Source organism: Bacillus sp. ISO11, from assembly GCF_003458115.1.
GTDB classification, from domain to species: Bacteria; Bacillota; Bacilli; order Bacillales; family Bacillaceae_G; genus Bacillus_A; species Bacillus_A cereus.
Map to the genome: position 1 here is coordinate 115,344 of NZ_QXCO01000010.1, position 57,671 is coordinate 173,014.

Sequence of the window (57,671 nt, forward strand, 5' to 3'; positions counted from 1 at the left end):
ATGAAAACGAATTAAGGACCGGGGAGCCAATTGGCTGAGAGGATGTAAGTAAACATCGACCCTCAACCTGATCTGGATAATGCCAGCGTAGGGAGTTACTTAAAGTGATGTAGCATATGTTATTCTGTAATAACTTGCATACAAGGCTTTCCTACGCAGTAGGAAAGCCTTTTCTTATTTTTGAAATTTAATTTTATAAGGGGGATTTTATTATGTCACAACAAGTTACAATGTCATTTTCAGTAGTACCACAAGCGAAAACGAAAGATGTATATTCTGTTGTCGATAAAGCAATTGAAGTTGTGCAACAATCGGGAGTTCGTTATGAAGTAGGGGCAATGGAAACAACTTTGGAAGGAGAATTAGATGTACTTCTTGATGTCGTTAAACGTGCGCAACAAGCTTGCGTCGATGCTGGAGCAGAAGAAGTGATTACTTCTATTAAAATCCATTATCGTCCAAGCACTGGTGTAACGATAGATGAAAAGGTTTGGAAGTACCGTGATGAATATGCAAAACCAGAAGCAATCTAAACTTATTACAACTATTTGGCTTATCCTTCTCATTGCGATATGGGAAGGATCTGTTTCATTATTTAAAATCGAACCGTGGATTTTACCAAAGCCTTCTGCCATTGTTCAAGAATTAATTGGGATGAAAGATTTACTATTACCAAATACGATGCAAACACTGCAGGAAGTTATAATTGGACTATTCTTTGCAATTTTATTGGGGACGAGTATCGCAATTATTATGGACGTTATACCGTTATTTCGTATTTTAATAAATCCATTGCTCGTTATTTCGCAAACAATTCCAATTGTTGTACTTGCACCGCTATTTATTATTTGGTTTGGATATGGGATGTTGCCGAAAGTAATGGTCGTAATACTCGTTTGTTTCTTCCCAATTGCGCTTAGTATTTTAGAAGGTTTTCAAACAGTAGATAAAAATATGCTGAAACTGTTACAAACAATGAAGGCGACGAAATGGCAAGTTTACCAGAAAGTAAAATTTCCAGCAGTGCTCCCATACTTTTTCTCAGGTTTAAAAATTGCAGTTACATATAGCGTAATGGGGGCAATTATCGGAGAATGGCTTGGTGCAAGTGAAGGATTAGGCGTTATGCTTACGAGGGCTACAAAATCCTTTTTGACTGCCCGAGTATTTGGTGTTGCAGCAATCATCGTTATGGTGACATTATGCCTGTATTTTATCGTAGAGTTTATGGCAAGAATAACAGCACCATGGATATATAGAAAGGACGGCAGAAAATGAAAAAAGGTTTGAAAGTTATGTTAGCTGCCTTAGTAGCGGTAGGTGTGGCTGGATGTAATCCGGCGAAGAAAGAAGAAAGTGCAAGTAAAGATCAAAAAGTAAAAGTAGTATTAGATTGGTTTCCAAATACGAATCATACTGGCTTGTATGTAGCGAAAACGAAAGATTATTACAAAAAGCAAGGATTAGATGTAGAAATTATTCAACCAGGTGACAATGTAACAGCAGAGCAAATGATAGCATCAGGAAAAGCAGACTTCGCAATAAGCGCACAAGAAAATGTAACGTTAGCTCGTGTAGAAGGAATTCCTGTTGTATCTGTAGGAGCGATTATTCAGCATAACACTTCAGCGTTTGCATCGCTTAAGAAAGACAATATGACGTCACCGAAAGATTTTGAAGGTAAACGTTACGGCGGCTGGGGAGGACCAGCAGAAGAAGCGACATTAAAGACGATTATGGATAAACATCAAGCTGATTTTAATAAAGTTGAAAAAATCATCTTAGGACAAACAGATTTCTTTAAATCAATTGGCCGTGATGCAGATTTCGAATGGATTTATTACGGTTGGGATGGTATTGAAGCGAAGCGTCAAGGAAAAGAGTTAAATACGATTATGGTGAAGGACTTAGATCCAGCGCTTGATTTCTATAGTCCTGTTATTATTACGAGTGAAAAACATACGAAGCAAGATAAAGACTTTGTGAAAAAGTTTATGAGTGCAACGACAGAAGGTTATAATTTTGCAATTAAGGAACCGAAAGAGGCTGCTGATATTTTAATTAAAGCTGTTCCAGATGTGAATAAAGATTTAGTTCAAGAAAGCCAAAAATGGTTAAGTACGAAGTATCAAGATGATGCTAAAGCATGGGGAGTACAGAAGGAAGAAATTTGGACGAATTACATGAATTTCTTATATGACAACAAAGTTATTAAAAAGAAAATCGATGTAAAAGATGCTTTTACAAATGAATTCCTTCCAAGTGAAAAATGAGCGGATTACAAATAAAAAATATAGTAAAATCTTTCGACGGAAAGAATGTATTAGAGAATATTAGTGCCTCTATACAAGAGGGAGAGTTTGTTTCCTTTGTAGGACCGAGTGGTTGCGGGAAAAGCACATTATTAAACATGATTGCAAATGTTGAAAAACCAACAAGCGGGAACGTAACGTATAACGATAAGCAAGTACAAGAGCAAGATGTTGTTAGTTATATGCCACAACAAGATTTATTGCTACCGTGGCGATCAGCTTTGCAAAATATCGTTCTTCCGTTAGAAATTGAAGGAAAGCCGAAAAAACAAAGGCTGACAGAGGGAATGGAAGCATTAAAGCAGTTCGAACTAGATGAATATGCAAACCATTATCCAGATGAATTGTCTGGTGGTATGCGTCAAAGAATTAGTTTTCTGCGCACATATTTATGTGAAAAGCCAATTATGCTGCTTGATGAGCCTTTTGGTAAATTAGATGCATTTACAAAAATGGAAGTACATAGCTGGCTTTTAAACTCTTGGCATCAAGAGAAGCAAACAATCGTTATGGTTACACATGACTTAGATGAGGCAATCTTGCTTTCAGATCGCGTATTTATTTTATCTCAAAGACCAGCGTCAATAGTTGGCGAGGTACAAGTGAAATTACCTAGGCCGAGAACGATGGATATGTTAACATCACTCGAATTAAAAAAGGATAAAGAAGAGGTTTTAAGTGTGTTAGCTCCTTATATGAAAAAATAGAAAAAGCTGATGTTTTAATTTTAGACGAACGGACTAATCATTTGGATGTAGAAACTAAGATGGCTTTATAGGAAGCATTACAACAATACAAAGGAACGGTTTTAATTGTCTCACATGAACCTTCTTTCTATGAATCGTAGATAACAAAATTATGAAATATAGAAGAATGGAATGCTGAACAATATGAATAAAGAAAAGGCATTAGCTTTTATGAGCTAATGCCTTTTCTTTATGATTAACATGATTTTCGAGAACTCTTACATGAGAATTGTATGAAGAAGCACTCTTATGGTGCGCTTATAAGCGTGCTTTTTCTTTTGTTATATTTATAATACGAAAGCCTTTCCCTAACAGGTGACTATCTTTCTTTATATATATAGATAGTTCAAAATGGAATAAAAATAATTCCTTTATGTAAAGGATAATATGGATATTATAGGAAGACAATAGAAATTAAAGGAAATTCATGTAAAATTCAAATGAACTTCATATAAACTTCATATTAGAAATTAAATATAATTATAATAGGTTATTGTGATATTTTTGATTTTTCATAAAATTAAAAGTTTGAATTTAGGAGGTATTGCTCAAACCTAAATTCAAACTTTATTGAAGTAATTAATGGATATTACGTCTAGTTTTCGCTAATGACGGCATTTAAAAGTTCGGCAGGATTACCTGTTCCTGCACCGCCAATTGTAATAGATCCACCAGGAGGAATTTCACCATTCCATCCTGCGTTCGTAATTACATAATGATTATTTGTTTTACTACTAATTTTAGAATCCCAAACTTGTGTTAAATTGCCGCTATAATCAAATTCTAATTTCCAATTTTTAATAGGAGTCGTTCCATTATTTTTGATTATAATCGAGAAGTTATAACCGCTGCCCCAATTCGAAGTGACTGAAAATGTAGCAGTACCATTTCCATCAGGAGGTGTCGTATTAGCTTCATCCGTTTTGACAGTAAGAGCGGTAGGTTGTGATTTATTTCCAGCAGCATCTTTGGCAATTACCGAAAATTTGTATTCCGTATTAGGTTTTAAGTTTTTAATTGTAATGCTATTTGTTGTTGTACTCCATTTCTCTTCTCCAGCAGTAATTTCATATTCCGTAACTCCTACGTTATCAGTAGATACAGTCCAGTTTAATTGAACTGAGTTTGAATTTTTATTCGTAACTACAATGTTTTTAACATTCGTTGGTGGCTCAGTATCTTTTTGACTAATAGGTCCACCAAGTAATTCTTTTACTAGCGTATCAAGTAATTTTGGACCACTGCAACTATATTTTGGACTTGTACGGCAATCTCCGCTTAGTTCCCAAAACATTGCTCCACTTAAACCTTTCGTCTTTATATAGTCTGTTTTGTATTTCATAGATTCATTGTCATCGTAGCTAATAAATGTGCCTGTAGTTGCATTATATAAGTAAGGTACTTTAGCTGTGTCATTCCAGTAGCGTACAAAACCATTTTTATTAACGTAATTGGCTGCTAAATCACCGTAATCATACACACCTGTGTCACCGGTAGAGTAATCATCCCAAGTACCTTTAGAAGCAAGTTTCCCATCACTACCTGGTTTGCAAGGTTGATATTGTCCGTTATTTTCTTTGCCACAACTTTTCCAGCCACGTCCGTAAAAGGGTACGCCTAATACTAGTTTATCGACTGGAACACCTTCATTTGTATAAACATTTATAGCACCATCTACGTAAAAATTCGTATTTGCTGCTGGGTCATTTGGATCCTTATATAGAGCTGCATTATGATTAGAAGTAGCTTCCCATCCGCCGTGGAAATCATATGTCATAATATTAATCCAATCGAGTATTTGAGAAATTTTCTTTAGTTCTGTATGATCAGCGTAGCGTTGACTTGCACCTGAAGCGATTGTTAGTAAATATTGTTTGCCATCTTCAGCACCTGCTTTATTCAAAGCATTTCGGACGTCTTGAAGAAGGAGAGTGAAATTTTGTTTATCTTCAGGACGATAACTACCACCAGGAATCGTTTCAACGCCCGGATATTCCCAGTCTAAATCTACGCCATCAAACCCATATGCGCGAAGAAAAGCTACTGTAGATTCAGCAAATACTTTTCTTGTTTTTTCATCAGCGGCCATATCAGAAAAGCGGTTAGACCAAGTCCAGCCACCAACGGAAATAATTGTTTTTAAGTGAGGATATTTAGCTTTTAATCGTTTTAGTTCCCCGAAATTTCCGCAACGGGCATATTTATCGCAATCTTCCCAAGTTGTCCCTGAGCCAGGATACGATTTGGTAACATCAGCCCATGGTTCACCGAGTACGAGAGTACCATTAGGAACCTCTTTATTTTGCAATGGTACACCAGATTCTTTACAGTTCCACGTTTGTTTATTTGGATTATCAGGATGAGTAGAAGGGTTTCCATGTTTTCCGTTCCAACAAATATCCGCGAAAGCATAGTTAAGGTGAGTAAGTTTTGATGCATCAATGTCAGCAACTTGATAATTACGTCCGTAAACGCCCCACGAAGGAAAGTATCCAACAATTTTTTGACTTTGCTTTGGTGAATCTGCTAATGCGAGATTTGGATTAATAAAATTTGTGAGAAAAAGAGGTAAGAAAAGTAGTAGAGATAGTAATAACAGTGTGAATTTTTGAGACCTCATAGCCATTTCTCCTTTCAAAATAAAAGATATATTTAAAGGCATACGCCAATAAATCAAAATGAATCTAGACGTATAAAACGTCTAGATAAAATGATCAGACATCACGAAGTCTATACAAGGGAGCTGGGGGTGATTAAATCGTAACAAATGTAAGATTTAGTGTAAACGCTTTATTAAATTGAAAAAGACTTTCTCAATACAAAAAGGCTTGAATACAAACTGTATATGAAAACGAAAGATCGGTATGGGAGGAAAAAGCTCATTATAAATAAATTTGAGAAAAAATTGTATGGAGCCAATTATTAAAGGCATAGAAAGATAAGGAAATATCATGTAAAATAATAGTAAAAATATGTAAAGGAGGGAATAGTGTGGATGTGTTTTTGAACATTGCTGAAGAAAAAATTCGACAAGCAATAAGGAATGGTGATCTTGATTATCTTCCGGGAAAAGGAAAACCACTACAATTAGAAGATCTTTCAATGGTACCTCCAGAACTTAGAATGAGTTATAAAATTTTAAAAAATGCGGGAATGATTCCACCAGAAATGGAACTACAAAAAGATATATTAAAAATAGAGGATCTAATTGCTTGCTGTTATGATGAAGAAGAGAGAAAGAGATTACGAGAAGAGTTAACAGCAAAAACGCTTCGTTTTCAGCAGGTAATGGAAAAGAGAAAGGTTAAAGATAGTTCAGCTTTTCGTATGTATCAAGACAAAGTATTTCGTAAATTACGCTAAGAGGGATAAGATGACTACATTTAAAACGATAGAAGAATTAGCGACCTATATCGAAGAACAACAATTGGTACTTCTGTTTATTAAAACGGAAAATTGTGGTGTTTGTGATGTTATGCTAAGAAAAGTAAATTGCGTATTAGAGAATTATGATTACGTAGAGAAAATAGAGATATTACTACAAGACATGCAGGAGATTGCGGGGCGATATGGAGTATTTACAGGGCCAACAATTTTATTATTTCATAATGGAAAAGAAATTCTTCGTGAATCACGCTTCATTTCACTTGAAAATCTAGAGAGAACCATTCAATTATTCGAGGAATAAGGGAGGCTTTTAAATGGAATTTATTATTGTCATACTATTATTTGTTGTAGTTGGAACAATCGTAACAGCAGTTCGATCGAACAAAAAGAAGGTAAATCTTACAAAACAAAATAACATTCATAATTCATCTAACAGCTCATCACCATTATTTTTCTTTGCTGGATCTGATAATGATAGCTCGCATGATGGCGGCTCACATGATTGTGGAGGATCTTTTGGGGGAGATAGCGGAGGAAGCTGTGGTGGCGGTGGTGATTGATAAAAATGCGCCTTATATAGGCGTATTTCTTGTTAAATTAGCATTTAAATTTGGAACCATACATATGATTCGAACTTGGTTTGAAAGTACGTTTTCTTAAATAAGGAATATAGCCTCTTGCGATAGAGGTTTTTGATTTGTTATTATTAGACTGAACGGTCGGTTTAAAGAGGTGTGAATATGAGAAGAAGCGCAGAAGAGATAAAGAAAGAAATTGCATATAAAGCAGAAAGTCTATTTTCACAGAAGGGCTACGCAGCTACATCTATGGAAGAGATTTGTGAAATTACAGAGCGAAGTAAAGGAAGTATTTATTATCACTTTAAAAGTAAAGAAGAATTATTTTTATTTGTAGTAAAACAGCATACGTATGATTGGATTGAAAAATGGAATGAAAAAGAGAAGTTGTATAGCACTAGTACTGAAAAACTATATGGTCTCGCGGAATATCATGTAGAGGACATACAGCAACCAATTTCAAATGCAATAGAGGAATTCTCTATGAGCCAAGTTGTAAGTAAAGAGATTCTGGATGAACTGTTAGCTTTAACTAGAGAATCATATGTTATGTTTGAGAAATTAATTGAAGTAGGTATACAGTCTGGAGAGTTCCGTGAAGATAATACTCGTGATCTTATGTATATTGTAAACGGATTATTATCAGGACTTGGAGTGCTTTACTACGAATTAGATTATAAAGAGCTGAAACGTATTTATAAAAAGGCAATAGATGTATTGTTAAAAGGAATGGCAGCTGAATAATAGGTCAGTTGCTTTTCTTACAAAATAAATTAGACCGAACGGTCGGTTTATGAAAGGGGAATGAAAATGAACGCTTTATTTAAAAACCGAGCATTTATGCTCGTTATGGCGTCTGATATTTTACAACAATTTGCAATTTGGATCAGAAATATGGCTCTTTTGTATTTTATAATGGAGCGAACGAATAATGATCCAGTTTCTGTTTCGTTGTTATCAGTTATGGAATATGCACCTATTTTTATTTTCTCGTTTATCGGTGGTGCGCTAGCTGATCGCTGGAATCCGAAAAGAACAATGGTCGCTGGAGATGTATTAAGTGTACTGTCTATTATAGGAATTGTCTTGTTGTTAAAGCTGGATTATTGGCAGGCTATATTTTTTGCAACACTCATTTCCGCGATTGTAGGTCAGTTTTCTCAGCCCTCATCTTCGCGTATATTTAAGCGCTATGTAAAAGAAGGAGAGGTAGCAAATGCGATTGCATTTAACCAAACATTACAGTCATTATTTCTGATTTTTGGACCAGTGGTGGGATCGCTTGTGTATACACAACTTGGTTTATTTACATCACTATATAGCTTAATCATTTTATTTTTGTTATCTGCTATCGCCCTTTCATTCTTACCAAAATGGGTTGAAAAAGAGCAGGTGGCGAGAGACTCATTAAAAAATGATATAAAAGAAGGTTGGAAGTATGTTCTTCATACGAAAAATTTACGTATGATTACGATCACTTTTACAATTATGGGTTTAGCTGTTGGATTAACGAATCCATTAGAAGTATTCCTTGTAATTGAACGTTTAGGTATGGAAAAAGAAGCTGTTCAATATTTAGCGGCAGCTGACGGAATAGGTATGTTACTCGGTGGTATTGTTGCTGCAGTTTTCGCTTCAAAAGTGAATCCGAAAAAGATGTTTGTATTCGGTATGGGTATATTAGCCATTTCATTTTTAGTAGAAGGGCTATCTACATCATTTTGGATTACTAGTTTCATGAGATTTGGAACAGGTATTTGTTTAGCTTGTGTTAATATTGTTGTCGGTACGCTTATGATTCAACTTGTACCAGAAAATATGGTTGGAAGAGTAAATGGAACGATTTTACCACTGTTTATGGGGGCAATGCTAATTGGAACTTCATTAGCTGGAGGATTAAAGGAACTAACTTCACTAGTTACTGTGTTTTGTATAGCGATGGCACTTATTTTATTAGCGATAGGGCCAGTTGTACGTATGCAAATAAAGAAAGAAGATATCGCTAACAAAGAGGCACTAACAAATTCATTAGCTTCAAAATAACTATTGTAAGGGAGCAATATTGCTCCTTTTTTCTTTGAGGAACTTTTGACAACTATATGAGCCAATTATATACTGATGTTGTAAAAACGATTTTACAGGTTAGGAGCAATGGTGTGAAAAATCAAATCTATGAATTACGCACTGAAAATAATATTTCACAAGGCGCATTAGCTGATAAATGTAAGGTTTCTAGACAAACGATAAATGCAATTGAGAATAATAAATATGATCCAAGCTTAGCGTTAGCGTTCCGTTTAGCTGAAGTATTAGGAACAACTGTTGATAAATTATTTTTGTACAAGCAGTAGAGTCGTTCATTATAAGGCGCACCTTTAAAAATAAAAAAGATCCTCTTCTTATGAGAAGAGGATCTTTTCTTATAGCGTTTTAGTCTTTGGACTAGGTGGTGTAACGGATGTATTATTTTCTGGAACTCTAGTTAGTAAGAATCCTCCGATAATAAATAGAACAATAATACTAAGAACACCAGCGTTTGTTTTTCCTGTTAATTGCGTTGTAACACCGACTAATACCGGACCCATAATTGCGGCAAACTTCCCAAATATATTATAAAATCCGAAGAATTCATTAGCAGATTCTTTTGGTACTAGTTTTGCAAAGTATGAACGACTTAGTGCTTGAATACCACCTTGAGATGTAGCAACTAACATTGCTAAAATCCAAAAATCAAGTGTCGTTTTTAAAAAATAAGCATATGTGCAAATAATGATATAAATAATGATACCGACATATAGCATTTTTTTGCCAGTAAATGTTTCAGATAATTTTCCGTATAGTAAAGCAAATGGACAAGCGACAATTTGTGTTACAAATAATATGATTAATAGATTCGTTGCACTAATACCGAGATCGGTTCCGTAAGCGGTAGACATAGTAATAATTGTATCGACTCCGTCAATATAGAAAAAGTAAGCGATTAGAAACATAAATACAGTTTTATATTCTTTAATATTTTTAAAAGTATCAGCAAGACGTTTGAAGCTCATTCTAATAGGTCTTGGATGACGCTCAATATAGTGTGTTTGCTCTACGTTTTTTAGCATTGGAATTGTAAATAACCCCCACCAAAGAGCTGTTATTGCAAAGGAAATTTGACTAGCAATGCCGACCGATAAGGGAATAGTTCCTTTTTGAGAAAGAATAATAAGAGCGATACAACCGATAAAAGGAATTGTACTCCCGATATAACCTAATGCAAATCCTCTTGTAGAAATTCGGTCCATTCTATCTTCAGAAGTGACGTCTACTAAAAATGCATCATAGAAAATGTTTGCTCCAGCAAAGCCGATTAAGGCGAGCATATAGCACCCTAGCAATAAGTACCACTGAGAGGTTGGAACGACTGCTAACATACTTGTAAATACGATACCGAGTCCAAAGAAGAATGTGAAAAAACGTTTTTTAAATCCTTTATAATCAGCAACTGTGCCAAGAATAGGAGCAAGTATAGAAATTAAAAGTGTTGCGAATGAGTTTGCATATCCCCAATATGCTGTTGAAGTTGCCCCAGATAGTCCAGCTTCTTTTGCAGCTGCTTTAAAGTAAATTGGAAATAATGCAGTTGTAATGACGAGCGAGTATACAGAGTTCGCCCAATCGTATAATATCCAGCTTTTTTCTTGTCTGGACATTTTTTTCATATAATGTTCCCCCTTAAATTTGTTTTACTAACAGTGTACAAAAATAAAAATTATAAAAAGAGAAACAGTGATGAATTTTACATAACTTTTACATATATACACAGTTCTTTACAATTGGAGTAAATCCTCTACAATTGCTCCGTCTGTTTCACCTAAGTGTAAACCGAGTAGTCTAGCGATAGTTGGACCTTCATCAATAAGTCTCATATACGGGACGGTAAAGCCACTTTTTATTCCTTTCCCAGCAGCGATAAAAATTGTTTCATAGTTAGGTTTTGTTGGAGAGTATCCATGCGTACCAAATGTATATTTTTTACTAGGCGTAACATCTTTTTCAGTAATTTCTTTTATAAAATCTCCTGTATAGTTTTCAGTGAAATAATACCCTTCTCGTGCTTCTAACATGAATAAACAATTACCGTCTGCACCGCAGTCTTTGGCAGCTTCATCATGAAGTATAAATTCAATTCCGTTTTGTTTATTTTGAAGTAGTTCTTCAAGGAGTAGTTGTACCTCCCGGATTGTATCCGTATCATTTTTGTCCTTTACATATACATAGGCAGAGCCGTCGCAACTTTGGCAATAGGCTTTCCAGTCTACTAATTTTCCTTTTTTATTAAGAGATATAAGTCCTCTTTGATAGAATAGCACATTTAATTGGATGGATTTGTTTTCACTTAAAGCGCTATGATCACCAAGGGCAATAATTGTACTTTCTTCGTATAGGTCACTTTCTTTTAGTGCTTGAATAATTTTCCCTAGACGTTCGTCGTGTCTCTGGATAGCAGCTGTTGTTTCGTTAGATTCAAAGCCGTGATAGTGTCTTTGTGTGTCTAGATCGGTGAAATGTACGAACATGACATTAGGCTTTTTCGTCTGGATTGTATGCACAGCAGAGGCGAGGACGAAATCATCCAGCTCTGGTTGTGATAAACCATTTCTTATATGGCCGAAACGACGATTTAAATCTAATTGGTATAGTGGGCTACCGCTAAATAAGGAAACTAACACTTGATTTTGCCAAGGTCTATTGGGGAAAATTTCTGGTAAATTGTAATCGATGTTCGCTCTTCCAGTAACAGGCCATAGAAGGGCAGCTGTCGTTAAATTTGCTTTGCGCGCTTCATCATACAATGTTGTTCCTTTTATTGATTTTCGGTACCAATGCCAATCAGGTGATTCACGCCCTGGTTGAAGTAACGTATTGCTAACAACACCGTGCTTGTTAGGGTAATTACCAGTTACGATTGTTGAGTGGCTTGGATATGTTACAGAAGGATAAATTGGTTCTACTTTTTCGACAACCGTGCCCTTTTTTATTAGAGATTGGAAATGAGGTAGTTTTTGTAGTATAGGAAAATCTAAAGCTGATAAACAGTCGAATGATAAAATGATGACGTGGTTTGTTAATGCTTTATCCATAAAGTTCCCTCCTGATTATATAAAACCTATTATTATATATTACTATTAACACCTAGTAATAAATATATATATATTTAGGTGAAAGTTTATTATTTATTTTCAGAAAAATTAAACATATAATTAAGTATAAGGGAATCTATGGAGGGAGGGAACACTATGGATTGGTTAGATGGATTTGGTATTTTTTACATCATTGGCGGAATCACGATTATCCTTGTATTTACTATTTCATATTTACTAAAGAAACGGTTTCCAGACAAACAGTTTGATATTATATTTGCACTTAGTTTAATACTTCTTTGCTTAGCGTCCTTTCCCGTTACAATGATGGTTATTGGTGGGTGGGAAGGAATGGGATATGGATTTATTGGTTTCTTCGTCCTAATTGGTACACTTATCGGTATGATTGCACATCAACTTGTGAAAATTACGCGGAAAAGCTACGTATAAAACTGCAAAAAATGAAAAGGATATATAAAAATAAGAAAATTAGCTATTGTTTTAAAAAAGAATTTGTATTATGATAATCAACAAATTTATTTCGTTATAACGATGAAAAAGGACTAGTACATGTTCAACCTTTTTAGCAGAGAGAGAATCCGTCAGGCTGAAAGATTCTTAAAAAGGCAATATGGAACCTGCCTTTGAGTTCTGCATATGCAGCGGGAATTTCCCGTTATCAAAAAGAGAGCATGCGCAATTTTTGTGCATGAATCAGGGTGGTAACGCCGGCAAAGCTCGGTCCCTATTTAGGGACGCGGGCTTTTTTGTATTTTCTAGAAGGAGGAAGACTGACTATGGCAAAAGAACAAGTGCAAGCCATTACGAAGATGGAAGAGGACTTTGCGCAGTGGTATACCGATATTGTAAAAAAAGCCGAACTTGTTGATTATTCAAGTGTAAAAGGGTGCATGATTTTACGTCCGTATGGTTATGCCTTATGGGAGAATATGCAGAAGGTGATGGATGAGAAGTTAAAAGGAACTGGCCATGAAAATGTATATATGCCAATGTTTATCCCAGAGAGTTTATTGCAAAAAGAGAAGGATCATGTTGAAGGATTTGCTCCTGAAGTAGCATGGGTTACGCATGGTGGAGATGAAAAGTTAGCGGAAAGACTTTGTGTACGTCCTACATCTGAAACTTTGTTCTGTGAGCACTTTTCAAAAATTGTGCAATCCTATAATGATTTGCCAAAGTTATATAATCAGTGGTGTTCAGTAGTTCGTTGGGAGAAGACAACTAGGCCATTCCTTCGTACGACTGAATTTTTATGGCAAGAGGGTCATACAATCCATGAAACGGCAGAAGAATCGCAGACTGAAACATTAAATATTTTAAACTTATATGCTTCTTTTTGTGAGGATTATTTAGCGATACCAGTTATTAAAGGGCAAAAAACAGAAAAGGAGAAGTTTGCTGGAGCAAAGGCAACTTATACAATTGAAAGTTTAATGCATGATGGAAAAGCGCTTCAAACAGGAACCTCTCATAACTTTGGAACGAATTTCTCTGAAGCATTTGATATTAAGTTTTTAGATCGTAACGGTAAGTGGCAATATGTGCACCAAACATCTTGGGGTGTATCAACAAGAATGATAGGCGGGCTAATAATGGTTCATAGTGATAATAATGGACTTGTAATGCCACCAAAAGTCGCTCCAGTGCAAGTTGTTATTGTACCGATTGCTCAGCATAAAGAAGGAGTTTTAGCAAAAGCAACAGAGTTACAAGGACATATTCAAAAGGTTGCACGAGTAAAAATAGATGCTAGTAATAAAACACCAGGCTGGAAATTTAATGAGTATGAAATGAAGGGGATTCCAATTCGATTAGAAGTTGGCCCTAAAGATATTGAAAAGAATCAAGTTGTACTTGTAAGAAGAGACACGAAGGAAAAAGAGTTTGTACCAATGGATCAATTAGAAGAACGTATTCCAGCATTACTTGAAGAAATTCATATTGCTTTATTTGATAAAGCAAAAGCATTTCGCGATGAGAATACGTATGTTGCGACAAATTTCGAAGAGATGAAAAAAATAGCTGACGAAAAGCAAGGCTTTATTAAGGCAATGTGGTGCGGGGAATTAGCTTGTGAAGAAAAACTAAAAGAAGAAGTTGGAGTATCTTCACGTTGTATGCCTTTTGAGCAAGAGCATTTAGCTGATGAATGTATTTGTTGTGGTAAAGAAGCTAAACAAATGGTGTATTGGGGAAAAGCGTATTAATACTTTTTCTGATAGGTGATAAAAAGGACTTTGAGCTGCATAATAAAATGCAATCCAAAGTCCTTTTTAGTTTTATAAAGTATTTCATGTATTCTTTAGATGGAAGTATGTTGCTCTTATTTTACGTTTTTACGACGAATAAACAGTAACATACCAATTAGGAATGTTGAAAGACCCATTAAAATAGATATAGGGTAATGCGTTGCGGTATTCGGTAATTTATCACCTTGTTTTTTCGTATTATCTTTTACATTACCCCCTTGAGAACCGTTGCCCTCCTGAGAATTGCTATCGCCTTTAACACGATTGCCACCTTGAGAGCCATTACCGCCGTGTGAGCCACTGCCACCAGAACCATCGCCACCAGAACGGTTACCACCAGAACCGTTACCGCCAGAACCGCTGCCACCAGAGCCGTTGCTACCAGAACGGTTACCACCAGAACCGTTACCGCCAGAACCGCTGCCACCAGAGCCGTTGCTACCAGAGCCATCGCCACCAGAACCGTTATCGCCGGAACCACTGCCACCAGAGTCATTGCCACCAGAACCACTGCCACCGGAACCGTTGCCGCCATCGCCACCAGAACCACTGCCGCTAGAACCGTTGCCACCAGAACCGTTACCGCCAGAACCACTGCCGCTAGAACCGTTGCCACCAGAACCGTTACCGCCAGAACCACTGCCACCGGAACCGTTGCCGCCATCGCCACCAGAACCACTGCCGCTAGAACCGTTGCCACCAGAACCGTTATCGCCGGAACCATTGCCGCCAGAGCCACTGCCATCAGAACCGTTACCGCCGGAACCATTGCCGCCAGAGCCATCGCCACCAGAACCGTTTTCACCAGAACCGTTTTCACCAGAACCGTTTTCACCAGAACCGTTTTCACCAGAACCGTTTTCACCAGAACCGTTTTCACCAGAGCCGCTGTCACCGGAACCACTATCGTCCTGAGAACCGTTATTTCCTGGAGGTTTATTATTATCCTTTGAGTTTCCTTCTGCAAAATGATCGCTATTTTGTACAATAGCGTTTGTTAATGGTTGGAAGTTTTCAGTTGCAGCATTACCGATATTTAAACCGCTAAAAAAAGATAGAGAGAGTGTTGATGCTAAAATGAAGATTTTCGTCATGGTTTTCCTCCTAAGAAATGAATGTTCCATCTAAAATACATCCCTTTGTAATATTTCTTAGGAAAAAGAGTTTTATGCAAAAAAAACTATATATAGAAAAAGGTGGTATATTTGTCAAAGCAGAAAAGAGTTAATGTAGATTTCCTACAAATAGGTGGAGAATTTACATTCATAACGGTAGAGGAAGTGGCAGTAGATGAAAGAGTATATAGCGTTTGATATTGGCGGTACGCAAATTAAGTATGGCATTATTTCAGAAGCAGGGAGAGTATTAAAGCGTAAAACAGTTGCAACAGAAATTCACTTAGGCGGAGAACAAATTATTCAAAAACTCATTCTTTTATCAAAAAAATTAATGAATGAACATACTATTGCCGGAATTGGTATTAGCACTGCGGGAATTGTTGATATTAATAAGGGAATTGTGACGGGAGGCGCGGATCATATTCCGGGATATAGTACTATTCCTATTATTGATAGATTGCAAGAGATATTAAAAGTTCCAGTATCGATTGACAATGATGTGAATTGTGCAGCGTTTGGAGAAAAGTGGAATGGTAGTGTAAGAGAGAAAGAGAACTTTATTATGCTCACCATTGGAACAGGAGTTGGGGGAGCAATTTTTATAGATGGAGAATTGTACCGAGGACATTCATTTAGTGCTGGTGAATGGGGGAATATGCTAATAGAAGGAAAAACGTTTGAAGAGGTTGCTTCGATTTCAGGATTAATTCGGCTTGTAAGAAAATATAAAGGCAAAGGCGAGTGGAATGGGAGAACAATTTTTGAGTTGTATGATAAAGGAGATAGAGAAGTTGCTCAAGCAGTTGGGATTTTCTTTAAACATTTGGCAATCGGAATTAGTAATCTTGCTTATATTTTTAATCCAGAAACAATTATTATTGGGGGAGGAATTACCGATAGAGGAAATGAGTTTTTAAAAGAAGTAAAAGAAGAGGTCAGTAAATACTTAAATCAAGAGATTTATAATAATTGTGAGATTGAACTTGCACAAAACGGTAATTGTGCAGGAATGATTGGTGCTATTTACCACTTATTACATCATCATAAGTAAATTATATGAATGTTTTCATATAACTGAGAATTTATCCTTTTTATCAATAGGTAAATAATGCTACAATATAAGAGAAGAATACAATATTTTCCGATATGGAAAATGCTTTGTAGAAAGGGAGAAACTTCATGCCTATTATTTTAGAAAAAGGTCAAAAGATCGATTTAACGAAAGGACAACCAAAAGTAGCAAAACTACAGGTTGGCTTAGGCTGGGATCCAATTGGGCAATCAGGTGGATTTCTGTCTTCATTATTTGGAAGTAAACCAAATATAGATTGTGATGCATCTGTTGTTATGTTAGAAGGAGATCGTTTTTTAAACAAAAATGATTTAGTTTACTTCGGAAACAAACTTTCTACTTGTGGTAGTATTATTCATTCAGGAGATAATTTAACAGGTGAAGGCGAAGGTGACGATGAAACAATCTTTGTAGAATTACATAAAGTCCCAAGTCGTATTAACCGTTTAGTATTCGTTGTAAATATTTATGACTGTGTAAACAGACGTCAAGACTTTGGTATGATTCGTAACGCTTATATTCGTATTCAAAATCCTCATACAGGTGAGGAATTAGCACGTTATAATTTATCAGAAAACTATGCTAGTAAAACAACTTTAATTGCAGGAGAAATGTATCGCTACGAAAATGAGTGGAAGTTTTCAGCAGTTGGAGAAGGCACGCAAGATAAAAACTTAAGTGAGATTGTATCACGTTATCAATAGGATAAACTAAGGAGGAATTTTTAAATGGCATCTATTTCTTTAAAAAAGGGACAAAAGGTAGATTTAACAAAAACAAATCCAGGTTTATCAAAGGTACTTGTAGGGCTTGGCTGGGATACAAATCGTTATGATGGACAAGCTGATTTCGATTTAGATGTTAGTATCTTTTTAGTAGGTGCGAACGGTAAAGTTTCAGGAGCAGAAGATTTCGTTTTCTATAATAATCCCAAAGGTGCGAATGGTGCTGTAGAGCATTTAGGAGATAACCGAACTGGTGAAGGCGAAGGCGATGATGAAGCGATTAAAATCGATTTAAAAAATGTTCCTGCTCACATCGAACGTATTTGTTTCACAATTACAATTTATGATGGAGAAGGCCGCAGCCAAAACTTTGGTCAAGTTTCTAACTCATTCGTACGTATTCTCGATGAAGAAAAGAATGCAGAGTTAATTCGTTACGATTTAGGAGAAGATTTCTCTATTGAAACAGCGGTAGTAGTAGGTGAATTATACCGCCATGCAGGTGATTGGAAGTTCAATGCAATCGGAAGTGGATTCCAAGGTGGGTTAGCGTCTCTATGTAATAACTTTGGTTTAGATGTAGAGTAATAGATTCAATTTATATATCCATTGGTGAAATGCATGTTTACTGATGGGTATATTTTTAAAGATAAAAATATAGAGGTGAATATAAATGGCTATTCAGTTACAAAAAGGACAGAAGATTGATTTAGGTAAGACGAGTCCTGGTTTAACAAAAGCAGTAATTGGTCTTGGATGGGATATTAAATCTTATGATGGCGGAGACGATTTCGATTTAGATGCATCTGCTTTTTTATTAGATGCGAACGGGAAATGTACGAAGGAAACTGATTTTATCTTCTATAATAATTTAAAGTCTCCTTGTGGATCAGTTTTACATACTGGCGATAACAGAACAGGTGAAGGCGAAGGCGACGATGAGCAACTTGTTGTAGATTTGAAAAAGGTTCCAGCAGACGTTCATAAAATTGCTATTACAGTTACAATTTATGATGCGGAAGGCCGTAATCAAAACTTTGGACAAGTAGGAAACGCATTCGTTCGTTTAGCGAATGAAGAGACGAACGAAGAAGTTCTTCGTTTTGATTTAGGGGAAGACTTCTCTATCGAAACAGCAGTTGTCTTTTGTGAATTATACCGTCATAATGGACAGTGGAAGTTTAATGCAGTAGGAAGTGGATTCCAAGGTGGTTTAGGTGCGCTTGTAAGAGCGTATGGCTTGGATGCATAGAAAGGAAACGATATTCGTTTCCTTTTTTTGACCTTTCTATAAATCTAGCAAAGAATAGGGGATAAAGGTAAGATGAGTATTTTGCAAGGAATCCTTGATACGTATGCTCAGTTTTTCGACTTGGACATGTGGATTAAAGTGTTGCAAGATCCAGTATCTTGGGGATTAATTGGTACACTTGTTGTACTTGAAGGGTTGTTATCTGCTGATAACGCACTTGTGTTAGCGGTAATGGTAAAACACCTTCCTGAAGAGAAACGTAAAAAAGCATTATTCTATGGACTTATTGGAGCTTATATATTCCGCTTTATTGCAATTGGAATCGGAATGTTCTTGATTAAATTATGGTGGGTAAAACTTCTTGGTGCACTTTACCTTGCTTGGTTATCAGTAAAATACTTTATTGATAAGCGTAAAGGTGCAGGTGAAGAAGAGGAAGCTCATGGTATGAACCAAAACAGTATTTTCTTCAGAATGTTCGGTGTCTTCTGGGGAACAGTTGCAATGGTCGAATTAATGGATATCGCATTCTCTGTAGATAGTGTACTTGCTGCATTTGGTGTATCTAATGAAGTTTGGATTTTATTATTAGGCGGAATGCTAGGTATTTTAATGATGCGTGGTATTGCCGGTGTATTCTTGAAATTATTAGAGCGTATTCCAGAGCTTGAAACGACAGCATACATTTTAATCTTAATTATTGCATCGAAAATGTTACTGTCTTTAATCGAGATTGAGATTAGTCATACACTATTCTTTATTATTTTAGTTGTAGCATTTGGAGCAACATTTATAATTCACTACATGAAGAATTCTGGACAAGCTAAAGAAGAAGTTGCAGCTACTAAAGAAGATAATAAATAATTGAAATGGGTTTGCTCGTTTTGCGAGCGCCCATTTTTTATAACAAAAAATAGTTTATAATAGAAGAAGGACTTAGAAAAAACGTAACTGTTTTTGGAGGTGAACTGTTGTGTTTTCACGTTTTACACTTCAACCATATGCATTAAAAGATGAATCAGATTTAAAGCAATTTGAAACGCTTTTAGAAAAACGTCCACAATATGAACTGACAGAGAATGAGATGAAATTTAGTTATATAGCATGTCGAATCCTTGGCGTTCCTAATGATGTAGATGAATATTTTAATGAACTGTTTGATTATAGTGAAGCGAAAGGAATCGAAGTTTTACACGAACAAAATTTAAACAAAGTGATTGATTCGGAAAAGCTTCGTCATATTCAAGAAGTGTTCGGATTACATCAAGAAGCACCAAATGGTCTGACAGTAAATAGGTTAGTTGCACACTTATCTGGGAAACAACTTTTACCGAAAGTAGACAATCCTGATTTACAGCATTACATACATACGACGTTTATTTCACTATTGAAATTATATGAGAAACAACATAATCAGTCGTTAAAGACAGAAGGCTTCCGTCGTTTCTTAATCGACATAATTAAACTAAGCGAAAATTATGTAGCGAAGTGGTTTTCTACGATTAATTATAAGAAACAGATGCCGCGTATCGTTTGGTATGGTGATGCACAGGAAAGCCGTATATATTTCTTATACTTTCTTATTATGCTCGGTTGTGATGTGCTTTATTATCACCCAGAAGGAAAAGATGGATTTGAGAATGTTGATGAAGAGGGAAGGACCTTTATTGTGTCTCATCCAGGCCGTATTTCTCTTGAACCATTTCCAGATCGCCGCCGCGAGCGTGTGGCAACAGTAGCGTATCAAGCTTCAAAAGAAATTGAGCAAGTACTTCACCACGATAATTCACTGCTGTACAAGCCGTGGCAATTCCGTTCCTATACGCCTGTAGCTCGTACACTAAAAACAACATATGATGAGCTCTTTTTAATTACGAAAGAAAAGGCGTTTGTACGCCCGACATTCTTTGTTGAAAATAAACATATTTATATCCCTTCTTTATTTGCGAAAATATCAGGCGTTTCAAAGAATGATAAAGAGTATTTTCAACGATTAAAGGCTGTTACATCATTTGATAACAGTATACTAGTTAATACATTCCCATTTACGAAAGAGCAAAAAGCAAACTTCCAATATCATTATCGAGATGCATTAGACCGTGGGGGGAAATTACATCCTGATCTAATTATGAATAGCCATTGGTGGCCGCATAAGCGTTTACCGGAAGGTTTACAACATGGGATTGCAGAAGCGATTATCCATACGTGTGAAAGTGAAATGTGCAAACCAATTGCGAAAGAGACAAAACAAGATGTAGCGCTATATGTTTTCGCGCAACTTTCTCAAATACCACCGAATATTTTAGAACAGCTTGAGAAATTTGATTATTCACAAGATGTGCCGAAAATTGTTATATTTAATAATGAGAAGAGTGGAGAGTTAACTCGTTCTGATGCTGTTTTATTACTATTTTTAAATCAAATTGGAGTAGATGTATTCCATTTCAATCCAACGGGAAGAAACGATATTGAACCGTATATTGAAGCGGGGGCATTTGATTCCCATTGGCTTGAAGAGGTTAATTTCGATCTTGAGTTTCATGGTTCATCAGCCTATAAAAATTTATCACAAACAATAAAAGGACTATTTCGTCCATTTTTATAAGGAAAGGGAGAATACCATATGAATAACCCAGTCGTACTAGATCCGAAAACAGAATTAAATGAGCAAACAGCACAAGATGTTCGCTTGCAACTTAGACAAGATGCGGATGTACAACGTATTTATAATGCGGTAGATATTAAAGATCAATTAGAATTAATTGAACTTGGAAAAGAACCTTCTATGGAAATTTCACGTTTTGCTGATCAAATTTTACATACAATGTCATTATCAAAGATAGAAGATTCTGGTGAATTATTAAAACAGCTTGGTAAAATTATGGACAGATTTGATAGCAAAGACTTTGCGGAAGAGAAAAGTGGTTTCTTCTCACGTATGTTCAAAAAAGCGGATAAAATGATTGAACAAATCTTTAGCAAGTATCAAACGATGGGCCGTGAAATTGATAAAGTGTATGTGGAAATTACGAAGTACCAAGATGAGATGAAAAAATCAATTGGTACGTTAGATGGCTTGTATGAGCAAAACTTAAAATATTATTTAGACTTAGAGAAGTATGTAGTAGCAGGAGAAATGCTATTAGAGCGTTTAAATACAGAATTAGTTCCGATGTATGAAGAGCGTGTGCGTAATAATGATCAATTAGCAGGTATTGAATTAGAGTCGCTTAAAAACTCGGTTGAAATTTTAGAGCAACGTATTGATGATTTAGAAAAAGCGCGTATGGTTGCACTACTTACAGCACCACAAATTCGTATGATTCAACGTGGTAATAATAAATTAATTGGTAAAATTAATACAGCATTTATTACAACGATTCCGATCTTTAAAAATGGTATCATTCAAGCGGTAAATGCGAAGCGTCAAAAGCTTGTTGCAGATTCTATGGCTGAACTGGATCGCCGTACAAATGAATTACTTAAGAAAAATGCACAAAATATCGCAACGCAAAGTGTAGAAGTAGCGAGATTATCAGGTTCTTCTAGTATTAAGATGGAAACACTTGAGGAAACTTGGAACATTATTTCAAGAGGTATGCAAGAAACACAACAAATTGAAGAACAAAACAAACGTGAGCGTGAAGAAAGCCGCAAGCGTATGGCTACATTAACTGAAAACATTAAAAAAGAATTACAAGGATAAAGTGAAACTTTAATCAGTGGGGTTTTGTTCATCCCCACCGATTATTAGCCTTCACCAATTGGACATTTAGGGGCAGTTAATCTACCACCTAACTTCTTTGCTCAAACTGAATTTTGAGGTGGGAGTTTTACTGCACGGAAAATAGTAGGGTAAATGAAAAGGCAATGAGGAATAGTCCTCATTGCCTTTTAGTTTCTCTTCACTAATTTAATAATCTCATTCACAATAAGTGGAATGATACTTAATAAGAGAACAAATCCCCAATCTCGCATCGTTAATGCATGTACACCGAATATATTTGCAAGGGGCGGGATGGAGATGATACAAACTTGCATAAGAACACCGATAAGAAGGGAGAAGACTAAATATTTATTGGTAAAGATCCCAATTGAAAAAATTGATTTCGTTCTTGAACGCAAGTTAAATGAATGAACGAGCTGAGAAAAACTAAGAACGACAAATGCCATCGTTTGAGCGTGTAATAGAGCATCGTCATCAATTCGTTCTGGGAAAAGAGGGAATAAATTTGTATCTCCAGTATAGAATTTTGCTCCGGCGATAAAAGCTATTAGCGTTAACAGTCCAATGATAACCCCATTGAAAATCAGAAAAGGAATGCTACCACTAAATAAACTTTCTTTCGCATGTCGTGGTTTTTCCTTCATCACATCTGGATTTTCAGGATCAACCCCAAGTGATAATGCAGGAAGTGTATCTGTAATTAAATTCACCCACAAAATGTGAATAGGTCGTAGAGGTGTTGCCCAGCCAAGTAAAATGGCTAAAAATAAAGCGATAATTTCTCCGAAGTTACAAGAGAGTAGGAAGAGGATTGATTTTTTTATGTTACGATAAATATTTCTACCTTCCTCAACAGCCTTCACAATAGATGAGAAATTATCATCTGTTAACACGACATCTGCTGCCCCTTTTGCAACGTCTGTTCCTGTAATGCCCATCGCTACGCCAACATCCGCTTGCTTTAAAGATGGAGCGTCATTGACACCATCACCAGTCATAGAAACGATATTTCCCTTTGCACGCAATGCCTTTACAATTTTTACTTTATGTTCTGGAGAGACTCTGGCGAATACATTTAAATGATTAATTTTGCTTGCTAGCTCTGTATCTGAAATGTTATCTAATTCAGTTCCGATCATAATTTCCGATATTTCTTCAGCAATACCAAGTTCTTTGGCAATTGCAAAGGCGGTATCTTTATGGTCACCAGTAATCATAACTGTGCGAATACCGGCTTTTTTACATTCTTTAATTGAATCTTTCACTTCAGTTCGCGGTGGATCAATCATACCGACAAGACCAATAAAGATAAGGTTTTCTTCAAGATGATTTATATCCATATCGTTTGAATCGTATTGTTTAAATGCGAATGAAAGTACTCTTAAAGCTTCTTGAGACATTGATCCGGCAGCTTCTAATATTTGATTTTTATCAGAATCAGTTAAAATCTCGATTTTGCCGTTTTTAAAAATATGGGTACATCGAGGTAAGAGCTTATCAATAGCGCCTTTCGTCATGCTATAGTAGCTTCCATCGTATGTATGTACGGTTGACATCATTTTACGATCTGAATCGAAAGGTACTTCGTTAACACGTTCATGTATTTTTTCTAAATAATCTTTTTGCATGTTAAAAGTGGTTCCAGCAACGAGAAGTGCAATTTCAGTCGGGTCTCCCGTTTGTGATTCGTTATTATAAGACGCATCATTACATAGCACCATATTTTCTAACAATAGACGTTGCGCATTATTATTTACATTTAAACTTTCTAAGCGATCGTATGTGTTATCACTATAAAAGTGAGTAACGGTCATTTTATTTTGCGTTAACGTACCTGTTTTATCTGAACAAATAATTGTGACAGAACCGAGGGCTTCAACAGCTGGTAGTTTCCGAATGATAACGTTTTGTTTAATCATACGTTGCACACCAATTGCAAGAACGATGGAAACGATAGCTGGCAAGCCTTCTGGAATAGCTGCAACGGCTAAACTAATAGCAGTCATAAACATTTCTAACGTATCCCGGCCTTGTAAAAAACCGATGAGGAACATAATGATACAAATAGCTACAGCGACAAAGCCTAAATATTTTCCGACTTGTGCTAAGCTTTTTTGAAGTGGTGTCATATCATCGTCTGCTTCATGTAAAAGGGTAGCAATCTTACCAATTTGTGAGTTCATTCCAGTTTCAACAGCAACACCGACGCCTCTTCCGTATGTTACAAGAGTAGACATAAAGGCCATGTTTTTTTGATCGCCGAGTGGTACTTGTTCATCACTTTGCATGGAAGGGTGGTAGATTGCATCTTTATCAACAGGGACAGATTCACCAGTTAGAGCAGATTCTTCAACTTTTAAATTTGCGGTTTCAATAAGGCGTAAATCGCATGGGATATATCGTCCGGCATCGAGCATAACGATATCCCCTGGAACGACGTGTTCAGATGGAATTTCTTTTAGTTCACCATGTCTCTTGACGATAGCTTTAGGTGTTGCCATCTTTTTTAGTGCCTCTAAAGCTTGTTCTGCTTTAGATTCTTGGACAACACCGATAACAGCATTTAAAACTACAACAAGCGCGATAATACTGGCATCCGCCCATTCACCTACAAAGGCAGAAATAAGGGCAGCAATAATAAGGACATATACGAGGACGTCATTAATTTGGGCGAAAATACGCTGCCATAAAGTGCGTTTTTGTTTTGTAGCTAATTCATTAGAACCGTATTGCTTTAAACGTTCACTTACAATTTCATCTGTTAAACCGTGTTGTTCGTTTGTTTCTAGGTCAATTAATGTTTGATCTTTCGTCTTACTGTACCAATTGCTCATAAGTAAGCACCTCCAGTAAAAACAGTTAGCAATGGTAGTGTTGCTATTATTTGTGAGTAGTATGTATGGAGAAAAAATCTAAGATGAGGTTCTACTTCTATTGTACAATATTTTACAGTTGGTTGAGGGAAAGAGATGAGTTGTCATGAATTTGTTGGAAATAAAAAAGAGCCTCATATAAGAGAGGCTTTTTTACTTTTTAATTAATGTACCTAATTCTTCTGTAATAGCTTGCATTTCACTAATGCTGAATGTTTCACGTTTCATAACATGATCATAAATGTCACGTAAATCTTCGTACATTTCTTCGTTAAAACTAGCAGCTCTCATCGCTCCAGCATTAACCATACGTAATTTTTCTTTAATAGCTTCGACCATATATTCAACGTTTTCTTCTGACTTTACGGATAAATCCACCGAAGTGTCCCCCTTTAAAATAACATAAGGCTATCTTAACATTTTTTATCATTTTCGTTAATGAATCTTTTCAATCCCATTAAATTAGTAGGGATTTCCTTTATATTTAATAATTGGTTGTTTATACTATAAGTATATATTAAGAAATGCACCAAGAAGGGAAGAAACAAAAGTATGGTTCAAGTATTGTTTGTTTGTCTTGGGAACATTTGCCGTTCTCCGATGGCAGAAGCGATTTTTCAAAATCTTGTCGTAAAAGAGGGACTTGAAGAGAAAATTGTCATTGATTCTGCAGGAACTGGAGATTGGCATGTTGGCCATCCGCCACATAAAGGAACACAAAAAATTTTAAAAGAAAATGCAGTCACTTTTGAAGGAATTAAAGCAAGGCAAGTAGAAAAAGAAGACTTAACAAAGTTTGATTATATTATTGCCATGGACAACAAGAATATAGCAGATTTAAAAAGTTTAGGTAAAACTGGAGGCTATATTGGTAGGCTGTCCGACTTTGTTCCAGACGGTGGCTGGACAGACGTTCCTGACCCTTACTATACAGGGAATTTCCAAGAAGTATATGACCTTGTAACAGAAGGGTGTGCAAAGCTATTAGCTTTCATTCGAAATGAACAAGGAATATGAGGAAGCTTAGAAAGAAATACTTTCTAACATAAGAAATGAAAGGGTGAAGGAATATGGCAAAGAAAAATAATATTGCTCGAAACATTGCGATTGGTGTAGCGGCAGGTGTAGCTGTATCCATGTTAAAGAAAGAAAACCGTGAAAAAGTAAAAAATACAGCAGAAAAAGCAAAAACAAAGATGATTGAAATTGGTGAAAATGCAAAGATCAAAGAAAAAGTGCAAACTGTTACAGATAAAGGACGCGAACTTGCTGATTTCAATGTGGTAAAAGCGAAAGTAGCAGAAATTAAAAAATTAACGCCATCTGTTGTAGAGACGTTAAAAGAAACGAAAGAAATTTTTAGTAAGAAAAAAGTTGAGCCAGAAGAAAAGCCAGAAACGATTGAAATTCAAGCTGTATCTCCAAAGGTAGATGAGCTGAAAGCAGAAGAAGAGCCAGTAGTTGCTGAAGATGGTGGTATGAAAGAAGCGCGTGAATTATTTATGAAAGACTCAAATGCAGTGGAAAAAAAAACTGAAGCGTACATTGAGTTAAAGCAAGATAAAGAAGAGAAGAAAAGCGTTTAAACATATATGAGAAAAATTTTAGAAAAGGTGAGAAGAAATCGTACTTATTCGTTTGGTAAAGATTTATATGACCGGACGATGCGCGATGATGTAGCGGGCTTGGCAGCACAGCTCGCTTATTTCTTCTTGCTTGCAATTTTTCCTGGGCTCGTTTTCTTAATTACGCTTCTTGGATTTATTCCCATTCAAACAGAGGATGTGCTTAGTTTATTAGAGGTTTATGTACCAGATGATGCAATGAACTTAATTGAGGTAAATGTAGATAAAGTTGTAAACCAGCAAAATGGTGGTTTATTATCATTTGGTTTATTATCCATGTTATGGTTTGCCTCAAATGGTGTTAATGCGGTTATGAATGCTTTTAACCGCGCTTATGACGTGAAGGAAACACGTTCTTTTATTACAACAAGAGCGTTATCAATTGTGTTTACATTAGCTATTATTTTTATGATTGTCTTTGCGTTAATTGTTCCGGTATTCGGACAAGTTATTGGAGCAGCAGTGTTTAAAGCACTCGGTTTATCAGATAGTTTTTCTTTCGTGTGGAGCATTACACGATTAGTAGCGAGTTTCTTCGTGCTATTTGCTTTGTTTAGTTTCTTATATACATTTGCCCCAGATCGAAAGTTAAAAAGAAGAGAAGTTATTTCAGGGGCGTTATTTGCTACTGTAGGATGGATTGTGGTATCGTACTCATTTGCTTATTATGTAGATAAGTTTGCGAATTACGCCAATACATATGGTGGTCTCGGTGGTATCATTATTTTAATGTTATGGTTTTACTTAACTGGATGGGTAATTTTACTTGGCGGTGAAATTAATGGTTTACTCCACCATTATAGAACCGGTGACAATAATTCCCGTAATGAATAATGAGCTCTTGTTCCATAATAAAAAGGAACAGGGGGGATATTTCATGAGTAATAATAAAAAGAACCATAATAATAAAAGTAATAATAAACAAAAGAGCAGTTCGCATCCAAAGCATAAAACGAGTAGCAGTGCGAACGGTCATAATAGCTATCATTAAAAAAAACGGGTCCTCTATGAGGGACCCGTTTTATTTGCTGCCTTTTAATAATCGTAAGCCATTCAAAATGACAAGAATCGTACTTCCTTCATGGCCAATAACACCGAATGGAAGAGCTAAAAATTGCAAGAAGTTTGAACAAATTAGCATGGCAATAACGGCTAGCGAAAAGATTACGTTTTGCTTCACAATACGGTTCATTCGTTTTGATAAACGAATTGCTTGGGAAAGACGAGATAGTTCGTTCTTCATCAGTACAACATCCGCAGTTTCTAAAGCTACATCTGTTCCTTCTCCCATTGCGACACCAATGCTAGCAGTAGCTAGTGCAGGTGCATCATTTATACCGTCTCCGACCATTGCTACTGTACCGTATTTTTCTTTTAACTTTTTAATCGTTTCAACTTTTGTTTCTGGTAAACATGATGCGTAATATTCCTTTATATTACTTTCAGAGGCAATTGCTTTTGCCGTTTCTTCATTATCTCCAGTAATCATAATTGCTTCGACACCAATGCTTTGTAATTCACGAATAGCAGCTATTGTTTCTTGGCGAAGCGTATCTTTTAAAGCGATAAGTCCAAGAATGCCTCCCTCATCACTAATATAAACGACAGTTTTACCTTCCTTTTCAAGTGAGGCAGAAATACCATTATGAAATGTTTTTGTTTCTTCACCGATAAAATCAGCTTTACCTATTTTATAAGCGTTGTTTTCGAATATTCCTTTTAGCCCAAAACCAGTTACATCTTCAACCTTTTCAGGTTTTTTTAATGTAATGTCGTACGCATGTTGTGCATATTTAACAATAGATGCAGCCAAAGGATGTGTAGAGTGACTTTCAATGGATGCTGTAATAGAAAGTACTTCTTTTTCTGTCATATTTTCTCGAACATATACATCTGTTACGGTAGGTTTTCCTTCTGTTAATGTTCCTGTTTTATCAAAGGCGATTGCTTTTACTGAAGCGAGGCGTTCTAAATGTATGCCACCTTTAAAGAGAATTCCATTTCTTGCTCCGTTAGAAATTGCAGATAACGTTGCTGGTGTAATGGCAGCAACGAGTGCACAAGGAGATGCGACTACAAGTAAGATCATAGCGCGATAAAACGTTTCATTCCAGCTCCAGTCAAGTAAGAAATGAGGAACGAACATCATAAGCGCAACAACGAGTAGTACACCTTTTACGTATGTTCCTTCAAACTTTTCGATGAATAGTTGTGATGGTGATTTTTCACTTTGTGCACTTTGGACGAGACGGATAATTTTTTGGAATAATGTTTGATCGCTTGGCTTCGTAATTTTAACTTCGATAGCACCACGTAAATTTACAGTACCTGCAAATACTTCATCGCCATGTCTTTTCTCATTTGGAATAGGTTCTCCCGTGATTGCTGCTTCATCAATATTTGTTTCACCGTTATGAATCGTACCGTCAGCGGGAACACGTTCACCTGGTTTAATTAAAATAATGTCGTTAATTTGTAACTCTCCAACAGGAACACGTTCTTCCGTTCCGTTGGAAATGCGTAATGCTTCTTCGGGTTGTAAGTCAAGAAGAGCGGAAATTTCTTTTTGGCTCTTACTTAATGTATAAGATTCCATAGCACCGCTGAGCGCAAAGATAAAGATTAAGATAGCCCCTTCTGCCCAGTAGCCAATAATTGCAGCACCAATAGCTGCAAAGAGCATTAGCATTTCAACATTTAGCTCTTTTTCTTCAATCGTATCTTCAATGCCTTCTTTCGCTTTTGCATATCCACCAACTATATAAGCAAGGATATAGCAAGTAATACCTACATTCATTACATCGTTCTTTGTGAATAACCAGCCAACTAAAATAAAAATACCAGATGCTACTGCAAATACAAGTTCATAATGTTTTTTTAATGTGTCCCATAAAGAGGGATGAGAAATTGGTTCTTTTGACTGTAACGTTTTTACTTCTGAGTTCATTACTACCCGCTCCTTCCGCATTCTTATTGAGAAAAATAATCAAAATCGAAACCCCTATAAAACGACGAAAGCTGCCATCCATAATGGATAGCAGCATTTCTGTTGAATCTGTTTTTAATAGTTCTTATGTTGTAATTATTCTATAGTATATCATATGTTTTTATGAGATGGTACGGTTTTGTTTCAAGTATAAACGGAAAACTTGTGTTTTCGCAACTCCTCTGGTATATATGAATATTGTTCATAAAAAGATCGGAAAGGAAGACAACAAGTGAAGACAGAGAAAATTTTTACCCATCCGATTGGCGTATTTATTGCTGCAATAGTAGCAACTTTTTTATGGGGAAGCGCATTTCCTTTTATTAAATTAAGTTATGTTGAACTTGGAATTCAACCACAAGAAGTTGGAGAGCAAATATTATTTGCCGGTTATCGTTTCTTTTTATCTGGAGTCATGCTCTTATTATTCTTTAAAGTGTTAGGAAAAGATATGAGCTTCAAAAAAGGAACAGGGAAACAGTTAATACAAATTGGTTTATTCCAAACGTTTCTTCAATATATCTGTTTTTACATTGGAATGAGTTATAGTTCAGGAATTGAAGGAGCTATCATTTCAGGAACATCATCATTCTTTCAAATTTTACTCGCCCATTTTTTATATAAAGATGATGCTCTCAATATGAGAAAATTAATTGGGGTATCTATTGGTTTTTGTGGCGTCATTTTAGTAAATGTGCCGAGTGATGGTAGCTTATCATTTCATTTTGGGATCGGAAGCTTATTACTTCTTAGTGCAGCAATGCTGTATTCATATGGAAACATATTAGCAAAAGAAGGTAGTAAAACATTAGATATTGGTTATATGACAGCATACCAAATGATTTTTGGTTCTACAGGATTATTATGTATAGGGGCTTTACAAGTTGGAGTCATGCCATTTACATTTAGTCTACATGCACTACTTATGCTAATTTATTTATCTTTCTTATCTGCAGCTGGTTTTTGCATTTGGAATACAATTATGAAGTATAACAAGGTTGGAAAAGTATCTATGTATATGTTCTTTATACCCGTATTTGGTGTGTTATTATCGAGCATGATTTTAGGTGAAGCAATTCATTCATTTGTGCTACTCGGTTTAGCATGTGTAGCCGCGGGAATCATTGTGGTAAATAGGACACCAGCTAAGCAAAAAATGGAGCAAGAAAAACAAGTAGCATAGAGAGCAGAAAAGCGATTACAATGGAAGAACAGTACTGTTCTTCTTTTTTTATAGAAAAAGGATAATAGACTAAGTGTAACGAAAAAAGATACAAAAAGCATTTATTGAGGAGAAAATATTATGAATCTACTTTACGTGGTGTTAATTGGGCAAATATTTCTTTTTTTTATTGGTGCAATTTATGCAATGGGGCAGACAAAAAGAACGAAAGATAATATGCCGTTACCTTTAGCAATTCGTCTTATTCTTAGTTTTTCTTTAACAGGTAGTGCAATTTGCATATGGTTACAAGATCCATCTGTAGAGTATAGTACGTGGGTTGCACTTGGTATGACTTTATCAACTGTGGGAGATTTGTTTATGGCTGGGCTGATTCCAATTGGTCATCGATTAATTGGAGGGATGGTTACTTTCGCTGTTGCTCATTGTTTTTATGTAAAAGCATTTTTGCAAACAGGAATTTCATGGAATGGTTTTTGGATTGGCTTACTCGTATATGGGCTCTTTCTAATTGTAGGATGGTTCTTCTTTATCCGAAATGATAAACAGGATAAGTTGTTTACGATAGGAGCTCTAATTTACGGATTGTGGGTTGGAGGAATGGCTTGCTTTGCATTCGCCTTATATTATGAAAATACAGGGATATGGTGGATACCAGCGTTTGGTGGCTTACTGTTTGTAATTTCTGATTTCATTATTGGCGTGACAGATATCGGAGGGCGTAAATTGAAGTATGAGCCACTTTGGATTTGGTTTACATATGTAGCTGCTCAAATGTGTATTATATATGTGGGATTATAAAAAGATACTCTCAAAATAGTGGATAGACTATTTTGAGAGTATCTTTTTTGCTTGTTAATTTGATCAGTATTTTTATTTTAAAATTTCTAATATTGTAATTTTATAATTCAGAATTTTGTAGAAAATCATCAGTCGTATTATTTATAATAAAAGTAAAAAGATGATGAGTTGGTGAAATGATGCAAAAGAAAAAAAGTTGGCGTGAATTCTTTGGAACTATTGCAATTGCATGTTTATTGGTGTTTTTGGCGAAATTTTTTGTGTTTTTTCCGACGACTGTAAAAGGAGCATCTATGAGGCCAACGTTGCAAGATGGAGATAAGGTGATTGTTAATAAGTTAGCAAAACAATTTGAAAGCTATGGGAGAGAAGATATTATTGTTGTGAAAACAGATAATTTTTATGTCAAAAGAGTGATTGGATTGCCTGGAGATATAATTGAGATGAGAAATGATCAATTATATGTAAATTCTGAAGTGAAAGATGAAGAGTATTTGGATAGTAATAAAAAACAAGCAGAAAAAAAACTTATGAATTTAACAGAGGACTTTGGACCGATTACAGTTCCTAAAAATAAGATTTTTGTTATGGGAGATAATCGCTTAATAAGTAAAGATAGTAGAAATGGTTTAGGTTTTATTGATAGAGAAGATGTGTTAGGAAAGTTAGCAGGCATTTATTATCCGTTTGAACATATGAAAATAATAAAGTAAAAAAAACCAAGCAAATTTTAGTTTGCTTGGTTTTTTTGTTAAACAGTAGGAGATTCGTTTGATACAAAGATATCTTCATGTTTCTTTGTAGTACTTAAAACAAATTTATGTTGTAGTAATTGTAGTTTAAATAACGCCAAAGGATCATGATATGTTTCTGGATTGCTTCTTAGCGTCGCTAATGTTTGCTCGTCTTCCTGTATCTCAAGTTGAGCTGCATCTACATTTTGTTTCAATATATTAAGTGGATCTTTGAAGAACATCATGATATCACGTTCTAATGCACCTTCAAATACTTCAAATTGAAGGAAGAATTGTTTGGAAATTGTGTGAGCAATTTCTGTATAGTCTTCTGTTTCAATATATTGTTTATATTTGTTGGCGAGCATAGATTGGTTTTTTTGCATATTACCAAATAATTTTCCGGCACTTTTTAAGAAAAACTGTGTCGGTGTAAAGCGTAATAAAATATTGATGTTCGTTACTGTAATTCGATTTGTCATTCGTGCAACATCTCGATTCCAATCATCTAATAATTTGAAATCGCAAGGAAGTTTCATACGTTCTTCTTTATATAATTTATTAAACGTTTCACTCATTTCATCTAAATAAGCTTGAGCTTGAATAAATTCATTATGTGCTGTTTCAATCCATTCTTGAATAGACCCAGTAAATTTAGGAAGAAGTACCTGTTGTACATGCTTTTGAACACGTTCATTCATTGCAGCATTTAATTCTTCATGAACTAGTTTGAAATCACTATCTTCTTGAACAAGATCAGAGCAACTCTGTAATAATTCAGGAATTTGAGAATGTATATCTCGTGTAATTTCTTCTTTCGTTAAAAGATAGGATTCGGTAATAGAGCGAATTTTATCTTTTTCAAGAGCAGTAAGGTTATTAATAAATCCAGTAAGTTTCACCGAGATGTGTTTATTCCAGCGTACGGATTTTACTAATGTATTTTCTAATTCCACACGTTCATTTATGAGATAAGCAATTGTCTTTTGTGTAAACCATATTAGCTTTTCTATACGTTCTTTTTCTATATCGCGTTTTGCAAGATTAGAGAGAATAGATTCTGTTACATCTCCAAGTTGCTGGCTACTCTCTTGCGAAGGAGAGTATGGGAAGAATTGTGCATCTGGAAAATGTACTTTAAGTTTACTAATTAGTTTTTCATTAGTAGTCGTATTATTTGTGTGTAATACGAAGTGAATTTGTAAGTTTGGTACTTGTTCACGTAAAGAAATTAATGTATCAATTTCTTTACTATGCAATGGTGAAGAAGAATTTAATACGTAAACAAGACTATCTGCTGCTTGTAAGTATTCAAAGTATGCATTGTTTTTATCCAATTGCTCTTGAATGGATGGTGTAAGAAGAAATGTAAACTTATTTTTTCTTAAAAACCTACTTGGTAGCTTAATTTCTATACATTTTTTCTCAAGTTCTGACTGAGCAGATGTAGCCGTTATTTGATGGAATTCATCAAGGTTAGGGATATTTCGTATATCTAACTCGGTAAATTCTGTTATTTCAGTTTGACTAGCGTCTTTAAATAGAATAGGAGTTGTTAAAGTTTCAGTTAAGATGTTCTCTCCCAATATTGAATTAACAAATGATGTTTTATCATGGTCACTAGTTCCAGCTATTAGTAGTGGTGTGACATTTAAATCACATAGTTCATGGACTAGTAGCGTAAATTGATGACTTAAATCTACATCATTTTTCTCAGCCCATACAGCGATTGTTTCGAATAAATGAGAAACTGTTTCCATATTTACATCTGCTTCAGCTGATGTATTAGAAAGTAAGGATCCAGCACTTTTTACGAGTAATGATTCTAAAGTTGTAGGTGAGACTTCATTCCATGCTAACACTGCTGCAGAGGCAACTAGAGAATCTTTTGCTTTCGTTAAACTAAACCAATTTGTTAATAAATTTGGTACAAGTCCGTTTAATTCATGCATAAAATGATTTCCGGTAATTAATGCAAAGTATGTTTCTTGATAGCGAGTAGAAATTTCATTCCAATCGTCATTATTGTCTGTTTCAATATGCAAGAATAAATGATTAATACTTTGAATCCAAGGAAGGTATAAGGATTCATGTTGATAGCTATTCCAAAGAGCAATAACAAGCTCTTTAAATTGAGCTTGATCAACAGCATATAGAGCTTTTAAAGACTCATAGAAATATTCAGGCTTAATATTTTTTGTAAATCCTTTGTTTATGTAATTTATTAACGTATCAAACCAGTGTAAAGATTGTGTTCGAATACCTTCTTGAACAGCTAGTTCGATAGCGTTGTTCCAATCTTCTTGTTTTTCATAGAAAGAACGTGCAATTGCAGTAATATTTGGATAATCCGGTTGGAATGCAACAGCTTCACTAATCGTCTTAAAAGCGAGTCCTAAACGATCTTGTTCGATATAAAGAGAAAGAAGTTGTAAGGAAACCTCCATCGTAAGAGTTGTATCTTCCGTTTGAATAGATTGATAAATTTCTTCTGCCTTTGGTAAGAATCCTAGTTCAAAATAAGCATCTGCAATATTTTTTGTCGCCCAAAGTGCAAGAGCATTATTTACTTTTTCCCATTTAAATATAGCTGCTTCAAAATCTTTATTTTGATAATAAAATTCACCTTGAGCAAATCGAATATTAGAAATGTTGGAGAATTCATTTTTAGATTCATTTATATATGCTTCACCGAGTACTTCCGATGCAGGAGTAGAAGTTTCTTCTGTTAAAAATGTTTTATAGTAAACTTTTTGAATAAATTGATTTTCAATGGTCATGTTCGTTCCCCCCTGTATAATTTAGAAAAATGATGTCGTATGTAAAAGGGTGTATGTTCTTTTAATAGGTAGAAGTTGCATTATATAGACCAAACTATGTTTTTGCTAGATATATCATTTTTCTTGAGAGTTAAACCGTTGCGAAAAGTAACTTTCCTTTATTGTAACAAAAAAACACGCATATGAATTTTTATTTTTTATCGGGTTATTTGCGGGCAGTAAGAATCTAATCTCAAAATTGTTGAATGTAAGTAAGTTATGTGGGAGTCGGGATGTCTGTAGAAGCAAGATTGGCATAGGTTAATAATTAGTAGAGGATGAACAAAACTCCCACTGATTAAAGTTTCACTTTATCTCTGTTAAAGGAAAGAATAGAAGTAGAGTTCATTATAAAAACAATGTATAGTGAATATGTATACCATGTTTGCCTTAAAGATAGAAAGGGTACAATGTGGAATAACGATCGTGCATAGGATGTGTCTTCCGAATGGAACAACATATTGGCGAGTTAATCGCGCATTATGGCTATTTTGGAATTGTTATAGCTTTGGCTGGTGGTATTGTCGGATTACCGATACCAGACGAGTTTTTATTGACCTTTGTTGGTTATAATGTTTCAAAAGGAGTTATGTCAGGAACTGCTGCTTTTTTAAGTGGGATGGCTGGTGCGATGTTAGGGATCACGTTAAGCTACATATTAGGTTTAAAACTTGGGCTCCCTGTTTTAAAGAAATATGGGCCGAAAATTAGAATTAAAGAACATCACATTGAAAAAACACATATTTTATTTGAAAAATATGGGCCATTTCTTTTAATGATTGGTTATTTTATACCGGGAGTACGTCATTTAACGGCATATTTTGCTGGGGTATCAAATTTGACACTTTGGCGTTTTTGTTTGTACGCTTACGGTGGTGCGCTCATTTGGATAAGTGTTTTTATTGGGCTTGGCTGGAAGTTAGGCGAGAAGTGGCGCTTCGTTGAGTATAGTTTACATCATTATGGAATATGGATTTTATTAATTTCAGCAGTTGTTACATGTGTTGTATGGTTGTACATAAAGAAAAAGAAAAACCGCTAATAGCGGTTTTTTTAGCTGAAAGCAATAAATAATACACCAGCTGTAATAAAGACTACACCAACACCGGTCATAAAGTTTAACTTTTCACCGAGGATAATCATAGCGAGAATGATAGAAAATACGACGCTTAATTTATCGACAGGAGCTACTTGTGAAACTTTTCCTGTTTTGAGGGCAAGAAAATAAAATAGCCATGACGAAGCACCTGCAACCCCACTTAATGTGATAAATAGCAGTGCTTTTTTATTTAGCAGTACGTCGCCGATATTTTGAAATTTACCTTGTATGATAATAACGCCTATCATAAATAATGCCATAATAATAGATCGAATTGTTGTTGCAACGTTTGCATCGATGCCGTCTAAACCAAACTTTCCAAAAATAGATACAAGGGCAGCAGCAATTGCTGATAATAGTGCAAATAAGAGCCACGAACTCATAGTAAAATTCCTCCAATCTTACAGTATTATACATGAAAATGATTCTCATGTATAAAGTTGAAGCAATTGAGCTTTATAGAAAGCGCGACTTCAACTTAACTTCTTGCTCCACCTGAATTTTAAGGTGGGAGTTTTACTGCCTGTAAATAGTGGGCTAAATAACGAAATAATCCCCACCTTATATTTTTAATAAGGTGGGGATTATTATACTACTCTGCAATTTCCTCATATAAAAAGTACGTTACATTATAAATATGTTCTACTTCATCGTCTGTCATAAACAGTAATTCGTCACGCTCAATCCCTTTTTTCTTTTCAATAAACTCAATCATATTTTTGCGTTCTTCTCTCTTCATCAATTTTATTTCTCCTCTCAATCTGTTTTAATACAGTTTATTTAAGTTACTGCTATTATATAACAGAGTCTTTGGAAAGTTCCACCTATTTTATTATTTTTTTTAAAAGAACTTTTCGACAAAACAAGCCCACCTAAGGGGGGGCTTGTTTTATTTTATAGTCGTAAAAACTCAGGCTCCGTCGTACCCGCACCATCAATGTAATAAATTGTGTCGGGATTGATTTTGATCAATACGTAATTAGGGTCTTCAGGACCGAGTAACCAACGTTTTAAGCTATTATTCCAAAACTTGTTTTTTAATGTTGAGTCTTCCTCGATTGAAGCTAACCCTTCAACTTCAATATAATCTTCATCTAATTTTTTTCCTTCTCGTCCGAGTAGTACATGGACATTAGGATTTTGTTCAATATCTGTTATCTTTTTTGATTGTCGATCTGTTGCAACATATAGTACAAAATCTTCATGGAAAAACATCATAAAGGCGCTATGAGGTTTCTCATTTCGTACTGTAGATAATACACCAGTACGTTGACCTTGAATAATAGTTGCGATTTTTTCTTTTAAGTGCATAATTTTAACCCCTTTTCACAATTTATAATTCTGTCTGTTTAAACAAGATAATTTAAATATCTTTCATACTGTTTTCTTCAATCCGATTTTTTAAACGTAATTGTGATGAAATCGGACAAGTTAGGAGAAGAATAATAATAATATTGAGGAGAAATACATACGATGGAAGGATGAAAAGCATGTTTAATAAAATATTTCTTATAGTAGCGCTTATAGGTGTACCACTATCTGTACTTGGAAAAACACTTCATTGGCCAGAAACAATTATGTTCGCTGTGTATTGTATTACGATTATCGCATTAGCTGGTTTTATGGGGAGAGCAACAGAGAGTCTAGCAATTGTTTCTGGTCCTAGAATAGGCGGGTTATTAAATGCTACTTTCGGTAATGCTGTTGAACTTATCATTTCAATTTTTGCACTTCAAGCAGGGTTAATTGAAGTGGTGTTAGCTTCTTTAACCGGTTCTGTACTTGGAAATTTATTATTGGTAGGAGGGTTATCTTTCTTTGTTGGAGGTCTTAAATACAAAAGACAAAGTTTTAATGTATATGATGCAAGGCATAATTCAGCTTTATTAATATTTGCTGTTGTTGTGGCCTTTGTTATTCCAGAGATCTTTTCAATGAAGATGGACGCTGGCAAGACGTATCAATTAAGTATAGGTGTTTCTATTATTATGATTATCATGTACCTTGCTGCATTACTATTTAAGTTAGTTACGCACCGTGGTGTATATCAACATAAAAGTGACGAAGTAGCGCATGAAGAAGAGCCAGAGTGGTCAAAAGGGAAGGCGCTCCTTATTTTAGCGATAGCAACACTGGCAGTAGCTTATGTGTCAGAGGCACTCGTACATACTTTTGAAACTGTTGCAAAGTCATTTGGTTGGTCAGAGTTATTTATAGGGGTTATTATCGTTGCGATTGTTGGGAATGCAGCGGAACATGCGTCTGCAATTATTATGGCTTATAAAAATAAAGTAAATATTGCAGTCGAAATTGCAATAGGCTCTACATTACAAATCGCCATGTTTGTTGCTCCTGTATTAGTATTGCTATCTATGTTCTTCGCGCAAAGGATGCCTTTAGTATTTACTATACCAGAACTTGTGTCTATGATTACAGCCGTTTTCTTAACGATTGCGATTTCCAATGATGGAGATACAAACTGGTTTGAAGGTGGCACTTTACTAGCGGCGTATGTCATTATGGGAATTGGTTTTTATTTATTATGAAAAATAGGCATAACAATTGCGCTCAGAGAAAACAATAAACGAAGTAGTATATATACCTACATAGGAAGGAGCCAGACAGGTGAAACGAGTATACAGCATATGTCTTTCAACTATGGTCTCGTTTATTTTATTATTTCCTAACATGAGTTTTGCAAAGACAACAGTAGGAACAAAAATGCCTTCATCTGTTTTAAATATTTCAAAAGACAATACATTTCCAAATGATGCGCAAGATTTGCCACGTTTACAACCAAGTAAATTTGCTCAAGAGCTATTGAAAACGGCTAATATTAAAATTGAAAATCCAGACTTAATTCGGATGTTTAATGAAACGACAATTTCAAATGCGCCGCTTGCAGTAGGGTATCGGGCAAAAATTTATTTGGGTCAATGGGCTTTACATTATGAATCAGTAGACACATCGATTAATTGGGAATATAAACAAGTGAATCGAAATGTGTATGATAATCGCGGAGGAGACCGTTTATATCCACTTCGCTATAAGCAAGAAACACAAAAGACGGTTGAAGGCGATTTAACAGCAGATATGAAAGATGCTGCAGATGTGAAAAAAATGATGCTTCTCAAAGCACTTGAAAAAGTACAATTACCCCTTTCGTTTAAAACGACCATTGGTTATGGTACTGGACATGAGCGTGTGTATAATATTAGTCCGAGTCAACTCGGATATTTATACGCTTATACACCAGCAGTAAATGAAAAAGGAAAAGTAACATTTGGAGAAGTGTATCTTGTATTAAAGGGAAATCAAAAAAGACTTGTTGTGAAAAATATTACTTCTCAAGGAATTGGAGCTGCTATTCCAATTCATGATCATTTGTATTTTAAATTCATTTCTTCTTCCCACTCGCAATAACATGAAAAAACGTCAGCTTATAAGCTGACGTTTTTTTATAATGTAATGTTTGCTGTTTTTGATAAGAAATCTTCTGTCGGATAGTAGCTGTTTTTTACAAGAACATTTGGTCCAAGACATTTTACTGCAGGACAGTGACAGCTTAATGATTTTGCAGTTTTTGAAGCGCTCCATTTTTCATACGCTTCTTGTAATGTGTTTGTTTGTATGTTTCCTAGAAGTGGAACATCACCAAAATCAGTAACGATAATATTGCCATCAAAAATATTTACATTTAAGCGTGAACGACCATCTGGATCGTTACGAACAGTTACATTTTTGCTCTCTTGTAACTTTTTAAATGTGGCAATGTCTCGCTCGTCATCGCTACAAGCATAGAAAGGTAAAGTTCCAAATAACATCCATACATTTTCATCGCGAATTTCTAGTAAATGCTCAATCGCATCACGAATTTCAGCTTTTGTTAAAATCTCTAGATTACTCGCGAAGTCACTTGGATACATTGGATGAACTTCATGACGTTTACAGCCCATCTCTTCGACGATTTGGCGGTGAATATGTTCAATATGTGGTAGAGTTCTTTTGTTTAACATTGTTTCGGCAGATACAAGTACACCTGCATCTGATAGAGCCTTACTATTTGTAATCATTCTTTCGAATAATTTTGCACGTTGTTCGTAAGTAGGCTTACGCTCCATCATTGCAAATCCGCCTTCAACGAAGTCATCAATTGTTCCCCAGTTATGAGAGATATGCAATACGTCTAAATAAGGAATAATCTGTTCGTAACGTGCTAAATCTATAGTTAAGTTAGAGTTGATTTGAGTGCGAACGCCTCGTTCATGGGCATATTTTAAGAGTGGTGTTACATAGTTGTCGACGGATTTTTTTGAAAGCATAGGTTCTCCGCCAGTAATACTTAAAGAACGTAAATGAGGAATCTCATCTAATCGTTTTAATAAAAGATCCATCGGAAGCGGATTTGGGTCTTTCGGCTGTAACGTGTAACCAACAGCGCAATGCTCACAGCGCATATTGCATAACGTCGTCGTTGTAAATTCAACATTTGTTAATAGTAGTTTGCCGTACTCTTCAAGGTCCATATACGCTTCCCATGGATCGTAAGAAGGAGTAATCGGCTTCATTTTTTGTGATATCGTCATATGAAATACTCCTTTGACTATTGAAATAACAATTTGTCCATTCTCTATAATAGAAGAATATGTGCTTTTTATAAAGTGAAACTTTTTAGCATGAAAAGAGAGAGGGCTTACATTATAGTGGATGACTGTGACAAAATTGATGAAATTTCATGCCCATAGCAATCGTTTTTGCGGTATAATAAAAGCAACTCGAATTAAAAGGAGAGTGCCTTCATGGGAAAAGCAATTCAAGATAAAGATACACAATTAGTATATTTAAAAGAACGTTTAAATATGTTCATTGAAGTAATTGATACAATTGAACCCGAAGAAGTAGAATTAGAAGATGTAGATCGTCTTCTTGCAATGTTAGATGAATTAGAATTAAAATGTGAGCAATTTAAAAAAGACGAATAATATATTAAAAAGGCTACCAATTCCAATTTGGTAGCCTTTTTCTGTTCGGGTAATAGAAGGACGATAGAAAAAGAGGTATAATCAAGTTGTGAAAAATTTCATTTATGCTCTAATAGCGTGAAATAAATAGCTAAAGAGCATAACAATTGAATTTTCAGCTCATAACGTTTTGGTAGCGTTCACAATTGAGGGGGAAGTAACAATGGAAAAGCTTCAAGAAAGCATGTATCAACTAATTGTTGAAACGTCAACGAACTTACCGAAAGATGTTCGTCGTGCGATTCAACAAGCGAAAGAGCGAGAAAATGCAGGGACTCGTTCTGCGATGGCACTTGGCACAATTACAAATAATATTAAAATGGCTGATGATAACATCTCGCCGATTTGCCAAGATACAGGGATGCCAACGTTTAAAATTTATACACCAGTTGGTGTGAATCAATTAAAGTTGAAGGAAGCTATCTATAATGCGCTTGAGCGGGCGACAAAAGATGGTAAACTTCGTCCCAATTCTGTTGATTCTCTTTTTGGAGATAATAGTGGAAATAATTTAGGACCAGGTACGCCGGTGATTAAGTTTGAACAATGGGAAAAAGATTATATTGATGCACGTTTAATCCTAAAAGGTGGTGGCTGTGAGAATAAAAATATTCAATATAGCTTACCGTGTGAACTAGAAGGACTTGGACGAGCTGGCCGTGATTTAGAAGGGATTCGTAAATGCCTTCTTCATGCAGTATATCAAGCACAAGGGCAAGGATGTAGCGCTGGTGTAATTGGTGTTGGTATCGGGGGAGACCGCACATCAGGTTATGAATTAGCAAAAAATCAATTATTCCGTACATTAGATGATGTCAATCCAGTACCAGAGTTACAACATCTTGAAGAGTACGTATTAGAAAATGCGAACAAGCTTGGCATTGGTACGATGGGATTTGGCGGAGAAACAACTTTACTTGGTTGTAAAATTGGCGTCTATAATCGTTTGCCAGCTAGTTTCTATGTATCTGTTGCGTATAATTGCTGGGCATATCGTCGCCTTGGTGTGAAAATCCATCCTGAAACAGGAGACATTATGGATTGGCTATATCAAGAAGGGGAAGATACACTTCAGCATGAAGTACAAGAAAAAACAGAGCAACGTGAGATTGTATTAGAAGCACCAATTACAGAAGAGCAAATTCGTGAACTTCGCGTTGGTGATGTTGTAACAATTAATGGCATGATGTATACAGGTCGTGACGCAATCCATAAGCATTTAATGGATAATGATTGTCCAGTAGATTTAAATGGACAAATTATTTACCACTGTGGTCCAGTTGTTGTGAAAGATGACAAGGACAATTGGCAAATTAAAGCGGCAGGTCCAACGACAAGTATTCGTGAAGAACCGTACCAAGGCGATATTATGAAGAAATTCGGTATTCGCGCTGTCATTGGAAAAGGCGGTATGGGTGCGAAAACATTAGCGGCTTTAGAAGAACATGGCGGTGTATATTTAAACGCAATCGGTGGTGCAGCGCAATATTATGCTGAATGTATTAAAGAAGTGAAAGATGTTGATTTCTTACAATTTGGTATTCCAGAAGCAATGTGGCATTTACGTATCGACGGGTTTAAAGCAGTTGTAACGATGGACTCTCATGGTAATAGCTTACATGCGGATGTTGATAAAACATCACTTGAAAAATTAGCTAGCTTTAAAGAGCCAGTATTTAAGTAAATAAAAAATGCATCTCGAATGATTCGAGATGCATTTTTTTGGTATATATAGAAAAACATGTTCAGCATGAAAGAATGCGTTGCAACAGAAACTACAAGTACGATTATATATGGAAAGGAGACTATTTATGAAATATAAATGGTTATATATCGGTCTCATTTTTTCAATTATGATGGCACTTGTTCCAGTTTCAGCACTGGCTTATACAAATACTCCACATAACTGGGGAATCCCGCGTCCTAAAAATGAAACAGTACCAGATGCAGGAAAGTTATATACAGATTTACTACAAAAAAATGGCGGGTTTTATTTAGGAGATACGAAGAAAAAAGATATTTATTTAACATTTGATAATGGATATGAGAATGGATACACAGGGAAAATATTAGATGTATTAAAAGAGAAAAAAGTACCAGCAACTTTCTTTGTAACGGGGCATTACATTAAAACACAAAAAGATTTATTGTTAAGAATGAAGGATGAAGGACACATTATTGGAAACCATTCTTGGAGTCATCCTGATTTTACAGCGGTAAATGATGAGAAACTTCGTGAAGAATTAACGAGTGTAACGGAAGAAATTAAAAAAGTAACTGGGCAAAAAGAAGTGAAATATGTACGTCCTCCGCGCGGTGTATTTAGTGAAAGAACGTTAGCTCTTACGAAAGAAATGGGCTATTATAATGTATTTTGGTCACTTGCATTTTTGGATTGGAAAGTGGATCAGCAAAGAGGATGGCAATATGCGCATAATAATGTTATGACGATGATTCATCCAGGATCTATTTTATTACTTCATGCAATATCAAAAGATAATGCAGAAGCACTTGCAAAAATCATTGATGATTTGCGCGAGAAAGGGTATCATTTTAAAAGTCTAGATGACTTAGTAAAAGGCAATCAACCGTAAGCATGTATGCTTACGGTTTTCTCATGCTATAATGATGTGTAAAAAGGATGGGGAAACGTATGTGGAGCGAGCATGTTACGTTAGAGTATCCGTATCATTTTGAAGAAGTATTAAAACGTTTATCTTTTGATCCTCTTAACGTCATTCAATTAGATGAGAAAGTTATTTATATCCCGCTTTGTATAGACGAGGAACAGGTTGTTGTTCGCTTACAAGGGATTGGTACTGTTCAAAATCCACAGTTTTGGATTTCTAGTCAGATAGGAGATCCAGAGAAAGTCATGAAACGAATGAGAGCCATTTTTCATTGGAATGAACCGTTTCAAGATATACAAAATCATTTTTTAAACACATCATTACGTCCACTATTTGAAACATATGCTTATACTCCAATTATTTTAGAATTTGATTATTTTGCTTGTCTGCTTCGCTGTATCATTCACCAACAAATAAATTTGAAATTTGCTACTGTGTTAACAGAACAATTTGTGAAACGGTATGGAACAGAGAAGAACGGTGTATTCTTTTTCCCCACTCCGGAAATAGTAGCAAATATTTCAATAGAAGAATTGAGAGAGCAGAAGTTTAGTCAGCGAAAGGCTGAATATATAGTAGGATTAGGTCGAAGTATTGTCAGTGGTACATTAAATTTAGCGAGTATAGAAAATGGGACGGAAGAAGACATTTCAGCACAATTGTTGCCAATTAGGGGAATTGGTGCATGGACAGTGCAAAACTTTTTAATGTTTGGGCTTGGACGGAAAAATATGTTCCCGAAAGCGGACATTGGGATTCAGCGTGCAGTGCAAGGTATATTTCAATTAGATGATAAACCTGATGATGCATTTTTAGAAAAATTGAAACAAGAGTGTGAACCATACTGCAGTTATGCAGCGTTATATTTATGGAAAAGTATAGAGTAGAGGTGTAATAATGATACAAAAGCAACATGAGAGTAAGTTGGAAGTTGGTCAAACGTTTCCTGTGACAATTAAACGTCTTGGGATTAACGGAGAAGGCGTTGGTTATTTTAAGAGACAAGTTGTTTTCATTCCAGGGGCATTACCAGGAGAAGAAGTTGTTGCAGAAACAACGAAAATTCAGCGTGGCTTCGCTGAAGCGAAAGTGAAAAAAGTTCGTAAAGCTTCACCGCATCGTGTGAAAGCACCGTGTCCAGTATATGAGGAGTGTGGCGGTTGTCAGCTGCAACATTTAGATTATAAAGAACAATTGAATCAAAAGCGTGATATCGTTGTACAAGCATTTGAGAAGTACATGAAAAATAGTATGGAAGAGAAAATTCGTCCAACGCTTGGCATGGAAAATCCATGGCATTATCGTAATAAGAGTCAATTACAAGTGGGGCGTAAAGACGAAAAGGTTATTACAGGGCTATATAAACAAAACTCACATCAGTTAATTGATATCGCTCACTGTATGATTCAACATAAAGCAACGAATGAAGCGACAAAAGTTGTAAGACGTATTTTAGAAAAATTAAATGTTTCTATTTACAATGAGAAAAAACAAAAAGGTTTAGTACGCACAATTGTAACACGTACTGCAGTTCAAACAGGTGAAGTACAAGTTACACTTATTACAACAAAAGAAGAATTACCAAATAAAGAACAATTTATTGCAGAAGTACAAAAACAGATGCCAGCGGTTAAATCAATTATGCAAAATGTAAACTGGCGTAAAACATCTGTTATTTTTGGCGACAAAACATTTAAATTAGCTGGAAAAGAAGTAATTCAAGAAACACTTGGTGATTTATCATTTGAATTATCAGCACGTGCGTTCTTCCAGTTGAATCCAGAGCAAACCGTTGTTTTATATAATGAAGCAAAAAAAGCCGCTGCGTTAACAGGCGATGAGAAAATTGTAGATGCGTATTGTGGCGTTGGTACAATCGGTCTTTGGCTTGCAAATGATGCAGCGGAAGTACGTGGTATGGATGTAATTCCAGAAGCGATTGCAGATGCAAGAAAAAATGCAAAGCGTCACGGATTTACAAATACGAAATATGAAGCAGGTAAAGCTGAACAATGGTTACCGAAATGGGTAAAAGAAGGATGGCGTCCAGATGTAATTGTTGTCGACCCACCACGTACAGGTTGCGATGATAAATTACTGGAAACAATTTTAAAAGTGAAGCCGAAACAAGTTGTGTACGTGTCTTGTAATCCTTCTTCATTAGCACGTGATGTACAAGCATTAATGAAGAGCTATGAAGTGGAGTATGTGCAACCAGTTGATATGTTCCCGCATACAGCTCACGTAGAAAATGTAGTGAAGCTTGTTAGAAAGTAAAGTTTATTAATATTCCCTCATGGTATGAGGGAATATTTTCTATGAAGGAGAATATTATGCATAATTATAAATTAACAATTCAGTACGATGGCGCACGTTTTAAAGGATGGCAACGTCTCGGTAATAACGATAATACAATTCAAGGAAAAATCGAAAGTGTCATATCTGAAATGGTCGGAAAAGAAATTGAAATTATCGGTTGTAGTAGAACAGACGCTGGTGTACATGCTTTGAATCAAGTTGCTAACTTTCAAAGTGATGAGAAGTTAGTGGAACATAAAGTGAAAAAATATTTAAATCAATATTTACCTAATGATATTAGCATTACGAATGTGGAAGAAGTACATGATCGTTTCCATGCTCGTTACAATTCTAAAGCAAAAACATATCTGTATAAAATTTGGAATGAAGAGCATACAAATCCATTTATGCGTAAATACAGCATGCATGTGAATAAAAAATTAAATGTGAAAAGCATGAAAGCAGCTGCGAAACATTTAGTTGGTTCACATGACTTTACTGCTTTTTCAAATGCGAAATCAAAGAAAAAATCTATGGTTCGAGAAGTATATACACTTGATGTGATGGAAGAGGCAGGGTTTGTACAAATTAGAGTAAGTGGTAACGGCTTCCTTCATAATATGGTAAGAAAAATTGTCGGGGCATTAATTGAAGTTGGATTAGGACAATTAGACGCTGAAGCAATTCCAAACATTTTAGAGGAAAAGCAGCGCAATCAAATTAATTGTCTTGCTGAGGCAAGTGGGTTGTATTTAGAGAATGTTGAGTTTTAATGGCAAATAAAAAAATCGGGCTAAGTAGCTCGATTTTTTTAGTATTACGAAGATTTCTCGTTTTTTATACGTAGCTTCAAATTCCAAAAAGCAGCAAGCATAATAGCTGCAAAGGAGCCGCTAATTGTTCCTAATAGCTTTGCATAAGGAAAGCTACTCATATCACCATTAATGAATAACATTATACATAGAACAGCAGGGAGAAGGTATAAGTAGTGTAATAACTTTAATTTTTTATCATTACTCATATATATAGCCCTTTCTAGCATGTTATATGTTTATTATAACATATTTTACCAAGTTATTTTTTGCACTTGGAGACATGTTTATTTCATATGTGTAAATGCAGTTTTTTAATTCGATATTGTAAGTTTTGCCTACTTAATCCTAAAAATTTTGCAGCTTGTGAGATGTTGCCATGATGTTCTTTAAGAATTTGGTTAATGTAGTTCTTTTCCATTTTTTCTATTGTGTGTTTTAAAGTTTTAGGTGCATCAGTATTGTGATTAGTTAGTGCATGTTGCATATTGAATTCTGTTTTTATTCGTTCACGAAAGCGAGTAGGCATATGAAACGCTGTAATGATGGTTTCATCTTCTATCAAGTTCATGGAACCTTCAATTATATGTTCCAACTCCCGTACGTTTCCAGGCCAATCGTATGCATAGAAAAATTCTCTTACATTTACATCTACATCGGTTACATTGAGCCCAAATTGAGTATTATATTTTTCAATAAAGTGCTGAACAAGATCTGGAATATCTTCTTTTCTTTCACGTAAAGGCGGAAGACATAAAGTAACGACGCTTAATCGATAATATAAGTCTTCTCTTAATCGATTATGTGCGATGGCTTCGAAAGGATCTTCATTGATAGTTGCTATAATACGAACATCAATTTCTTTTTCGTGTGTGCCTCCGATTCTTCGTATTGTTTTTTCTTGTATAGCTCGTAGTAACTTCGCTTGAAGTGCTGGACTTAATGAGTTGATTTCATCTAATAACAAAGTTCCTCCGTTCGCTTCTTCGAATAAGCCTGATTTATCTATTGCTCCTGTAAAGGCACCTCGATTTGTGCCAAATAGTAGGCTTTCCATTAAGGTATCAGGTATAGCGGCACAGTTTTGTGAAATAAAGGGTTTGGTTGAACGCTGACTTTCATTATGGATGCTTTGTGCAAATAGTTCTTTACCAGTGCCTGTTTCCCCTACGAGAAGTATGGAGGAAGATGTACGAATTACTCTTTTTCCTTCTGTAATGATTGATTGAATGGCTTCAGAATCACCTATTATGTGATCAAAGGTAAATTTAGTGCTTTGTTTTCGAGAAGGACTTATTTTTATCGTTTGTTTTAAGTTACTAATTTCTTTTGATATTTCAATAGCGCCTTTAATTTTTCCATTTTCTATTATAGGGAAAGTATCGTTAATCGTTGTAATTTCTTGTCCTTTATTGTTAAAATACGTTTGTTTTATATTTTTCTTTGTTTTTCCAAATTTTAATGCCTCTATAAGAGTACTATTTTTATTTTCTTCAAATGCAAATATTTCTAAAGGACTTTTATATAATACATCTAAGCGATCCATTGATTCAATTTCCATCATTTTGCGGTTATAGACAATCGTTTTACTTTCCTCATTAATAATATGAATCCCGATATCGAGTTCATTGAGTAAAGTTTCATATAGCATATTCATTTCAATAATTTGTTTGAAATTAATTTCTTCTGTATGCATGTAACATCTTCTCCTCATTTCACCCTATGAAGACTGACTTTTTATAATTTTATTAAAATTCTTATAAAATCGCAAAAAATTTTTGCTATTTTTCGTTTAAAACTTTTTAAATGATCGAAAAATTTTGCGGTTGTGCACATTTTTTTGTATGAAACTCTCATTTAATACATGAATTAGAGACTTGGTACGTATTTTGCATAAATAATATTCGAAATCTCTAGAGGGGAGAATATGACTTTTTACAGGATATACAACGTTTTGGTGTCAATTAATAAGAGGGAGGAATTTATAAAGTGAAGACAGTTATAGAAGGTGTGTATAGTCCTTGTTATGGAAAAGTAGAGAAGTTATTTGTGACGGAAAGTTCTTACGTATACGAGTGGGAGAAATTAGCATTAATTGAAACAATAGATAAACAGAAAGTAGAAATTAAGATAGGGATCAGTGGTTATATTGAATCATTAGAAGTAGTAGAAGGACAAGCTATTGCTGATCAAAAATTATTAATAACAGTAAGGGATGACCTTTTAGTAACAGGCAGTGATTAATGTAAGTGACGTGTATTTTTGCTCTTTTAAATCATTATTTTTACACTGAATACTTTTAAAAACGCTTACATTAAATGGGTTGGCAAAGTGAAAAGGGGGGATTTATATGATGGATCAAAACCAAGGATTAAAAAGAGAATTGAAAAGTAGGCACATATTTATGATTGCACTCGGTGGAGTTATTGGTACAGGACTTTTTTTAGGGTCAGGTTATACGATTCATGAGGCTGGACCTGGAGGAGCAATTGTAGCGTATCTTGTCGGTGGATTTGTAATGTATTTAACGATGCTCTGTCTTGGAGAATTAGCTGTTGCGATGCCTGACGCAGGGTCTTATCAAACGTATGCGACAAAGCATATTTCCCCTGCAGCAGGTTATGTAGTGGGATGGATGTCGTGGTTAAACTGGTCTGCTACGATAGGTATTGAATTAATTGCAGTTAGTATTTTGATGAAACGTTGGTTTCCTGATGTACCGTCATGGATTTGGTGTGTAGTGTTCGCGGTACTGCTCTTTGCTATTAATGCGTTATCTTCAAGAAGTTTTGCGGAAGTGGAATTTTGGTTTGCAAGTATTAAAGTAATTACAATTATTGCATTTATTATTTTAGGCGGGGCGGCAATGTTTGGTTTTCTAGATATGAAAGGAAATGAACCAGCACCGATGTTCTCTAGCTTTACTGATTACGGGGGACTGTTTCCGAATGGATTATCAGCCATTTTAATTACGATGATTGCAGTTAATTTTTCTTTCCAAGGAACAGAACTAGTTGGTATTGCAGCAGGTGAGAGTGAAAATCCAGAGAAAACGATCCCGAAGGCAATTAACAATACAGTTTGGCGTATACTTGTTTTCTTTGTACTATCTATTTTTATTCTTGCTGGACTATTCCCTTGGCAGCAAGCAGGAGTAATAGAAAGTCCATTTGTAGTTGTATTTGATAAAATTGGTATTCCTTATGCAGCTGATATTATAAATTTCGTTATTATTACAGCAGTTCTATCCGTTGCGAATTCAGGATTATATGCAACTTCTCGTATGCTATGGTCTATGTCTAATCAAGGAATGATTAGTCCGATTTTTGGTAAGTTATCTAAAAACGGTGTTCCTATTTATGCATTGATTGTAAGCACAATTGTAGGTTGTCTCTCATTATTATCAGGTATTTATGCGGAAGATACAGTTTATTTATGGCTGCTTTCTATCGCTGGATTTGGAGCGATACTAGTTTGGGCATCTATTGCTCTATCTAACTTATTAGCTAGAAGGTCATACATAAAGCAGGGCGGGGATGTCAAAGACCTGAAATTTAAAACACCGCTGTATCCATTCGTACCACTGCTTGCGTTAGTATTAAATGTAACAGTAATCGTTGGCATGGCCTTTATTCCAGAACAAAGAATGGCATTGTATTGTGGTATTCCATTTATGATTGTTTGTTTACTGTTTTATCGTGCTACAAGAAATAAGGGAAGTAATGTAGAGCATATTGAAAAGACAAATATAACGGAAGTAGAGAGTTTATAATAGTGATCAATTAGGAGACTGTAAAATTGTAAACAGTCTCTTTTTTTGTGAAAATAAAGCTGGAAACATACTATGTATGCAAAGGGGAATTAGCGATGAATCGAGAAATTTCGCAGTTGTTAAAACAAATAGATTCAAGGAAAGAGGAATTGTTAGAACTTACAAAAACATTAATTCGTTTTGAAACACCAGCACCGCCAGCGAGAAATACAAATGAAGCGCAAGAATTTGTTGCAGAGTTTTTAAGAAAACGAAATTTTAGTATTAATAAATGGGATGTATATCCGAATGATCCGAACGTTGTTGGGGTAAAAAAAGGAATAAAAAGTGACTCATATAAAAGTCTTATTATTAATGGGCATATGGATGTAGCTGAAGTGTCAGCAGATGAGGCGTGGGAAACAGATCCATTTGATCCATTTATAAAAGATGGCTGGTTAGTTGGACGTGGCGCAGCAGATATGAAAGGTGGGCTGGCTGGAGCGCTATTTGCCATTCAACTTTTACAAGAAGCTGGTATTGAATTACCTGGAGATTTAATCTTTCAATCAGTAATAGGGGAAGAAGTTGGAGAGGCAGGAACACTTCAATGCTGCAGGCGAGGTTACGATGCTGATTTTGCAGTCGTAGTGGATACGAGTGATTTGCATATGCAAGGGCAAGGTGGTGTCATTACTGGATGGATTACAGTGAAAAGTCCGCAAACGTTTCATGATGCAACGCGCAGACAAATGATCCATGCTGGAGGACGTTTATTTGGAGCGAGTGCGATTGAAAAAATGATGAAAATTGTGCAGAGCTTACAAGAATTAGAGCGTCACTGGGCAGTCATGAAAACATATGAAGGCTATCCATCTGGAACAACAACAATTAATCCAGCTGTTATTGAGGGGGGAAGGCATGCGGCGTTTATTGCGGATGAGTGCCAGTTATGGATAACAGTGCACTTCTATCCGAACGAAACACATGAACAAATAATAAAAGAAATTGAAGAATATATTGGAAAGGTAGCAGCTGCCGATCCATGGTTAAGTGAAAATCCGCCACAATTTAAGTGGGGCGGAGAATCAATGATTGTAGATCGTGGTGAAATTTTCCCTTCATTAGAAGTAGATAGGGAACATGCAGCTGTAAAAAAACTTAGCTCAGTACACGAGTCTATTTTATCAAAAAATGCAATTTTAGATATGTCTGCAACGGTAACTGATGGCGGTTGGTTTAGTGAGTTTCATATTCCAGCGATTATATATGGACCAGGTACATTAGAAGAAGCACATTCTGTAAATGAGAAAGTTGAAATTGAACAGTTAATTGAATTTACAAAAGTAATAACAGCATTTATATATGAATGGTGCCACACGAAAAAATAGATTTGTATAGTAAAATCATACGAGTATGTATACTTGTACGATTTTTTAGTGAACTATTTCAGAGGTGAAAATAAACAACTGAAATAGTTCTTTATTTTGCTATGTCTTTCGTTTTATTTCAAGTAATTTCTCTTTTGCTAATTCAACGGCGATCGCATCATCTAAATAGCCAATTGGAAAGAGATAGTCGGGAATAATATCTGTCGATAAAATGAAATACAGTAATGCGCTTCCAAGAACTGCACGTTCTTCTTTTGAAATGGTTTCATTGCAAAATTGTTGATACATATCTGTTAATTGTTCAATAAAAGGACCAGCACTATCAATTTGCTCTAATTTGCTTGCGAAACTGTCATGAATACGTTTTTCGCCTTCTGTTGTCTGGGCATAGCGTTCGTAATTTTCGAGTTCTTGTTTTACGCGAGTTGTAGTGTAATCGAAATCGAATAAGTTAGAGGATTGCAGCGTTTGCTGAATGGTATCAAGAGATGTGTACATATCTGTTTTTTCTTTATTAATGTGAGGAGAATCAGGGTACATTTCATCAAATAACAATTGGGGTGGAACTTGAAGACATTCTGCAAATTTTTGTAGATGTTTTTGTTTTGGCGGTTGTTTACCATTAATAATTCTTGAGACTGTTGCAGGATCAATATTTGTAAGTATTCCTAGTTGGCGCATAGATAAGGCGCGTTCTTTTAAAAGTTTTTTTATTAATTTGCCAAGCCGATCATTCGGGTTTTCATTAGCCATAGTGTAGGCACTCCTTTTTTAGTGTTGAAAAAATATTGAGCATTTATTACAAGTATATGAAACAGACAGGCACAGTTGCTCAACATTTTCATAATATGCATTGAAAAGTGAGAAAAAGGGGTGACTATTTATGAGTACGGTAGGCTTATTTTCAATTTTTTTAATCGGGATCGCTTCTAATTTAGATAATGCAGGTGTTGGAATTGCATATGGCATTCGTAAAATTCGTATTTCGTGGTTTAACAATTTTATCATCGCATTCTTTGGATTTTTATTTACTTTACTAGCTGGATTTTTTGGAAACTGGATTGCGTTATTTATTTCAGAGTTTACAGCAAATCTGATTGGAGCAATCGTTTTAGGGATAATCGGTGTGTTTATTTTATGTCAGCCTTTCTTGGGCCAAAAAAATACTGCAGGTTCTAAAGATGATAATGTACTTATGGGAATTTTACGTGATCCGGAAAAAGCAGATTTTGATGGTTCTAAAACAATTAGTTTCTCAGAAGCAATTGTTTTAGGAGTTGCGTTGTCTATTAATAATATTGCAGGTGGATTTGATGCAGGGGTAACAAATTTAAATCTTTGGCTTACAGCGACTATTTCTGGGGTGTTTAGTTTTATTTGTATTAGTGGTTTTGCGTATGTAGGAAAACGATTTTTAGCAGAATACTTAGGGAAATGGGCGACAGTTATCGCAGGAGTGTTATTAATTCTTATTGGGATCGATCAGTTGTTGTAAGGAGAGTAGAAAACAAGGTTCGAGTATTTCCTTGGAAATACAGCAAGAGATTGCATATATCGACGTACTTTTCTCCATACTAATACGGATTTCTTTTAAGAAAGGGGGATTTGTATGGGACGCGGGAAAGCATTTGATCATAAGAAAAAAGGGCATGATCATCAACCACCTAAAGGTGCGTTCATTCATAAAGATGTAAATGAACATACTTTGGAAGAGGAAGAGCTACCAGTAAATATTGAGGCGTATAAAAATAGTTTAAAAAAACATTAAAAGCACCTACATAGGTGCTTTTTTACCGTATATCTTCAATTAATTGTTCGGATTCTTCATGCATACTGTACTCACTTAATACTTGAATGCAAAGCCACTTTAATTCCTCAATCGTATGCTCAAGTTCTTCAGGAAGCACATGATAAATGTCTTCAAGTCCCATCCCGAAATGAATAAGTTCAAGTACTTGATCATCGATGTTCCGATCCATTAATAATTCAAGTACTTCTAAATTGAATATGTATCGGTGAGCTTCGTCGAGTGAAACAACTTTTAACTTCAAGCTTTCTACAATACTCAATATAAAAAGAAGGATTGTTTTTTCAAGAACAGGTTGTTTTCCCATTTGAAATATTAGTTTCATCTTTCACACCTCCACATATAGCGCTAGGTTGTACTATATTATTCAGGAGGGGGGAACAAATATGCATGATATAGAGAAACTTTCAGCACTGTTTTTGTAAGAGGATTGATAACTGACAAAAGTGAGGTTTTGGCGAAATAAAAAATCCTGCTAGTATAGCAGGATAACTCGCGATTAAAAAATGCTCCAACCTTCTTGAGCAGAAAGAAGTTCAAGGATTTTAAAACCGGCAATACTATTTCCGTTTGCATCTAAAGCTGGTCCGAAAATACCGATTCCCATGTCTCCTTTTACGCAGCCAAAAATACCACCGGCTACACCACTTTTTGCAGGAATACCAACACGAATTGCAAATTCACCAGATTCGTTATACATACCACATGTGACCATAAATGTTTTGCAAATTTTTGTAATATGCTTAGGGATAATTTGTTTTTTCTTATATGGATCATATCCATCCATTGCAAAAATTAAGCCGATACGTGCTAAATCGATGCAGTTTACTTCAACTGCGCATTGACGAGTATATAAATCCATAAGTTCTTCAATATCACAATCGATAATTCCGTTTTGTTTCATATAATAACAAAGTGAACGGTTTAGGTAAGCTGTCTCTAGTTCTGAATCGGCAACTTTAGAGGAATAATTAATAGTAGGATTATCTGTTATTTCACGTACAAAATGAAGAATACGTTCCATTTTTTCCTCGTTATCTTTTCCTGCTAACATGCTTGTAATAGCTAAAGCTCCTGCATTTATCATTGGATTAAGGGGTTTGGACGGACTTGTCGTTTCTAACTTAATAATAGAATTAAATGGGTCACCCGTTGGTTCCATTCCAACTTTAGAAAATACATATTCTTCACCACGGTCTAAAAGGGCAAGGGCAAGTGTAATTACTTTGGAAATACTTTGAAGAGTAAATAGTGTTTGTGAGTTGCCTGCATGGATATATTCTGTTTCTTTATGGAAAATGGCAATCCCTAAATCGTCTGGATTTGCATTTCCTAGTTCGGGGATATAAGTAGCAAGTTTTCCTTTTTTCGTATATGGTTTTACTTGTTCTAACAACTGTTGTAAGTTGTTTGTTTCAATGCACTGCATAGTACCAACGCTCCTATTTTGAATTAACTAAGTTTACTTTTCCCGATATGCTCGGAAATAAATAATAACATGAAAAAGTGGAATGATAAAACGAAAGTTCAATGTGCTATAATAGGTCTTTCGTTTCGAGTATTCTGTATTTTAAAAAGGAGAATTTTCCTTTTATATAACAGTTTGGAAATAGGAGATTTATCCATAAAAAGTTCAGAAATAAAAACTACACATCTATACAACTATATGTTATTATGGTTATGTAATAGAAAGCGTTTTCTAAAGCGTACTTATAATGATAACGATTTCATAAATTTAATTAGGGGGAATTAAAATGTTGCAGTTTTTACAACGTATTGGTAAAGCTTTAATGCTTCCGATCGCAGTACTACCAGCAGCAGGATTATTGCTTCGTTTAGGGCAACCAGATGTATTTGATATTCCTGTTATGGCACAGGCCGGCGCAGCAGTTTTTGATAACTTAGCACTTATTTTTGCAATTGGTATTGCAATCGGTCTTTCAGTGGATGGTAGTGGTGCAGCAGGTCTTGCAGGTGCAATTGGTTATCTTGTTATGAAAAATAGTATTGATGCACTTAGCAAAGGGTATTCAACTGCTGAATTACAAGGTAAATTAAGTAAAGTCCAAGATTTAATAGGTAATAGCGCAAATGTAGATCCATCTAAGCTTGCGGATACAATGACACAAGTATCTAAGGCTGCTGAATTATCGACTAAAGTAGATATGAAAGTCTTAGGTGGTATTATTGTTGGTGTTATAGCAGGACTTCTTTATAATAAATTCCATAAGATTAAACTTCCAGAATGGTTAGGTTTCTTTGCTGGAAAACGTTTCGTTCCAATTGTTACATCAGTCGTGATGCTGATATTAGGAATTCTATTTGCACAAATTTGGCCAACAATTCAAAATGGTATTGATGCATTAGCTCATGGAATTGTTAATTTAGGTGCAATTGGTTCAGGATTATTTGGTTTATTAAACCGTTTATTAATCCCAATTGGTTTACACCACGTAATGAACACATACTTCTGGTTTGTATTTGGGGACTTTACAAATGCAGCAGGTAATGTTGTTAATGGTGATATTGCTCGTTTCCTTGCAGGTGACAAAACAGCAGGTATGTTTATGACTGGTTTCTTCCCAGTTATGATGTTCGGTTTACCAGCAGCATGTTTCGCAATGATTGCAGCTGCTAAACCAGAAAAGCGTAAAGCAGTTACTGGTATGTTAGCTGGTCTAGCATTAACTTCATTCTTAACTGGTATTACAGAGCCTATTGAATTCTCATTCATGTTCTTATCACCAGTATTATATGCTATTCATGCTGTACTAACAGGTCTTTCTTTATTCATTACAACATCGCTTGGCATTCATGATGGTTTCTCATTTAGTGCCGGTGCAATCGATTACGCTTTAAACTTCGGTATTGCAACAAAACCAGTCTTACTAGCAGGTATCGGTTTAATTTACGCAGCAATTTATTTCATAGTATTCTACTTCTTAATTAAGAAGTTCGATTTAAAAACTCCTGGTCGTGAAGATGACGATGAGTTAGTTGAAGATGGTGAGGCACCAGTTGCAGGTTCAATCGGTGAAACTTACGTAGCAGCTTTAGGCGGAAAAGAAAACTTAACAGTTATTGATAACTGTGCAACACGTCTACGCTTACAAGTAAAAGATGCTGGTCAAGTAAATGAAGCAGCATTAAAACGTGCTGGTGCAAAAGGTGTTATGAAATTAAGTAATACAAGTGTACAAGTTATCGTAGGTACAAATGTTGAATCTGTTGCCGATGATATGAAAAAACACGTATAAATAATGAGATAAGAGGATGTCCAAAAAGATTGATAAAATCAATTTTTTAGAGGATATCCTCTTTTTTTTGTTAATAATTTAACGGGAATCTTACTTTTGTAAATTTTCTTTTTCTTTTTTGTACATATAGGTTGGTAATATGTGCAGTGCGTGATAAAGTAGGGATGATATAGAATGGATTATCCATAATCTACTAAAATAAATCTTTAATAGAGGAATTAAATTATTGGTGAGTAAGGGGAAAAAAGCAATTATGGATCAGGAAAAAAAT

59 protein-coding genes, 3 pseudogenes, 1 riboswitch and 1 other annotated feature (1 of these 64 only partly in view) are annotated in these 57,671 nt (G+C 35.4%); of the genes and pseudogenes, 44 read left to right on the forward strand and 18 right to left on the reverse strand.

What is annotated here, in order from left to right; genetic code table 11:
- Positions 1-9: 9 nt before the first annotated feature.
- A riboswitch (TPP riboswitch) is annotated at positions 10-111 on the forward strand.
- Between the two features lie 101 nt (positions 112-212).
- From D1166_RS13350 to D1166_RS13365, 4 genes are read left to right on the forward strand one after another with little or no spacing between them, the layout of a single operon-like run.
- Positions 213-533 carry an MTH1187 family thiamine-binding protein gene (locus D1166_RS13350; RefSeq protein WP_000082906.1) on the forward strand — a complete coding sequence of 107 codons (321 nt, stop codon included), beginning with the start codon at positions 213-215 and terminating at the stop codon, positions 531-533.
- Entirely contained in the window at positions 505-1,278 is a 774-nt protein-coding gene (locus D1166_RS13355; protein WP_001057166.1) for an ABC transporter permease, read from the forward strand. Before D1166_RS13350 ends, D1166_RS13355 begins: the two co-directional genes overlap by 29 nt.
- Positions 1,275-2,273 carry an ABC transporter substrate-binding protein gene (locus D1166_RS13360; protein ID WP_000715568.1) on the forward strand — a complete coding sequence of 333 codons (999 nt, stop codon included), beginning with the start codon at positions 1,275-1,277 and terminating at the stop codon, positions 2,271-2,273. The genes D1166_RS13355 and D1166_RS13360 overlap by 4 nt, the downstream gene beginning before the upstream one ends.
- Positions 2,270-3,019 (forward strand): ABC transporter ATP-binding protein, encoded by a 750-nt coding sequence (locus D1166_RS13365; RefSeq protein WP_097861528.1) that lies wholly within the window; start codon positions 2,270-2,272, stop codon positions 3,017-3,019. The genes D1166_RS13360 and D1166_RS13365 overlap by 4 nt, the downstream gene beginning before the upstream one ends.
- A 634-nt stretch (positions 3,020-3,653) precedes the next feature.
- Here D1166_RS13365 and D1166_RS13370 read toward each other — a convergent pair.
- On the reverse strand, positions 3,654-5,678 hold the full coding sequence (locus tag D1166_RS13370; RefSeq protein WP_001257472.1) for a glycosyl hydrolase family 18 protein: 2,025 nt from the start codon (positions 5,676-5,678) through the stop codon (positions 3,654-3,656).
- Between the two features lie 371 nt (positions 5,679-6,049).
- Between D1166_RS13370 and D1166_RS13375 the strand changes: the two genes are divergently transcribed.
- The 7 genes and pseudogenes from D1166_RS13375 to D1166_RS13405 all read left to right on the forward strand — a co-directional run bounded on the left by D1166_RS13375 (position 6,050) and on the right by D1166_RS13405 (position 9,374).
- Complete coding sequence (locus D1166_RS13375; RefSeq protein WP_000382381.1) at positions 6,050-6,421, forward strand: DnaJ family domain-containing protein; 372 nt, start codon at positions 6,050-6,052, stop codon at positions 6,419-6,421.
- Positions 6,422-6,431: 10 nt separating this feature from the next.
- Positions 6,432-6,746: a thioredoxin family protein gene (locus D1166_RS13380; protein ID WP_000206517.1), complete on the forward strand. Its 315-nt coding sequence runs from the start codon at positions 6,432-6,434 to the stop codon at positions 6,744-6,746.
- Positions 6,747-6,759: 13 nt separating this feature from the next.
- Positions 6,760-7,005, forward strand: a complete 246-nt coding sequence (locus tag D1166_RS13385) for a hypothetical protein (protein ID WP_000394369.1) — start codon at positions 6,760-6,762, stop codon at positions 7,003-7,005.
- Between the two features lie 19 nt (positions 7,006-7,024).
- A pseudogene (locus D1166_RS13390) lies at positions 7,025-7,105 on the forward strand (histidine kinase); the annotation flags it as partial.
- Between the two features lie 80 nt (positions 7,106-7,185).
- Complete coding sequence (locus D1166_RS13395) at positions 7,186-7,767, forward strand: TetR/AcrR family transcriptional regulator (protein ID WP_001254434.1); 582 nt, start codon at positions 7,186-7,188, stop codon at positions 7,765-7,767.
- A 66-nt stretch (positions 7,768-7,833) separates the two neighbouring features.
- Entirely contained in the window at positions 7,834-9,066 is a 1,233-nt protein-coding gene (locus D1166_RS13400) for an MFS transporter (RefSeq protein ID WP_000992567.1), read from the forward strand.
- Between the two features lie 56 nt (positions 9,067-9,122).
- Positions 9,123-9,374: a helix-turn-helix transcriptional regulator gene (locus D1166_RS13405; RefSeq protein WP_002023181.1), complete on the forward strand. Its 252-nt coding sequence runs from the start codon at positions 9,123-9,125 to the stop codon at positions 9,372-9,374.
- Between the two features lie 69 nt (positions 9,375-9,443).
- Here the strand turns inward: D1166_RS13405 and D1166_RS13410 are convergent, their stop codons facing one another.
- Positions 9,444-10,727, reverse strand: a complete 1,284-nt coding sequence (locus D1166_RS13410; RefSeq protein WP_000738812.1) for an MFS transporter — start codon at positions 10,725-10,727, stop codon at positions 9,444-9,446.
- Positions 10,728-10,835: 108 nt separating this feature from the next.
- A complete protein-coding gene (locus D1166_RS13415; RefSeq protein ID WP_097856520.1) occupies positions 10,836-12,149 on the reverse strand; it encodes an alkaline phosphatase family protein in 1,314 nt (437 codons plus the stop codon).
- 156 nt (positions 12,150-12,305) lie between these two features.
- Between D1166_RS13415 and D1166_RS13420 the strand changes: the two genes are divergently transcribed.
- Positions 12,306-12,599, forward strand: coding sequence for a YesK-like family protein (locus D1166_RS13420; RefSeq protein ID WP_000383858.1), 294 nt, complete (start codon positions 12,306-12,308; stop codon positions 12,597-12,599).
- Positions 12,600-12,692: 93 nt separating this feature from the next.
- Positions 12,693-12,899 (forward strand) — a binding site (T-box leader).
- 47 nt (positions 12,900-12,946) lie between these two features.
- The gene (gene proS, locus D1166_RS13425; RefSeq protein ID WP_097856519.1) at positions 12,947-14,377 is read left to right on the forward strand and encodes a proline--tRNA ligase; all 1,431 of its coding nucleotides are present in this window, start codon (positions 12,947-12,949) and stop codon (positions 14,375-14,377) included.
- 116 nt (positions 14,378-14,493) lie between these two features.
- Here the strand turns inward: proS and D1166_RS32340 are convergent.
- Both D1166_RS32340 and D1166_RS32345 read right to left on the reverse strand, forming a co-directional pair.
- Positions 14,494-14,604 (reverse strand): annotated as a pseudogene (locus D1166_RS32340) (LPXTG cell wall anchor domain-containing protein); the annotation flags it as partial.
- Between the two features lie 20 nt (positions 14,605-14,624).
- Complete coding sequence (locus D1166_RS32345) at positions 14,625-14,786, reverse strand: hypothetical protein (RefSeq protein WP_481747872.1); 162 nt, start codon at positions 14,784-14,786, stop codon at positions 14,625-14,627.
- A 415-nt stretch (positions 14,787-15,201) separates the two neighbouring features.
- Here D1166_RS32345 and D1166_RS32350 point away from each other — a divergent pair, with 415 nt between their 5' ends.
- The 8 genes from D1166_RS32350 to D1166_RS13465 all read left to right on the forward strand — a co-directional run bounded on the left by D1166_RS32350 (position 15,202) and on the right by D1166_RS13465 (position 22,292).
- The gene (locus tag D1166_RS32350) at positions 15,202-15,372 is read left to right on the forward strand and encodes a pentapeptide repeat-containing protein (RefSeq protein WP_481747871.1); all 171 of its coding nucleotides are present in this window, start codon (positions 15,202-15,204) and stop codon (positions 15,370-15,372) included.
- A gap of 337 nt (positions 15,373-15,709) precedes the next feature.
- Positions 15,710-16,588 carry an ROK family protein gene (locus tag D1166_RS13435; RefSeq protein ID WP_000666107.1) on the forward strand — a complete coding sequence of 293 codons (879 nt, stop codon included), beginning with the start codon at positions 15,710-15,712 and terminating at the stop codon, positions 16,586-16,588.
- A 128-nt stretch (positions 16,589-16,716) separates the two neighbouring features.
- Positions 16,717-17,313 (forward strand): TerD family protein, encoded by a 597-nt coding sequence (locus D1166_RS13440; protein WP_001121578.1) that lies wholly within the window; start codon positions 16,717-16,719, stop codon positions 17,311-17,313.
- Between the two features lie 24 nt (positions 17,314-17,337).
- Positions 17,338-17,922: a TerD family protein gene (locus D1166_RS13445; RefSeq protein WP_000146720.1), complete on the forward strand. Its 585-nt coding sequence runs from the start codon at positions 17,338-17,340 to the stop codon at positions 17,920-17,922.
- A gap of 85 nt (positions 17,923-18,007) precedes the next feature.
- Positions 18,008-18,586, forward strand: coding sequence for a TerD family protein (locus tag D1166_RS13450; protein ID WP_001007532.1), 579 nt, complete (start codon positions 18,008-18,010; stop codon positions 18,584-18,586).
- A gap of 72 nt (positions 18,587-18,658) precedes the next feature.
- Complete coding sequence (locus D1166_RS13455) at positions 18,659-19,450, forward strand: TerC family protein (RefSeq protein ID WP_000025688.1); 792 nt, start codon at positions 18,659-18,661, stop codon at positions 19,448-19,450.
- A 109-nt stretch (positions 19,451-19,559) separates the two neighbouring features.
- Positions 19,560-21,191 carry a YceG family protein gene (locus D1166_RS13460; protein ID WP_000492865.1) on the forward strand — a complete coding sequence of 544 codons (1,632 nt, stop codon included), beginning with the start codon at positions 19,560-19,562 and terminating at the stop codon, positions 21,189-21,191.
- Positions 21,192-21,209: 18 nt separating this feature from the next.
- Positions 21,210-22,292, forward strand: a complete 1,083-nt coding sequence (locus tag D1166_RS13465) for a toxic anion resistance protein (protein ID WP_001064409.1) — start codon at positions 21,210-21,212, stop codon at positions 22,290-22,292.
- Between the two features lie 188 nt (positions 22,293-22,480).
- Here D1166_RS13465 and D1166_RS13470 read toward each other — a convergent pair whose 3' ends face one another.
- Together D1166_RS13470 and D1166_RS13475 are read right to left on the reverse strand one after the other, a co-directional pair.
- On the reverse strand, positions 22,481-25,147 hold the full coding sequence (locus tag D1166_RS13470; RefSeq protein ID WP_097856037.1) for a cation-translocating P-type ATPase: 2,667 nt from the start codon (positions 25,145-25,147) through the stop codon (positions 22,481-22,483).
- A gap of 192 nt (positions 25,148-25,339) precedes the next feature.
- Complete coding sequence (locus D1166_RS13475; RefSeq protein WP_000366196.1) at positions 25,340-25,564, reverse strand: DUF1128 domain-containing protein; 225 nt, start codon at positions 25,562-25,564, stop codon at positions 25,340-25,342.
- A 174-nt stretch (positions 25,565-25,738) separates the two neighbouring features.
- On the opposite strand from D1166_RS13475, the gene D1166_RS13480 reads away from it, so the two are divergent.
- The 3 genes from D1166_RS13480 to D1166_RS13490 are packed head-to-tail and all read left to right on the forward strand — an operon-like array spanning position 25,739 to position 27,645.
- Positions 25,739-26,203: a low molecular weight protein-tyrosine-phosphatase gene (locus D1166_RS13480; protein ID WP_097861526.1), complete on the forward strand. Its 465-nt coding sequence runs from the start codon at positions 25,739-25,741 to the stop codon at positions 26,201-26,203.
- A 53-nt stretch (positions 26,204-26,256) separates the two neighbouring features.
- Positions 26,257-26,772 carry a DUF4075 domain-containing protein gene (locus D1166_RS13485; RefSeq protein WP_001085388.1) on the forward strand — a complete coding sequence of 172 codons (516 nt, stop codon included), beginning with the start codon at positions 26,257-26,259 and terminating at the stop codon, positions 26,770-26,772.
- A gap of 6 nt (positions 26,773-26,778) precedes the next feature.
- A complete protein-coding gene (locus D1166_RS13490) occupies positions 26,779-27,645 on the forward strand; it encodes a YihY/virulence factor BrkB family protein (protein ID WP_001226536.1) in 867 nt (288 codons plus the stop codon).
- A gap of 187 nt (positions 27,646-27,832) precedes the next feature.
- Here D1166_RS13490 and D1166_RS13495 read toward each other — a convergent pair whose 3' ends face one another.
- Positions 27,833-29,758: a heavy metal translocating P-type ATPase gene (locus tag D1166_RS13495; protein WP_048568171.1), complete on the reverse strand. Its 1,926-nt coding sequence runs from the start codon at positions 29,756-29,758 to the stop codon at positions 27,833-27,835.
- Positions 29,759-30,029: 271 nt separating this feature from the next.
- Here D1166_RS13495 and D1166_RS13500 point away from each other — a divergent pair, with 271 nt between their 5' ends.
- From D1166_RS13500 to lepB, 3 genes are all read left to right on the forward strand, one after another.
- Positions 30,030-30,980, forward strand: coding sequence for a DMT family transporter (locus D1166_RS13500; protein WP_000845729.1), 951 nt, complete (start codon positions 30,030-30,032; stop codon positions 30,978-30,980).
- 120 nt (positions 30,981-31,100) lie between these two features.
- The gene (locus D1166_RS13505; RefSeq protein ID WP_001051073.1) at positions 31,101-31,781 is read left to right on the forward strand and encodes a lysoplasmalogenase; all 681 of its coding nucleotides are present in this window, start codon (positions 31,101-31,103) and stop codon (positions 31,779-31,781) included.
- A gap of 176 nt (positions 31,782-31,957) precedes the next feature.
- Positions 31,958-32,494 carry a signal peptidase I gene (lepB, locus tag D1166_RS13510; protein WP_097856038.1) on the forward strand — a complete coding sequence of 179 codons (537 nt, stop codon included), beginning with the start codon at positions 31,958-31,960 and terminating at the stop codon, positions 32,492-32,494.
- A 38-nt stretch (positions 32,495-32,532) separates the two neighbouring features.
- Here the strand turns inward: lepB and D1166_RS13515 are convergent, their stop codons facing one another.
- The gene (locus tag D1166_RS13515; protein ID WP_097861525.1) at positions 32,533-35,295 is read right to left on the reverse strand and encodes a tetratricopeptide repeat protein; all 2,763 of its coding nucleotides are present in this window, start codon (positions 35,293-35,295) and stop codon (positions 32,533-32,535) included.
- 487 nt (positions 35,296-35,782) lie between these two features.
- On the opposite strand from D1166_RS13515, the gene D1166_RS13520 reads away from it, so the two are divergent.
- Positions 35,783-36,376 carry a DedA family protein gene (locus D1166_RS13520; protein ID WP_000434878.1) on the forward strand — a complete coding sequence of 198 codons (594 nt, stop codon included), beginning with the start codon at positions 35,783-35,785 and terminating at the stop codon, positions 36,374-36,376.
- 11 nt (positions 36,377-36,387) lie between these two features.
- Here D1166_RS13520 and D1166_RS13525 read toward each other — a convergent pair whose 3' ends face one another.
- The 3 genes from D1166_RS13525 to D1166_RS13535 all read right to left on the reverse strand — a co-directional run bounded on the left by D1166_RS13525 (position 36,388) and on the right by D1166_RS13535 (position 37,744).
- Positions 36,388-36,816 carry an EamA family transporter gene (locus D1166_RS13525; protein WP_000100296.1) on the reverse strand — a complete coding sequence of 143 codons (429 nt, stop codon included), beginning with the start codon at positions 36,814-36,816 and terminating at the stop codon, positions 36,388-36,390.
- Between the two features lie 209 nt (positions 36,817-37,025).
- Positions 37,026-37,172: a BH0509 family protein gene (locus D1166_RS13530; RefSeq protein WP_000817786.1), complete on the reverse strand. Its 147-nt coding sequence runs from the start codon at positions 37,170-37,172 to the stop codon at positions 37,026-37,028.
- A gap of 155 nt (positions 37,173-37,327) precedes the next feature.
- Positions 37,328-37,744, reverse strand: a complete 417-nt coding sequence (locus D1166_RS13535; protein WP_000550220.1) for a pyridoxamine 5'-phosphate oxidase family protein — start codon at positions 37,742-37,744, stop codon at positions 37,328-37,330.
- Positions 37,745-37,923: 179 nt separating this feature from the next.
- Between D1166_RS13535 and cax the strand changes: the two genes are divergently transcribed.
- Both cax and D1166_RS13545 read left to right on the forward strand, forming a co-directional pair.
- Positions 37,924-38,979, forward strand: a complete 1,056-nt coding sequence (gene cax, locus D1166_RS13540; protein WP_000482133.1) for a calcium/proton exchanger — start codon at positions 37,924-37,926, stop codon at positions 38,977-38,979.
- A gap of 79 nt (positions 38,980-39,058) precedes the next feature.
- The gene (locus D1166_RS13545) at positions 39,059-39,856 is read left to right on the forward strand and encodes a YfkD famly protein (RefSeq protein WP_002102695.1); all 798 of its coding nucleotides are present in this window, start codon (positions 39,059-39,061) and stop codon (positions 39,854-39,856) included.
- A 35-nt stretch (positions 39,857-39,891) separates the two neighbouring features.
- On the opposite strand, the gene yfkAB is transcribed toward D1166_RS13545, so the two are convergent.
- Positions 39,892-41,019 carry a radical SAM/CxCxxxxC motif protein YfkAB gene (gene yfkAB, locus D1166_RS13550; RefSeq protein ID WP_000156023.1) on the reverse strand — a complete coding sequence of 376 codons (1,128 nt, stop codon included), beginning with the start codon at positions 41,017-41,019 and terminating at the stop codon, positions 39,892-39,894.
- A 213-nt stretch (positions 41,020-41,232) separates the two neighbouring features.
- Between yfkAB and D1166_RS13555 the strand changes: the two genes are divergently transcribed.
- From D1166_RS13555 to truA, 6 genes are all read left to right on the forward strand, one after another.
- On the forward strand, positions 41,233-41,415 hold the full coding sequence (locus tag D1166_RS13555) for an SE1561 family protein (RefSeq protein WP_000513558.1): 183 nt from the start codon (positions 41,233-41,235) through the stop codon (positions 41,413-41,415).
- A 202-nt stretch (positions 41,416-41,617) separates the two neighbouring features.
- Complete coding sequence (fumA, locus tag D1166_RS13560; RefSeq protein WP_097856040.1) at positions 41,618-43,138, forward strand: class I fumarate hydratase; 1,521 nt, start codon at positions 41,618-41,620, stop codon at positions 43,136-43,138.
- A gap of 127 nt (positions 43,139-43,265) precedes the next feature.
- A complete protein-coding gene (gene pdaA / locus D1166_RS13565; RefSeq protein ID WP_000875956.1) occupies positions 43,266-44,048 on the forward strand; it encodes a delta-lactam-biosynthetic de-N-acetylase in 783 nt (260 codons plus the stop codon).
- 59 nt (positions 44,049-44,107) lie between these two features.
- On the forward strand, positions 44,108-44,971 hold the full coding sequence (locus tag D1166_RS13570) for a DNA-3-methyladenine glycosylase family protein (protein ID WP_097856041.1): 864 nt from the start codon (positions 44,108-44,110) through the stop codon (positions 44,969-44,971).
- Positions 44,972-44,981: 10 nt separating this feature from the next.
- Positions 44,982-46,361, forward strand: a complete 1,380-nt coding sequence (rlmD, locus tag D1166_RS13575) for a 23S rRNA (uracil(1939)-C(5))-methyltransferase RlmD (protein ID WP_000615200.1) — start codon at positions 44,982-44,984, stop codon at positions 46,359-46,361.
- A 56-nt stretch (positions 46,362-46,417) separates the two neighbouring features.
- A complete protein-coding gene (truA, locus tag D1166_RS13580; protein ID WP_000553118.1) occupies positions 46,418-47,155 on the forward strand; it encodes a tRNA pseudouridine(38-40) synthase TruA in 738 nt (245 codons plus the stop codon).
- Between the two features lie 44 nt (positions 47,156-47,199).
- Here the strand turns inward: truA and D1166_RS13585 are convergent, their stop codons facing one another.
- Entirely contained in the window at positions 47,200-47,403 is a 204-nt protein-coding gene (locus D1166_RS13585) for a hypothetical protein (RefSeq protein WP_000063854.1), read from the reverse strand.
- Positions 47,404-47,486: 83 nt separating this feature from the next.
- Positions 47,487-48,890, reverse strand: a complete 1,404-nt coding sequence (locus D1166_RS13590) for a sigma-54 interaction domain-containing protein (RefSeq protein ID WP_000556689.1) — start codon at positions 48,888-48,890, stop codon at positions 47,487-47,489.
- Between the two features lie 293 nt (positions 48,891-49,183).
- Between D1166_RS13590 and D1166_RS13595 the strand changes: the two genes are divergently transcribed.
- The 3 genes from D1166_RS13595 (at position 49,184) to D1166_RS13605 (ending at position 52,336) form a co-directional block, all read left to right on the forward strand.
- Positions 49,184-49,438: a biotin/lipoyl attachment domain-containing protein gene (locus tag D1166_RS13595; protein WP_000859489.1), complete on the forward strand. Its 255-nt coding sequence runs from the start codon at positions 49,184-49,186 to the stop codon at positions 49,436-49,438.
- 106 nt (positions 49,439-49,544) lie between these two features.
- Positions 49,545-50,966 (forward strand): amino acid permease, encoded by a 1,422-nt coding sequence (locus D1166_RS13600; protein ID WP_097856042.1) that lies wholly within the window; start codon positions 49,545-49,547, stop codon positions 50,964-50,966.
- 95 nt (positions 50,967-51,061) lie between these two features.
- On the forward strand, positions 51,062-52,336 hold the full coding sequence (locus tag D1166_RS13605) for an acetylornithine deacetylase (protein WP_001078357.1): 1,275 nt from the start codon (positions 51,062-51,064) through the stop codon (positions 52,334-52,336).
- A 99-nt stretch (positions 52,337-52,435) separates the two neighbouring features.
- On the opposite strand, the gene D1166_RS13610 is transcribed toward D1166_RS13605, so the two are convergent.
- Positions 52,436-53,089: a DUF1232 domain-containing protein gene (locus D1166_RS13610; RefSeq protein ID WP_001262772.1), complete on the reverse strand. Its 654-nt coding sequence runs from the start codon at positions 53,087-53,089 to the stop codon at positions 52,436-52,438.
- A 130-nt stretch (positions 53,090-53,219) separates the two neighbouring features.
- On the opposite strand from D1166_RS13610, the gene ytaF reads away from it, so the two are divergent.
- Both ytaF and D1166_RS31290 read left to right on the forward strand, forming a co-directional pair.
- Positions 53,220-53,831 carry a sporulation membrane protein YtaF gene (gene ytaF, locus D1166_RS13615; RefSeq protein ID WP_000108728.1) on the forward strand — a complete coding sequence of 204 codons (612 nt, stop codon included), beginning with the start codon at positions 53,220-53,222 and terminating at the stop codon, positions 53,829-53,831.
- Positions 53,832-53,945: 114 nt separating this feature from the next.
- Entirely contained in the window at positions 53,946-54,104 is a 159-nt protein-coding gene (locus tag D1166_RS31290; RefSeq protein WP_000532409.1) for a hypothetical protein, read from the forward strand.
- A 22-nt stretch (positions 54,105-54,126) separates the two neighbouring features.
- Here D1166_RS31290 and D1166_RS13620 read toward each other — a convergent pair whose 3' ends face one another.
- Positions 54,127-54,468 carry a DUF3969 family protein gene (locus tag D1166_RS13620; RefSeq protein WP_000766604.1) on the reverse strand — a complete coding sequence of 114 codons (342 nt, stop codon included), beginning with the start codon at positions 54,466-54,468 and terminating at the stop codon, positions 54,127-54,129.
- A gap of 174 nt (positions 54,469-54,642) precedes the next feature.
- The gene (gene glsA / locus D1166_RS13625; RefSeq protein ID WP_001149850.1) at positions 54,643-55,572 is read right to left on the reverse strand and encodes a glutaminase A; all 930 of its coding nucleotides are present in this window, start codon (positions 55,570-55,572) and stop codon (positions 54,643-54,645) included.
- Positions 55,573-55,641: 69 nt separating this feature from the next.
- Here glsA and D1166_RS32175 point away from each other — a divergent pair.
- The 3 genes and pseudogenes from D1166_RS32175 to D1166_RS13640 all read left to right on the forward strand — a co-directional run.
- Positions 55,642-55,756, forward strand: a pseudogene (locus D1166_RS32175) (transcriptional regulator).
- Positions 55,757-55,897: 141 nt separating this feature from the next.
- Positions 55,898-57,400, forward strand: coding sequence for an N-acetylglucosamine-specific PTS transporter subunit IIBC (gene nagE / locus D1166_RS13635; protein ID WP_118043335.1), 1,503 nt, complete (start codon positions 55,898-55,900; stop codon positions 57,398-57,400).
- A 253-nt stretch (positions 57,401-57,653) separates the two neighbouring features.
- Positions 57,654-57,671: the beginning of a serine hydrolase domain-containing protein gene (locus D1166_RS13640; RefSeq protein ID WP_000371841.1), read on the forward strand. It continues 1,230 nt past the right edge of the window; the window shows 18 of its 1,248 coding nt (coding positions 1-18); its start codon is at positions 57,654-57,656; its stop codon lies beyond the right edge, outside the window.

Bases quoted from the DNA above. Each gene is read 5' to 3' on its own strand.
- D1166_RS13350 (WP_000082906.1), top strand. From the start codon at position 213: ATGTCACAACAAGTTACAATGTCATTTTCAGTAGTACCACAAGCGAAA.
- D1166_RS13355 (WP_001057166.1), top strand. From the start codon at position 505: ATGAATATGCAAAACCAGAAGCAATCTAAACTTATTACAACTATTTGG.
- D1166_RS13360 (WP_000715568.1), top strand. From the start codon at position 1,275: ATGAAAAAAGGTTTGAAAGTTATGTTAGCTGCCTTAGTAGCGGTAGGT.
- D1166_RS13365 (WP_097861528.1), top strand. From the start codon at position 2,270: ATGAGCGGATTACAAATAAAAAATATAGTAAAATCTTTCGACGGAAAG.
- D1166_RS13370 (WP_001257472.1), bottom strand. From the start codon at position 5,678: ATGAGGTCTCAAAAATTCACACTGTTATTACTATCTCTACTACTTTTC.
- D1166_RS13380 (WP_000206517.1), top strand. From the start codon at position 6,432: ATGACTACATTTAAAACGATAGAAGAATTAGCGACCTATATCGAAGAA.
- D1166_RS13385 (WP_000394369.1), top strand. From the start codon at position 6,760: ATGGAATTTATTATTGTCATACTATTATTTGTTGTAGTTGGAACAATC.
- D1166_RS13395 (WP_001254434.1), top strand. From the start codon at position 7,186: ATGAGAAGAAGCGCAGAAGAGATAAAGAAAGAAATTGCATATAAAGCA.
- D1166_RS13400 (WP_000992567.1), top strand. From the start codon at position 7,834: ATGAACGCTTTATTTAAAAACCGAGCATTTATGCTCGTTATGGCGTCT.
- D1166_RS13405 (WP_002023181.1), top strand. From the start codon at position 9,123: ATGAGCCAATTATATACTGATGTTGTAAAAACGATTTTACAGGTTAGG.
- D1166_RS13410 (WP_000738812.1), bottom strand. From the start codon at position 10,727: ATGAAAAAAATGTCCAGACAAGAAAAAAGCTGGATATTATACGATTGG.
- D1166_RS13415 (WP_097856520.1), bottom strand. From the start codon at position 12,149: ATGGATAAAGCATTAACAAACCACGTCATCATTTTATCATTCGACTGT.
- D1166_RS13420 (WP_000383858.1), top strand. From the start codon at position 12,306: ATGGATTGGTTAGATGGATTTGGTATTTTTTACATCATTGGCGGAATC.
- proS (WP_097856519.1), top strand. From the start codon at position 12,947: ATGGCAAAAGAACAAGTGCAAGCCATTACGAAGATGGAAGAGGACTTT.
- D1166_RS13435 (WP_000666107.1), top strand. From the start codon at position 15,710: ATGAAAGAGTATATAGCGTTTGATATTGGCGGTACGCAAATTAAGTAT.
- D1166_RS13440 (WP_001121578.1), top strand. From the start codon at position 16,717: ATGCCTATTATTTTAGAAAAAGGTCAAAAGATCGATTTAACGAAAGGA.
- D1166_RS13445 (WP_000146720.1), top strand. From the start codon at position 17,338: ATGGCATCTATTTCTTTAAAAAAGGGACAAAAGGTAGATTTAACAAAA.
- D1166_RS13450 (WP_001007532.1), top strand. From the start codon at position 18,008: ATGGCTATTCAGTTACAAAAAGGACAGAAGATTGATTTAGGTAAGACG.
- D1166_RS13455 (WP_000025688.1), top strand. From the start codon at position 18,659: ATGAGTATTTTGCAAGGAATCCTTGATACGTATGCTCAGTTTTTCGAC.
- D1166_RS13465 (WP_001064409.1), top strand. From the start codon at position 21,210: ATGAATAACCCAGTCGTACTAGATCCGAAAACAGAATTAAATGAGCAA.
- D1166_RS13470 (WP_097856037.1), bottom strand. From the start codon at position 25,147: ATGAGCAATTGGTACAGTAAGACGAAAGATCAAACATTAATTGACCTA.
- D1166_RS13480 (WP_097861526.1), top strand. From the start codon at position 25,739: ATGGTTCAAGTATTGTTTGTTTGTCTTGGGAACATTTGCCGTTCTCCG.
- D1166_RS13485 (WP_001085388.1), top strand. From the start codon at position 26,257: ATGGCAAAGAAAAATAATATTGCTCGAAACATTGCGATTGGTGTAGCG.
- D1166_RS13490 (WP_001226536.1), top strand. From the start codon at position 26,779: ATGAGAAAAATTTTAGAAAAGGTGAGAAGAAATCGTACTTATTCGTTT.
- D1166_RS13495 (WP_048568171.1), bottom strand. From the start codon at position 29,758: ATGAACTCAGAAGTAAAAACGTTACAGTCAAAAGAACCAATTTCTCAT.
- D1166_RS13505 (WP_001051073.1), top strand. From the start codon at position 31,101: ATGAATCTACTTTACGTGGTGTTAATTGGGCAAATATTTCTTTTTTTT.
- lepB (WP_097856038.1), top strand. From the start codon at position 31,958: ATGATGCAAAAGAAAAAAAGTTGGCGTGAATTCTTTGGAACTATTGCA.
- D1166_RS13515 (WP_097861525.1), bottom strand. From the start codon at position 35,295: ATGACCATTGAAAATCAATTTATTCAAAAAGTTTACTATAAAACATTT.
- D1166_RS13520 (WP_000434878.1), top strand. From the start codon at position 35,783: ATGGAACAACATATTGGCGAGTTAATCGCGCATTATGGCTATTTTGGA.
- D1166_RS13525 (WP_000100296.1), bottom strand. From the start codon at position 36,816: ATGAGTTCGTGGCTCTTATTTGCACTATTATCAGCAATTGCTGCTGCC.
- D1166_RS13530 (WP_000817786.1), bottom strand. From the start codon at position 37,172: ATGAAGAGAGAAGAACGCAAAAATATGATTGAGTTTATTGAAAAGAAA.
- D1166_RS13535 (WP_000550220.1), bottom strand. From the start codon at position 37,744: ATGCACTTAAAAGAAAAAATCGCAACTATTATTCAAGGTCAACGTACT.
- cax (WP_000482133.1), top strand. From the start codon at position 37,924: ATGTTTAATAAAATATTTCTTATAGTAGCGCTTATAGGTGTACCACTA.
- yfkAB (WP_000156023.1), bottom strand. From the start codon at position 41,019: ATGACGATATCACAAAAAATGAAGCCGATTACTCCTTCTTACGATCCA.
- D1166_RS13555 (WP_000513558.1), top strand. From the start codon at position 41,233: ATGGGAAAAGCAATTCAAGATAAAGATACACAATTAGTATATTTAAAA.
- fumA (WP_097856040.1), top strand. From the start codon at position 41,618: ATGGAAAAGCTTCAAGAAAGCATGTATCAACTAATTGTTGAAACGTCA.
- pdaA (WP_000875956.1), top strand. From the start codon at position 43,266: ATGAAATATAAATGGTTATATATCGGTCTCATTTTTTCAATTATGATG.
- D1166_RS13570 (WP_097856041.1), top strand. From the start codon at position 44,108: ATGTGGAGCGAGCATGTTACGTTAGAGTATCCGTATCATTTTGAAGAA.
- rlmD (WP_000615200.1), top strand. From the start codon at position 44,982: ATGATACAAAAGCAACATGAGAGTAAGTTGGAAGTTGGTCAAACGTTT.
- truA (WP_000553118.1), top strand. From the start codon at position 46,418: ATGCATAATTATAAATTAACAATTCAGTACGATGGCGCACGTTTTAAA.
- D1166_RS13585 (WP_000063854.1), bottom strand. From the start codon at position 47,403: ATGAGTAATGATAAAAAATTAAAGTTATTACACTACTTATACCTTCTC.
- D1166_RS13590 (WP_000556689.1), bottom strand. From the start codon at position 48,890: ATGCATACAGAAGAAATTAATTTCAAACAAATTATTGAAATGAATATG.
- D1166_RS13600 (WP_097856042.1), top strand. From the start codon at position 49,545: ATGATGGATCAAAACCAAGGATTAAAAAGAGAATTGAAAAGTAGGCAC.
- D1166_RS13605 (WP_001078357.1), top strand. From the start codon at position 51,062: ATGAATCGAGAAATTTCGCAGTTGTTAAAACAAATAGATTCAAGGAAA.
- D1166_RS13610 (WP_001262772.1), bottom strand. From the start codon at position 53,089: ATGGCTAATGAAAACCCGAATGATCGGCTTGGCAAATTAATAAAAAAA.
- ytaF (WP_000108728.1), top strand. From the start codon at position 53,220: ATGAGTACGGTAGGCTTATTTTCAATTTTTTTAATCGGGATCGCTTCT.
- D1166_RS31290 (WP_000532409.1), top strand. From the start codon at position 53,946: ATGGGACGCGGGAAAGCATTTGATCATAAGAAAAAAGGGCATGATCAT.
- D1166_RS13620 (WP_000766604.1), bottom strand. From the start codon at position 54,468: ATGAAACTAATATTTCAAATGGGAAAACAACCTGTTCTTGAAAAAACA.
- glsA (WP_001149850.1), bottom strand. From the start codon at position 55,572: ATGCAGTGCATTGAAACAAACAACTTACAACAGTTGTTAGAACAAGTA.
- nagE (WP_118043335.1), top strand. From the start codon at position 55,898: ATGTTGCAGTTTTTACAACGTATTGGTAAAGCTTTAATGCTTCCGATC.